40 protein-coding genes and 2 pseudogenes (1 of these 42 only partly in view) are annotated in these 57,671 nt (G+C 72.9%); 15 read left to right on the top strand and 27 right to left on the bottom strand.

The features are described 5' to 3' along the window. The 3 genes and pseudogenes from B1205_RS33570 to B1205_RS24070 all read right to left on the bottom strand — a co-directional run. On the bottom strand, window positions 1-1,530 hold part of the coding region annotated (locus B1205_RS33570) for a type I polyketide synthase (RefSeq protein ID WP_441338550.1) (this coding region is incomplete at its 3' end). The annotated region extends 1,645 nt beyond the left edge of the window; 1,530 of 3,175 annotated nt are visible. Between the two features lie 162 nt (window positions 1,531-1,692). Then, window positions 1,693-5,490 (bottom strand): annotated as a pseudogene (locus tag B1205_RS33565) (type I polyketide synthase); the annotation flags it as partial. A 245-nt stretch (window positions 5,491-5,735) separates the two neighbouring features. After that, a complete protein-coding gene (locus B1205_RS24070) occupies window positions 5,736-7,760 on the bottom strand; it encodes an AMP-binding protein (RefSeq protein ID WP_441338549.1) in 2,025 nt (674 codons plus the stop codon). A gap of 242 nt (window positions 7,761-8,002) precedes the next feature. Between B1205_RS24070 and B1205_RS24065 the strand changes: the two genes are divergently transcribed. From B1205_RS24065 to B1205_RS24045, 5 genes are all read left to right on the top strand, one after another. Beyond that, window positions 8,003-9,004, top strand: a complete 1,002-nt coding sequence (locus B1205_RS24065; RefSeq protein ID WP_089157682.1) for an acetamidase/formamidase family protein — start codon at window positions 8,003-8,005, stop codon at window positions 9,002-9,004. A gap of 129 nt (window positions 9,005-9,133) precedes the next feature. Further along, complete coding sequence (locus B1205_RS24060; protein ID WP_176308773.1) at window positions 9,134-10,702, top strand: class I adenylate-forming enzyme family protein; 1,569 nt, start codon at window positions 9,134-9,136, stop codon at window positions 10,700-10,702. A 35-nt stretch (window positions 10,703-10,737) separates the two neighbouring features. Continuing rightward, window positions 10,738-12,327: a class I adenylate-forming enzyme family protein gene (locus tag B1205_RS24055; RefSeq protein ID WP_089157680.1), complete on the top strand. Its 1,590-nt coding sequence runs from the start codon at window positions 10,738-10,740 to the stop codon at window positions 12,325-12,327. A 44-nt stretch (window positions 12,328-12,371) separates the two neighbouring features. Then, window positions 12,372-14,045 carry a class I adenylate-forming enzyme family protein gene (locus B1205_RS24050; protein ID WP_217809869.1) on the top strand — a complete coding sequence of 558 codons (1,674 nt, stop codon included), beginning with the start codon at window positions 12,372-12,374 and terminating at the stop codon, window positions 14,043-14,045. Beyond that, window positions 14,038-15,258, top strand: a complete 1,221-nt coding sequence (locus B1205_RS24045) for a cytochrome P450 (protein WP_089157678.1) — start codon at window positions 14,038-14,040, stop codon at window positions 15,256-15,258. The genes B1205_RS24050 and B1205_RS24045 overlap by 8 nt, the downstream gene beginning before the upstream one ends. Window positions 15,259-15,305: 47 nt before the next feature. On the opposite strand, the gene B1205_RS24040 is transcribed toward B1205_RS24045, so the two are convergent. The 4 genes from B1205_RS24040 to B1205_RS24025 all read right to left on the bottom strand — a co-directional run bounded on the left by B1205_RS24040 (window position 15,306) and on the right by B1205_RS24025 (window position 19,519). After that, on the bottom strand, window positions 15,306-16,589 hold the full coding sequence (locus B1205_RS24040; protein WP_089157677.1) for a phthiocerol/phthiodiolone dimycocerosyl transferase family protein: 1,284 nt from the start codon (window positions 16,587-16,589) through the stop codon (window positions 15,306-15,308). A 20-nt stretch (window positions 16,590-16,609) separates the two neighbouring features. After that, the gene (locus tag B1205_RS24035) at window positions 16,610-17,407 is read right to left on the bottom strand and encodes an arylamine N-acetyltransferase family protein (RefSeq protein ID WP_089157676.1); all 798 of its coding nucleotides are present in this window, start codon (window positions 17,405-17,407) and stop codon (window positions 16,610-16,612) included. A 42-nt stretch (window positions 17,408-17,449) separates the two neighbouring features. Beyond that, window positions 17,450-18,472 carry an NADPH:quinone reductase gene (locus B1205_RS24030; protein ID WP_089157675.1) on the bottom strand — a complete coding sequence of 341 codons (1,023 nt, stop codon included), beginning with the start codon at window positions 18,470-18,472 and terminating at the stop codon, window positions 17,450-17,452. Window positions 18,473-18,571: 99 nt separating this feature from the next. After that, the gene (locus tag B1205_RS24025; protein WP_089157674.1) at window positions 18,572-19,519 is read right to left on the bottom strand and encodes a phytanoyl-CoA dioxygenase family protein; all 948 of its coding nucleotides are present in this window, start codon (window positions 19,517-19,519) and stop codon (window positions 18,572-18,574) included. Between the two features lie 260 nt (window positions 19,520-19,779). On the opposite strand from B1205_RS24025, the gene B1205_RS24020 reads away from it, so the two are divergent. Beyond that, a complete protein-coding gene (locus tag B1205_RS24020; RefSeq protein WP_089157673.1) occupies window positions 19,780-20,595 on the top strand; it encodes an SDR family oxidoreductase in 816 nt (271 codons plus the stop codon). Window positions 20,596-20,612: 17 nt separating this feature from the next. Here the strand turns inward: B1205_RS24020 and B1205_RS30405 are convergent, their stop codons facing one another. Further along, window positions 20,613-20,813 (bottom strand): hypothetical protein, encoded by a 201-nt coding sequence (locus B1205_RS30405; RefSeq protein ID WP_089157672.1) that lies wholly within the window; start codon window positions 20,811-20,813, stop codon window positions 20,613-20,615. Then, window positions 20,813-21,313 carry a MarR family winged helix-turn-helix transcriptional regulator gene (locus B1205_RS24010; RefSeq protein WP_089157671.1) on the bottom strand — a complete coding sequence of 167 codons (501 nt, stop codon included), beginning with the start codon at window positions 21,311-21,313 and terminating at the stop codon, window positions 20,813-20,815. The genes B1205_RS30405 and B1205_RS24010 overlap by 1 nt, the downstream gene beginning before the upstream one ends. A gap of 244 nt (window positions 21,314-21,557) precedes the next feature. Here B1205_RS24010 and B1205_RS24005 point away from each other — a divergent pair, with 244 nt between their 5' ends. The 3 genes from B1205_RS24005 (at window position 21,558) to B1205_RS23995 (ending at window position 26,992) form a co-directional block, all read left to right on the top strand. After that, a complete protein-coding gene (locus tag B1205_RS24005; protein ID WP_089157670.1) occupies window positions 21,558-22,808 on the top strand; it encodes a cytochrome P450 in 1,251 nt (416 codons plus the stop codon). Window positions 22,809-22,912: 104 nt separating this feature from the next. Then, window positions 22,913-23,716 carry a phytanoyl-CoA dioxygenase family protein gene (locus B1205_RS24000; protein ID WP_176308772.1) on the top strand — a complete coding sequence of 268 codons (804 nt, stop codon included), beginning with the start codon at window positions 22,913-22,915 and terminating at the stop codon, window positions 23,714-23,716. A 15-nt stretch (window positions 23,717-23,731) separates the two neighbouring features. Next, entirely contained in the window at window positions 23,732-26,992 is a 3,261-nt protein-coding gene (locus B1205_RS23995) for a DUF6531 domain-containing protein (RefSeq protein WP_089157668.1), read from the top strand. A gap of 59 nt (window positions 26,993-27,051) precedes the next feature. On the opposite strand, the gene B1205_RS23990 is transcribed toward B1205_RS23995, so the two are convergent. Continuing rightward, complete coding sequence (locus B1205_RS23990; RefSeq protein ID WP_176308771.1) at window positions 27,052-28,194, bottom strand: questin oxidase family protein; 1,143 nt, start codon at window positions 28,192-28,194, stop codon at window positions 27,052-27,054. Window positions 28,195-28,334: 140 nt separating this feature from the next. Continuing rightward, entirely contained in the window at window positions 28,335-28,976 is a 642-nt protein-coding gene (locus tag B1205_RS23985) for an NADPH-dependent FMN reductase (RefSeq protein WP_176308770.1), read from the bottom strand. An 861-nt stretch (window positions 28,977-29,837) separates the two neighbouring features. On the opposite strand from B1205_RS23985, the gene B1205_RS23980 reads away from it, so the two are divergent. Then, a complete protein-coding gene (locus tag B1205_RS23980) occupies window positions 29,838-31,049 on the top strand; it encodes a LuxR C-terminal-related transcriptional regulator (protein WP_089157666.1) in 1,212 nt (403 codons plus the stop codon). Between the two features lie 352 nt (window positions 31,050-31,401). On the opposite strand, the gene infA is transcribed toward B1205_RS23980, so the two are convergent. Next, on the bottom strand, window positions 31,402-31,626 hold the full coding sequence (infA, locus tag B1205_RS23975; protein WP_089157665.1) for a translation initiation factor IF-1: 225 nt from the start codon (window positions 31,624-31,626) through the stop codon (window positions 31,402-31,404). Then, window positions 31,623-32,276 (bottom strand): GNAT family N-acetyltransferase, encoded by a 654-nt coding sequence (locus tag B1205_RS23970; RefSeq protein ID WP_254910158.1) that lies wholly within the window; start codon window positions 32,274-32,276, stop codon window positions 31,623-31,625. The genes infA and B1205_RS23970 overlap by 4 nt, the downstream gene beginning before the upstream one ends. A gap of 541 nt (window positions 32,277-32,817) precedes the next feature. On the opposite strand from B1205_RS23970, the gene B1205_RS23965 reads away from it, so the two are divergent. From B1205_RS23965 to B1205_RS23955, 3 genes are all read left to right on the top strand, one after another. Then, a complete protein-coding gene (locus tag B1205_RS23965; RefSeq protein WP_089157663.1) occupies window positions 32,818-33,630 on the top strand; it encodes an NAD(P)H-binding protein in 813 nt (270 codons plus the stop codon). A 196-nt stretch (window positions 33,631-33,826) separates the two neighbouring features. Continuing rightward, window positions 33,827-34,648: an LLM class flavin-dependent oxidoreductase gene (locus B1205_RS23960; protein WP_089157662.1), complete on the top strand. Its 822-nt coding sequence runs from the start codon at window positions 33,827-33,829 to the stop codon at window positions 34,646-34,648. A 76-nt stretch (window positions 34,649-34,724) separates the two neighbouring features. Further along, complete coding sequence (locus B1205_RS23955; protein WP_089157661.1) at window positions 34,725-35,486, top strand: alpha/beta hydrolase; 762 nt, start codon at window positions 34,725-34,727, stop codon at window positions 35,484-35,486. 34 nt (window positions 35,487-35,520) lie between these two features. Here B1205_RS23955 and fgd read toward each other — a convergent pair whose 3' ends face one another. From fgd to B1205_RS23935, 5 genes and pseudogenes are all read right to left on the bottom strand, one after another. After that, window positions 35,521-36,525, bottom strand: a complete 1,005-nt coding sequence (gene fgd / locus B1205_RS23950) for a glucose-6-phosphate dehydrogenase (coenzyme-F420) (RefSeq protein WP_089157660.1) — start codon at window positions 36,523-36,525, stop codon at window positions 35,521-35,523. A 62-nt stretch (window positions 36,526-36,587) separates the two neighbouring features. Beyond that, window positions 36,588-37,346: an SDR family oxidoreductase gene (locus tag B1205_RS23945; RefSeq protein ID WP_089157659.1), complete on the bottom strand. Its 759-nt coding sequence runs from the start codon at window positions 37,344-37,346 to the stop codon at window positions 36,588-36,590. Next, window positions 37,343-37,672, bottom strand: coding sequence for a zinc-binding dehydrogenase (locus tag B1205_RS32265; protein ID WP_254910157.1), 330 nt, complete (start codon window positions 37,670-37,672; stop codon window positions 37,343-37,345). Before B1205_RS32265 ends, B1205_RS23945 begins: the two co-directional genes overlap by 4 nt. 299 nt (window positions 37,673-37,971) lie before the next feature. Next, window positions 37,972-38,253 (bottom strand): annotated as a pseudogene (locus tag B1205_RS32260) (alcohol dehydrogenase catalytic domain-containing protein); the annotation flags it as partial. Window positions 38,254-38,309: 56 nt separating this feature from the next. Continuing rightward, window positions 38,310-39,206 carry an aldo/keto reductase gene (locus B1205_RS23935; protein ID WP_441338548.1) on the bottom strand — a complete coding sequence of 299 codons (897 nt, stop codon included), beginning with the start codon at window positions 39,204-39,206 and terminating at the stop codon, window positions 38,310-38,312. Window positions 39,207-39,412: 206 nt separating this feature from the next. Between B1205_RS23935 and B1205_RS23930 the strand changes: the two genes are divergently transcribed. Next, window positions 39,413-40,108 carry a FadR/GntR family transcriptional regulator gene (locus B1205_RS23930; protein WP_089157657.1) on the top strand — a complete coding sequence of 232 codons (696 nt, stop codon included), beginning with the start codon at window positions 39,413-39,415 and terminating at the stop codon, window positions 40,106-40,108. A 17-nt stretch (window positions 40,109-40,125) separates the two neighbouring features. Here the strand turns inward: B1205_RS23930 and B1205_RS23925 are convergent, their stop codons facing one another. The 8 genes from B1205_RS23925 to B1205_RS23890 form a co-directional block, all read right to left on the bottom strand. Further along, window positions 40,126-40,992, bottom strand: coding sequence for an amidohydrolase family protein (locus B1205_RS23925; protein ID WP_089157758.1), 867 nt, complete (start codon window positions 40,990-40,992; stop codon window positions 40,126-40,128). Then, window positions 40,989-42,341 carry an enolase C-terminal domain-like protein gene (locus B1205_RS23920; protein WP_089157656.1) on the bottom strand — a complete coding sequence of 451 codons (1,353 nt, stop codon included), beginning with the start codon at window positions 42,339-42,341 and terminating at the stop codon, window positions 40,989-40,991. The genes B1205_RS23925 and B1205_RS23920 overlap by 4 nt, the downstream gene beginning before the upstream one ends. Beyond that, complete coding sequence (locus B1205_RS23915) at window positions 42,338-43,378, bottom strand: ABC transporter permease (RefSeq protein WP_089157655.1); 1,041 nt, start codon at window positions 43,376-43,378, stop codon at window positions 42,338-42,340. Before B1205_RS23915 ends, B1205_RS23920 begins: the two co-directional genes overlap by 4 nt. Next, window positions 43,371-44,912 (bottom strand): sugar ABC transporter ATP-binding protein, encoded by a 1,542-nt coding sequence (locus tag B1205_RS23910; protein WP_089157654.1) that lies wholly within the window; start codon window positions 44,910-44,912, stop codon window positions 43,371-43,373. The genes B1205_RS23915 and B1205_RS23910 overlap by 8 nt, the downstream gene beginning before the upstream one ends. Continuing rightward, entirely contained in the window at window positions 44,909-45,976 is a 1,068-nt protein-coding gene (locus tag B1205_RS23905) for a sugar ABC transporter substrate-binding protein (protein ID WP_176308769.1), read from the bottom strand. Before B1205_RS23905 ends, B1205_RS23910 begins: the two co-directional genes overlap by 4 nt. A gap of 35 nt (window positions 45,977-46,011) precedes the next feature. After that, complete coding sequence (locus B1205_RS23900; protein WP_089157757.1) at window positions 46,012-47,994, bottom strand: alpha-L-fucosidase; 1,983 nt, start codon at window positions 47,992-47,994, stop codon at window positions 46,012-46,014. A 215-nt stretch (window positions 47,995-48,209) separates the two neighbouring features. Beyond that, window positions 48,210-48,509, bottom strand: coding sequence for an STAS domain-containing protein (locus B1205_RS23895; RefSeq protein WP_089157652.1), 300 nt, complete (start codon window positions 48,507-48,509; stop codon window positions 48,210-48,212). Then, on the bottom strand, window positions 48,506-52,660 hold the full coding sequence (locus tag B1205_RS23890; RefSeq protein ID WP_089157651.1) for a SpoIIE family protein phosphatase: 4,155 nt from the start codon (window positions 52,658-52,660) through the stop codon (window positions 48,506-48,508). Before B1205_RS23890 ends, B1205_RS23895 begins: the two co-directional genes overlap by 4 nt. Before the next feature lie 358 nt (window positions 52,661-53,018). On the opposite strand from B1205_RS23890, the gene rph reads away from it, so the two are divergent. Next, on the top strand, window positions 53,019-55,625 hold the full coding sequence (rph, locus tag B1205_RS23885) for a rifamycin-inactivating phosphotransferase (RefSeq protein WP_089157650.1): 2,607 nt from the start codon (window positions 53,019-53,021) through the stop codon (window positions 55,623-55,625). Between the two features lie 230 nt (window positions 55,626-55,855). Here the strand turns inward: rph and B1205_RS23880 are convergent, their stop codons facing one another. Further along, a complete protein-coding gene (locus B1205_RS23880) occupies window positions 55,856-57,490 on the bottom strand; it encodes a serine/threonine-protein kinase (RefSeq protein ID WP_254910156.1) in 1,635 nt (544 codons plus the stop codon). Window positions 57,491-57,671: the final 181 nt, after the last annotated feature.

Below are 57,671 nucleotides of genomic sequence, written 5' to 3'. Positions count from 1 at the left end.
CATCGCGACGATGGCGATCGGCTCGCCGNGGCCGGCGAGCCGGTCGCGCAGGTGGGCCGCGAGCGACCGGGGCCGCGGATGGTCGAAGATCATCGCGGGGGACAGGGTCAGCCCGGTCGCCGCGGCCAGCCGGTTGCGCAGTTCGAGGGCGGTGAGCGAGTCGAAGCCGGCGTCCTTGAACGTCCGGTCGAGCCGGATGGCGTCGCTGTCCGGGTGCCCGAGGACCAGCGCGGACTGCCGGCGGATCAGGTCGACCAGGGCGTCGAGCTGCTCGGCCTCGGGCAGCTCGCCGAGCCCGCGGGACCGGGCGGCCGGCGCCCCGGCGGCGGCCCGCACCGTCGCGCCGGCCGGTGCCGCGGTCGCGCCGGCCCGGTCGACCGCGAACAGGTCGCGCAGCACCGGCGACAACCTCGGGTCGCCGGCCGCCGGCAGCGTGGCCGGGTCCAGCGCGGCCGCGACGACGGTGGCGTCGCCGACGCCCAGGGACCGGTCGAGCAACGCCATCCCGTCCGGGTCGGACAGGCCGGTCATGCCGCCGTCCCGGTTCCGGCGGTGGTCGGCCCGGCCGAGGTGGCGGGTCAGGCCGCTGGCCCGGTCCCAGTAGCCCCAGGCGATCGAGACCGCCGCCCGCCCGGCCCGGCGCCGGTGCCGTGCCACGGCGTCCATGGCCGCGTTCGCGGCGGCGTAGTTGCCCTGGCCCGGGTTGCCGAGCACACCGGCCGCCGAGGAGTAGAGGACGAAGGCGGCGAGGTCGAGGTCCCGGGTGAGGGCGTCCAGGTGGCGGGCCGCGTCGACCTTCGCGCCGAACACGGCGTCGACGCGGCCGGGGTCGAGCCGGGTGATCACGGCGTCGTCGAGGACCCCGGCGGTGTGCACGACCGCGGTCAGCGGCTGCTCCTCGGGCACGGCGGCCAGCAGGGCGGCCACCTGGTCGCGGTCGGACACGTCGGCGGCCACCAGCCGGACGGTGGCGCCGAGCCCGGTCAGCTCGTCGCGCAACGCCGTGGCGCCGTCGGCCGCCGGGCCGCGCCGGCCGGCCAGGACCAGGTGGCGGACGCCGTGCGCGGTGACGAGGTGCCGTGCGGTCACCGCGGCCAGCGTTCCGGTGCCGCCGGTGATCAGCACGGTGCCGGCGGGGTCGAGCGGCCGGGACGGGGGTGTGTCCGCGACCAGCCGCCTCAGCCGGGGCGCCTGCCAGCGACCGTCGCGTAGCCGAAGCTGCGGCTCGTCGCCGTACGCGGCGGCGGCGTCCGAGGCGGTCGCCCGGTCGGCCCGGTCCGCCGCCAGCAGCACCAGCCGACCCGGATGTTCCGCCTGGGCGGAGCGGACCAGCCCCCAGACGGCGCTGGTGGCGACGTCGTCGTCGTCCGGCGTGACGATCACCAGCCGGGTGTCGTCCTCGGCCGGCCGGGCGAGGAACGCCTGGATCGCTCCGAGCACCTCGACGACCGCCGTACGCGGGTCGCCGGCCGCGACGTCCGCCTCGTGGACCAGCGGCGTCGCCGGTGCGTCGGCGACGGGACCGGGCATCGCCACGTCGACCCAGTCCAGGCGGAACAGGGCCGCGGTGAAGGCGCGCTCCCCGGCGATCAGCTCGGCCACCGCCAGCACCGGTTGCCCGGCCCGGTCCGCCAGATCGACGCGGAGGGCCGGTCCGTCCCCGGCCGGGGTGGACCGGACCTCGACGGTGCCGGCCCCGGCGGCCAGCAGCCGTACGCCCCGCCAGGTCCTCGCCCGCCGGCCGGGGGGCAGGACGCTCCGGACCGCCGCGTCGAGCAGCGCCGGATGGATGCCGTAGCGGTCGGCGTCCGGCCGCCCGGCGTCGAGGGTGACCTCGGCCGAGGCGTTGCCGGCGGCTGCGGGTACGGCTCCGGCCGCCGGCGCCAGGGTGCCGGTGGCGTGCGGCGTCCACTGCCCGGAGGTGCCCGAGTGGACCGTCAGCGACCGCCGGTGGCCGGCGTCCGGCGGCCCGACGACGATCCGGACGTCGAGACCGCCGTGGCCGGGCAACACCACCGGTCGGTCGACGGTCAGCTCCTCGACGACCGGCGCGCCGGCCAGGTCACCGACCCGCAGCGCCAGCTCGACGAGGGCCGCGTCCGGCACGTCGTCCCCGGCCGCCCAGGGCAGCGTCGCCGCGGTCCACCGCCCGGTCGCGACCAGGCCACCGGGGTCCGGCAGCCGCACCAGGGCGCCCAGCAGCGGGTGCCCGGCGTCCTCCAGGCCCAGGCCGGACGCGTCGGCGGGCGCCGCCGGGCGTCGCCAGAACCGCTGCCGCTCGAACGGGTAGGTCGGAAGGTCCACCCAGGCCGTCCGGTCGCCCGCCGGGAGCAGGCCGCGCCAGTGCACCGCGACGCCGGCGACGAAGACCTCGGCCATCGACCGCGCGAGGCGGTCGATCCCGCCGTCGTCGCGTCGCAGGGAACCGGCGACGACCGCCGGCCGGTTCGCCTCGTGTGCGGCCTCGGCGATCGGCTGGGCGAGCACGGGATGCGAGCTGACCTCGATGAACGCCCCGAAGCCCTGCTCCATCAGGCGGTCGACCGTGGGGCCGAACCGGACCGGCTGCCGCAGGTTGCGGTACCAGTAGTCGCCGTCCAGGGCGTCCTCGACCCGGTCGGCGGTCACGGTCGAGTGGAAGGACACCGTCGGCCCGGCCGGCGACAGGCCGTCCAGCGCCGCCGGCAGCCGCTCCCGGAGGGCCTCGACGTGGACGCTGTGCGACGCGTAGTCGACGGCCACCCGTCGTACGTCGACGCCGGACGCGGTCAGTTCGCGCAACGCCTCGGTCAGCGCCTCCGCGTCGCCGGAGACGACCACCGAGGACGGCCCGTTCACTGCGGCGACCTGGATCCGGCCGTGCCATCTCGCCAGCCGCGTCGCCGCCTCGGCGGCCCCGAGGCGTACCGACGCCATGCCGCCCCGGCCGGCCAGGGTCTCGGCGATCATCCGGCTGCGGACCACGACGACCCGCATCGCGTCGTGCAGGGAGAGCGCCCCGGCGACGTACGCCGCCGCGATCTCGCCCTGGGAGTGGCCCACCACCGCGTCCGGCCGGACGCCCGCCGCCGCCCAGACCGCGGCCAGCCCGGCCATCGTCGCGAAGCTCGCCACCTGGATGACGTCGACGCGGTCCAGCAGCTCCGGGTCGGCTTCGCCGCGCAGCACGTCGATCAGCGACCAGTCCGCCCACTCGGTCAGCAGCCGGGCGCACTCCCGCGCGACGGCGGCGAACTCGGGGGAGGCGGCGAGCAGGTCACGCCCCATCCCGGTCCACTGCGCGCCCTGCCCGGGGAACACCAGCACGACGCCGGACGACGCGTCGGACGTGGCGGTGCCGCGCAGCACGAACGGACTCGCCTCGCCGGCGGCCAGGGTGCGCAGGCCGGCCAGCGCCTGGTCCCGCGAGCCGGCCAGCACCACCGCGCGTTCGTCCATCACCGTACGCCGGGCGGCCAGCGCCACGGCGACGTCGACCCACGACGACTCGTCGGCGGCCTCGATGAGGCAGACCAGCCGGTCCGCCAGCCGGGTGAGCGCACCCGCACCGCGGGCGGACAGGACCAGCGGCACGACCGGGGGCGGGGCCGCCGCCGGCGCGACGGGTGCCGGCCGGGGTGCCTCCTCCAGGATCACGTGGGCGTTCGTACCGCTCAGGCCGAAGCTGGAGACTCCCGCGCGACGCGGTCGCCCCCGGTCCGGCCACGGCCTGCTCCCGGTCAGCAGGGCGACCGCGCCGGCCGACCAGTCGACCCGCGTGCTCGGCTCGTCCACGTGCAGCGTCGCGGGCAGCACCCCGTACCGCAGGGCCTGGACCATCTTGATCACCCCGGCGACGCCGGCCGCCGCCTGGGTGTGGCCGATGTTCGACTTGAGCGAGCCCAGCCAGAGTGGCTGGTCGGCGTCGCGGTTCCGCCCGTAGGCGGCCAGCAACGCCTCGGCCTCGATCGGGTCGCCGAGGACGGTCCCGGTCCCGTGTCCCTCCACCGCGTCGACCGCGTCCGGTTCCAGCCCGGCGGCCCGCAGCGCCTGCCGGATGACGCGCTGCTGCGCCTCACCGCTCGGCGCGGTGAGGCCGTTGGAGGCCCCGTCGGAGTTCACCGCCGAGCCGCGCAGCACGGCGAGGATCCGGCGTCCGTTGCGGCGGGCGTCGCTCAGGCGTTCCAGGACCAGCATCCCGGCGCCCTCCGCCCACGCGGTGCCGTCGGCGGCCGAGGCGTAGGACTTGCACTGGCCGTCGGGGGCCAGCGCACGCTGGCGGGAGAACTCGACGAACGACTGCGGGGTGGCCATCACCGTGACGCCGCCGGCCAACGCCAGCGAGCACTCGTCGCGGCGCAGCGCGTGCGCGGCCAGGTGCAGGGCGACCAGCGAGGACGAGCACGCCGTGTCGACGGTCATCGACGGCCCGCGCAGACCGAGCAGGTAGGAGACCCGCCCCGACGCGACGCTGCCCGCGGTGCCGGTGGTCTGGAACGCCTCCAACTCCTCGGGCACCGGACCGCCGGCGCCGTAGCCCTGCTCCATCAGGCCGGCGAAGACCCCCGCGTCGGTGCCCCGCAACGAGGACACGTCGATGCCCGCGTGCTCCAGCGCCTCCCACGCGGTCTCCAGCAGCACGCGCTGCTGCGGGTCCATGGCGGTCGCCTCGCGCGGGGAGATGCCGAAGAAGCCGGCGTCGAACTCCGCCGCGTCGTCGAGGAAACCGCCGCGGTCGACGTACGAGGTGCCGGCGCGGCCCGGGTCGGCGTCGAACAGCCGCGCCAGGTCCCAGCCACGGTCGTCCGGGAACGGCCCGGACGCCTCCCGGCCCTCGCTGACCAGCCGCCACAGGTCCGCCGGCCCGGCGATCCCGCCCGGCAGCCGGCAGGCCATCCCGATGACGGCGATCGGCTCGTCGCTCGCCGACGGCACCCGCCCGGTCACGTCGGTGGCGGTGTCACCGACCAGTTCGGCGTGCAGGTACGCGGCCAGCGCGCGTGGCGTCGGATGGTCGAACGCCGCCCCGGTCGGCACCGCCAGGCCGGTCCGGGCCGTCAGCCTGGCCCGTAGTTCGACGATCGTGGCCGAGGAGCACCCGAGATCCCGGAACGCCCGGTCGGCCGGGACGTCCGCGGCGCCGGACCGGCCGAGCGCCGCCGCGGTCTGCTCCCGGACCAGGGACTGGAGCAGCGCGTGGCGCGCGTGCCCGTCCAGGCGGGCCAGCTCGGCCCGGAACTCGGACGCCGTGCCGTCGGGGTCGTCCGCGACGAGCCGCGCCGGGAAGAGGCCCCGCAGCGGCGCGGGCACCGCGGCCCCCGCCGCCGGCCGGGACGGACGCAGGGCGAGCACCTGCGCCGGGGCCGGGATCGCGAGGAGCGTGTCGATCGCGGACAGTCCGTCGCGCAACCAGGACGGGTCGGCCGTCTCGCACCAGGCCAGCGACGCGCCGCGAAGACCCCGTCGGCGGCGGTCGTGGACCACCGCCTCCCGCTCCGCCGCGGCGACCGCCGGGCCGGGAGCCGTCGTCCCGGCCATCTCGTGCGAGTCGGTGATCACGATGAACGGGGACCGGTCGGAGTCGACGACGGCGCTGAGCCGGCGGGCCAGCTCCGGGTCACCGTCGGCCAGGATCACCGCGTCGACGACGCCGGCCGGTCCCTCCTGCGCGCTGGTGACCGGCAGGAGTCGCACGTCCGGGCGGACGGCCGCCAGATGGTGTGCCACGGCGGCGCCCCGTACGGTGTCCGCGCCGGTCAGCACCACCACGCCGNCCGCGCGACCAGGAGCCGGCCGTCGCGCAGCGCCCAGCGCGGCTCGTCGCGCAGGTTCCCGTACGGCACGGCGTCGACCGGTGCCTGCTCGTCGAGGTCGACCAGGATCGCCCGGGCCCCCAGCACCCGGGCCGTGGCGGCCGCCAGCATGGCCTGGGCGGGATCGGCCGGCTCCCGGTCGGCCGACGTCGCCGTCGCGCGACGGGTCACCACGACCAGCCGCCCCGACCCGGTCCGCTCGGCCCACGCCGCCACGTCGTCGACCAGCCGTCGAACCTCCCCGGGGCTCGGCGTGCCGGGCGCGACCAGCACCGTCATGTCGGCGACGTCGGCCGTGCCCAGATCGGCGTGGTGGGTGCAGGGAACCCCGGACGCGGCGAGGCCGGCCGCCGCCGGCCCGACGAACGCGCAGGACGCCGGCCGGGGGCCGGCGGTGTCACCGGACGGCGCGGGCGTCCACTCCAGGCGCAGGACGCCGTCGTGCCGTCCGGTCGCGGTGTGGCGCAGCACGGCCGGCCGGTCGGCCAGCAGGCGGCGCTGGATCTTGCCCGACGCGGTCCGCGGGACGCGGGTCACCTCGTACACCTCGTCGGGCACCTTGAACGGGGACAGCTCCCGGCGGCACCGCTCGATCACGGCGCGCACCTCGGCGCCGGGCCGGTCGAGGACGACGTAGGCCACCGGCACCTCACCCAGCACGTCGTGCGGCCGACCGGCCACCGCGGCGTCGGTGACTCCTCCGGCGGCGCGCAGGACCGCCTCGATCTCCTCCGGGTGGACGTTCTCCCCGCCCCGGATGATCAGGTCGCTGATCCGGCCGCGGATGGTGACGTAGCCGGCGGCGTCCCGGCGGGCGAGGTCGCCGGTGCGGTACCAGCCGTCCCGGAACGCCGCCGCGGTCGCGTCCGGCCGGTCGTGGTAGCCGGACGTCACGTTCGGCCCGCGTACCCACACCTCGCCCTCGACGTCGACCGGCACCTCCCGGCCGGTCTCCGGGTCGGTGATGCGGACGTCCACCCCGGGCACCGGGAGCCCGCAGGAACCGTCGACGCGGTCGCCGTCCGGCGGGTTCATGGTGATCGCCCCGCACGTCTCGGTGCTGCCGTACGCGTCGACCAGCGGGACCCCGAACTCCTCCCGGAACGACCGGCACAGCGCGGCGTCGGCCACGGCGCCGCCGACCAACCCGATCCGCAGGCTGGGCAGCGTGATCGGGCGCTGCCGGCGGGCCTCGAGCAGGTGGTGGTACGTGGTCGGGACGCCGGCGACGAAGGTGGCCGCGCTCTCCCGGGCGGCCGCCAGGAACTCGTCACCGGACGGCGCGTCCATGAGCCGGGCGGTCGCGCCGACCACGGTCACCGACAGCAGGCACGCGATGTGGGAGAGGCTGTGGAACAGGGGGAGCGGCCAGAGCACGCGGTCGTCCGCCGTCAGCCCCGGGATCGGCACGTAGCTGGCCGCGACCGAGTACAGGCAGTTGCGCTGGGTGGACAGCACGCCCTTCGGCTGCCCGGTGGTCCCCGAGGTGTAGAAGATCCAGGCCATTTCGTCCAGGCCGAGGTCGTCGCGTGCCGGTTCCGCCGGTTCGGTCCGGGCCAGTTCCGCGAAGGCGTGGACCGCCGGATGCCCGGGTGCGTCGCCGGTCACCAGCAGGTGTACGCCGGCGGCCGGGGACGGCGAGCGCAGGAACCCGGCCGCGTGCGCCGGGTCGGTGACCACGAACGCCGCCCCGCTGTCGGAGCGGAGCCAGTCCAGTTCGGACTCCGACGACGTCGGGTTCACCGGAACGCCGACCGCGCCCGCACGAAGGACGGCGAGGTAGCTCTCGATCATCTCGACGCCGTTGCGCAGGCAGATCATGACGCGGTCGCCACGCCGCACCCCGAGGGCCGCCAGGTGGCCGGCGAGCCGCCGCGTGCGGGCCTCCAACTCGCCGTACGTGACGCTCCGCCGGTCGTCCTGGAAGGCGACCTTCCGGCCGAAGCTGTCCCGGTGCTCCCGCAACACGGACGGGAGGGCTCTGATCAGTTCGGCGCGCACGGTGTCACTCGTCCTCTCGAAAAGCGGAGACCGACGGACGAAAGCCCGGCGGCCCGCATTCGGAGGCTAGGAGCGGCCGTTGGGGCCGGGCATCCCTCACACTGACAGACGACCACCCGGATTCGTTTCCCTCCGTCAGGTTGGTAGTTGTTTCGGCGGTGCCCGGAATTGCTTGCCCGCCTTGTCGGCGGCTGCTTAGCGTGGCATCCGTGACGACGCATACGGTCCAGTCCACATCGGCCACGGTCCGGCCGGGAATTCTCGATCCGGACGCGGCGCCGGCCGCCAAGATCGAGCCCGGCGACGACGTCCTCTACCCGGACACCTGGACCAACTGGCACAACCAGCTCCGGTACGGCATGACGCCGGCCGACCGGGCCCGACTGCGCCGGGAGTACCCGGGCTGCCCGTTCCAGATCGTCGGCCCGGTCGAGGTGACCGGCGCCGAGCCCGGCGACGTCGTCGAGTGCCGGCTGACCGAGCTGCGACTGGGTGACTGGGGCGGCAACGCCTTCCCGACCCGGGCCGGCGCTCTGCCGTACGACTTCGACGAGCCGTACTTCCACGACTTCCGCTTCGACGACAGCCGCACCCGGGCCGACTACGTCCACGGGATCACGCTGCCGCTCGACCCGTTCGCCGGCATCGTCGCGGTCGAGCCGGCCGGCGACGGGCAGACCAGTGCGCTGGTCGGCGGCGCGCACGGCGGCAACCTGGCGCTCCCGGAGCTCACCGTGGGCTCGTCCCTGTTCCTTCCGGTGGCCAAGCCCGGTGCGCGGATCTGGCTCGGTGACATCCACGCCCTGCAGGGCGACGGGCTGGTCGACCAGACCGGCCTGAAGTCCACGGCCGAGCGCCTCCGGATGCGGTACGACCTGCACAAGAACGTGAACCTCACCCGCCCGCTGGCCGAGACGGACACGCACTGGATCGGCATCGGACTGGCCGACAGCCTGGAGGCCGCGCTGCTCGACTGCCTGCGCGGCCTGATCGGCTGGTTCAGCGAGGCGTCCGGCGTCACCCGGGCCGAGGCGTACGCGCTGTGCAGCATGGCGGCGAGCTTCCGGATCACCCAGTACGCGGACCAGAGCGAGATCCACCACGTCGACGTCCCGCTGCCGCCCAAGGGCGTGCACGCCCTGCTGCGCAAGGACGTCTTCCCGGACGGCCTGCGCGCCCGTGTCGACCGTTGGCTGCGCCCCGCGGACTGATCCGGCCCGGCTGAGGAAAAAAGAGCTGTCAATGTGAGGGATGGGCGTCGGGTGGGCCGCCGGTTAACGTGCGGTCTGCGGTCGGCGATGGTCGTCGCAATTCCCGGAAAGGAAGGCGAAAACCGGGTCATGAGTACGACGCATGAGCATTATGTCGAGCAGTTGCTCACCCGTTTCGACGCCGATCCGCAGCGCGCCGCGATAGTCAGTGGTGGTGTCACCCACACCGCGGGCGAGATCGCCGACACCGTGCGCCGGGCGGCCGTCGCGATCCGCCGCCAGGGCATCTCCCGCGGGGACGTCGTGTGCATCCTGACCGAGCCGAACACGGCCGCCACGCTGATCCTGCGCTGGGCGGCCAACCTGGTGGGGGCGACCGCCGCGCACGTACGGGGGATGAACGCCGTCATCCCGGACGACGAGCTGCGGCTGGAGTTGCAGCGCGCCGTCGTCACCGATCTGGGCGCCCGGATGCTGGCGGTCGACGCGTCGCACGAGCAGCGGGCGCGTGATCTGCTGACCGGCGACGCCGACCGGCCGGTCCTCGCGATGCTCGGGCCCGGCGGCCCGGACACGGTGGACCTGACCGCCGAGTGCGACGGGGAGGCCGTGCCCCGCGTGGACCTCACCGACGACGACCTCGCGGTGATCACCCAGACCAGCGGATCGAGCGGCCTGCCGAAGGGCGTCTGCTGGACCTTCGGCGTCAAGAACGACATGGTCGCCACGGCGTCCGGCCGCAGTGGACGGACGACCATCCTCATCACCGCGCCGCTGACCCACTCGAGCGGGTTCAGCGCCGACGACGCGCTCATCACCGGCGGCACGGTCGTCCTGCACCTGGGGTTCGACGCGGCCGAGGTGCTGCGCACCGTCGCCGAGCGCCGGGTCGGCCGGCTGATCATCGGCACCCCGCAGGTGTACGCCCTCGCGACGCACCCCGACCGGCCGGCCACCGACCTGTCCAGCCTCACCGAGCTGATCTACACGGGAAGCCCGGCCGCGCCGCAGCGGCTGCGCGAGGCCCGGGAGATCTTCGGTCCGGTGCTGATCCAGGTGTACGGCACGACCGAGACCGGCGTGCTGTCCATGCTCCCTCCGGACGATCACGACGATCCCGCCCGCTGCGCCACCGTGGGTCGGCCGGTCAACCCGGCGGCGCTGAGCATCCGGCACCCGGAGACCGGCGCGGCCCTGCCGGACGGCGAGGTCGGCGAGATCTGCGCGGTCCCACGCTGGCCCACGGCCGGCTACTGGCACGAGCCGAAGCTGACCGCGGCGCTGGTGCGGGACGGCTGGGTCCGTACCGGCGACGTCGGCCACCTGGACGCGGACGGCTACCTGCACCTGACCGGCCGGATCGCGGACATGATGAAGGTGAAGGGTCTGCGGGTGCACCCCGAGGCGGTGGAGAAGGTGCTCAGTCAGGCGCCGGGCGTCTCCCAGGCGGTGGTGTGCGGGGTCGAGGACACCAACCGGGTGGAGCACATCTACGCCGCCGTCGTGCCGGTGCCGGGCGCCACCGTGGACCTCGGGGAGCTGCGCCGTCTGGTCGCCGAGGCACTGTCCGAGAACCACGTCCCCAGCCTGATCGAGGTCCGTCAGGAGCTGCCGGTGACCGGGCCGGGCAAACCCGACCGGGTACGGCTGCGGGCCGACGCCTGCCGGGCGCTGGCGCGGCCGGGGTCCCGGCGGTGACCTCTCCCCACGCCACAGGAAGGCGAAACCGGCCGATGAGTACGACGGACCTGCACTACGTTCAGCGGTTGCTGACCCACTTCGACGCCGATCCGGAGCGCGTCGCCCTGGTCAGCGGGGACGTCCCGTACACCGCGGGGGAGCTGGCCGACGCCACCCGCCGGGCCGCGAGCGCGATGCGCGAGCACGGCATGGGCCGCGGCGACGTGGTCGGCATCGTGACCGAACCGAACAACGCCGCCACGCTGATCCTGCAGTGGGCGGCGAATCTGGTGGGCGCGGCCGCCGCGCACCTGCGCTGGGTGAACCCGACCCGGGCGGGCGACGAGTTGCAGGTGGAGCTGCGGCGGTTCCTCGGTGTCGACGCCGGCGCGCGGATGCTGGCGGTCGACCCGGCCAGCGAGCAACGGGTGTCCGCGCTGCTGCCGGACGCGACCGACGGGCCGATCCTGGCCGTCCTGGGCCCCGGGGGCCCCGGCACCGTGGACCTCACCGCCGGTTCCGCCGACGGGGTGCGTCCCGCCGCGGACCTCACCGACGACGACCTCGCGGTGATCACGCAGATCAGGCTGGCGGAGGGCGTACGGAGCGGCGTCTGCTGGACCTTCGGGGTCCGCAACCGGATGCTCGCGGCGGCGCCGTGCCTGCCGACCGGGGCCATCGCCCGGGGCGGCCCGACGACCATCCTGCTGATCACCCCGATCATCCACTACGACGTCTTCACCGCGGAGGACACGCTCGTCAGCGGAGGGGTGGTCGTGTTGCACCCCGGTTTCGTCGCGGAAGCCGTGCTGCGCGCCGTCGCCGCGCACCGGATCAACCGGCTCATGCTCGGCGGCCCGCACGTGTACGCCCTCGCCGAGCATCCGGATCGGCCGGCCACCGACCTGTCCAGCCTGACCGAGATCGTCTACAGCGGCAGTCCGGTGCCGCCGCACCGGGAGCGCGAGGCGCGGGAGGCGTTCGGTCCCCTGCTCCACCAGATCTACGGCACCACCGAGGCGGGTCTGCTCACCATGCTCACCCCGGACGAGCGCGGCGATCCGGCCGCCGCCGGCACGGTCGGCCGGCCGGTCGACCCCACGGCGGTGAGCATCCGTGACCCGCGGACCGGCGCGGCGCGGGCCACCGGCGAGGTCGGCGAGATCTGCGCGGTCCCGCGCTGGCCGTCGGCCGGCTACTGGCACGAGCCGGAGCTGACCGCGGCGCTCGTGCGCGACGGCTGGGTGCGCACCGGCGACGTCGGTCACCTCGACGGCGGCGGCTACCTGCACGTGACCGGCCGGCTCGCGGACATGATGACGATCAAGGGGCTGATCATCCACACCGAGGTGGTGGAGAAGGTCCTCGTCCAGGTTCCGGGCGTGTCGGTGGCCGCGGTGTGCGGGATCGAGGACGCCGACCGGGTCGAGCGCGTCTACGCCGCCGTCGTGCCGGAGCCCGGCGCCGTCGTGGACCCCGACGAGGTACGCCGCCACGTCGCCGAGACGTTGTCCGACCATCACGTCCCCAGCCTGATCGAGATCCGCGCGAAGCTGCCGAAGACCGGCTGGGGCAAGCCCGACCGGGTCCAGTTGCGGGCCGACGCCCGGGCGGCACTGACCCGACTCGTCACCCGGGTCTAGGGGAGCGGATGGATCTTCAGCCGGCACAGACCAGGGAGGGTCTCGTGAACCGCACCTCCACCCGGTACGTCGACCACGTCTCCGCCGACCAGCGCCGGGCCTGGGCCGCCGCGGGCCACTACCCGGACCGGGACCTGTACTCCCTGTTCCGCACGCATGTGCGACGCGCCCCGCAGGCGCCGGCCGTGCTGGACGCCCGGGGGACCGTCACCTACGCCCAGCTCGACCGGACCGCCCGGCGGCTGGCCCGCGGGCTGGCGCAGCTCGACGTCGGGCCGGGCGACGTCGTGGCGGTCCAACTGCCCAACGCCCGGCTGGCGTGCGCCGTCGACCTCGCCGTCGCCGCGGTGGGCGCCATCGTCCTGCCGTTCCCCCTCGGGCGGGGCGACCGGGACGCGGTGAGCCTGCTGAGCCGCTCCGAGGCGGTGGCCGTGATCACCGTCGCCGACCATCACGGTTACCCCTGCGCGGAGCGCATCCGCCGGCACGCCGACGCCCTGCCGAGCCTGCGGACCGTCATCGTCGCCGGCGGCGCCCCCGGCGGGACGCCGGGCTGCGTGCCGATCGAGGCCCTGGGCGTCGCCGCCATCGCGGACGAGTTCGTGCCGCGGGAGGTGGATCCCGACGGTCCGGCCCGGATCCTGGTCACCTCGGGGTCCGAGGCGGCACCGAAGATGGTCCTGTACTCGCACAACGCGCTGGCCGGCGGGCGGGGCGCCATGATGGCCGGCCTGCACCGGGGATCACCGGACACCATGCGCAACCTGTTCCTGGTGCCGCTGGCCTCGGCCTTCGGCTCCAGCGGCACGCCGGTCACCCTGGCGACCCTGGGCGGCACCCTCGTGCTGAGGCCGTCCTTCGACGCCGCGGCGACGCTGCGCACCATCGCCGAGACCCGCCCCACCCACCTGCTGGGCGTGCCGACGATGCTGCGCATGCTGCTGGACTGCCCGGAGATCCACGACGCCGACCTCAGCTCCCTGCAGGCCGCCGTGCTCGGGGGGTCCGTGCTCGACCAGGACACCGCTCGGCGCGCCGAGAAGCTGTTGGGCTGCACGGTGGTCTCGCTGTACGGCTCGGCCGACGGCGTCTCGTGCAACAGCGGCCTGGGCCGCTACGACGGCACGGTCGGCCGCCCCGACCCCGCCGTCGCGGACATCCGCATCGCCGGCCCGGACGGGTCCGAGCTCCCGGCGGGCGCCACCGGCGAGGTCGTCGCGCGCGGCCCGATGTCGCCGATGAGCTACGTCAACTCGCCCGAGCTGGACCGCACGCAGCGCACCCCGGACGGCTGGACCCGCACCGGCGATCTCGGCACGATCGACGAACAGGGCCGGCTGCGCATCGTCGGGCGCCGCAAGGACGTGGTCATCCGCGGCGGCCTCAACATCAGTCCCGCCGAGGTGGAGTCGGTGTTGATCACGCACCCCGCGATCCGCGACGTCGCCTGCGTGGCGGTGCCCGACCCGCTGTACGGCGAACGGGTCTGCGCCTGCGTCGCCACCTCCGCCGCGCTCACCCTGGCCGACCTGACCGCCCACCTGGCCGGGGCCGGGATGGAGCCGCGGAAGTTCCCGGAGCGGCTGTTGCTGCTGACCGCCCTGCCGCTGAGCGCCGCCGGGAAGGTGGACCGGCAGGCGCTGCGCGCGCAGGCCGCGAACCAGTCGTCCGACCCGGTGCAACCCGCTCCCGACCAGAGGATGTCGCCGCATGACTGAGGGAATCTCGGAGCCGATCTCGTACCTGCGGCATTGGGACCGCACCGAACCGTTCGATCCGCCGGCGGTGCTCGCCGAACTGGTGCGCACCCGGCCGCTGACCCGGATGGTGTACCCCGACGGTCACGTCGGCTGGCTGGCCACCAGCCACGACCTCGCCCGGGAGGTGCTCAGCAGCCAGGCGTTCAGCCACCGGTTCCACGACACCCACGCCCCGGTGACGAAGAAGGGCGAGGTCTTCCCGTCCGTGCCGATCGTGCCGGGTGGGTTCATCCACATGGACCCGCCGGAGCACACCCGCTACCGCAACCTGCTCAGCAGCGAGTTCAGTGCCCGCCGTACCGCGGCGTACGGCCCGCGGGTGGCCGAGCTGGCCGGCGAGCAGCTCGCCGAGGTGCGGACCCACGGATCGCCGGTCGACCTGATGGCGACGTTCGTCCGGCCGCTCTCGATGCGGGTGCTGTGCGAGGTGATGGGCGTCCCGTCGGCCGGCAGTGCGGTGCTGTCCGCGCTGAGCGACAGCGCCACCGACGACCGGGTCGGCCTCGACGGCGAACGCGAGGCCGGCTCGAACGCCTACCTCTACCTCCTGGACCTGGTGGGCAAGGCCCGGGTCGAGCCGGGCGACGACGTCATCGGGCGCCTGGCCGCCGATCCGGAACTGACCGACCGCGAGATCACCAACATGATGCTGATCGTGTTCGCGGCGGGCTTCGCCAGCTGCGAGGGCGCCCTCGCGTCGTCGCTGCTGGCGCTCCTGCACCACGGCGACCAGCTCGACGCGCTGCGGTCGGCCGCACGGGCCGGGGGCGCGAGCGGCATCGAGGCGATGGTCGAGGAGCTGCTGCGGTACACCTCGGTCAACCAGTTCCAGATCTTCCGCACCGCCCTGTCCGACGTGGAGCTGGGCGGGGAGCTGATCCGCGAGGGGGAGACGGTGACGGTCGCCCTGCCGGCCGCCAACCGCGATCCGGCCAGGTTCGGCTGTCCCGACCGGCTCGACCTGAGCCGGGACGCGTCCGCTCATCTGGCCTTCGGCTACGGCGTGCACGCCTGCGTCGGACAGCGGCTGGCCCGGCTCGTGCTGGCCGAGGGGCTGACCGCGCTGGCGCTCGGCCTGCCCGGGCTCGCCCTGGACGTGCCGCTGCGGGAGGTGCCGATCCGCCTGAAGACCCCGGTGCTGGGCGCACTGCGCCTGCCCGTCCGCTTCTGACCCGGGCATGTCCGGGCGGCCGGAGGAGATCCGGCCGCCCGGACGTGCTACCGGCGGGCGCTCGGCGCGCGATCGGCGCAGCTCAGGAGCGAGCCGCGGACGTGGTCGTGGATCGCGTCCATCTGCGCCGTGGTGAAGCACTGCGTGCTGTACGGCATCTCGAGGCTGAACCGGCCGTAGATCGTCGCCGGTGACGCGAGCAACGGCCCCGCGCCGCGCTGCGGATCCCACCGGCTGGACAGCGGGAACTTCGTCATGTCGACGATCTCCAGCCCCTTCGGCGACGGCGGGCCGTCGATCCGGCCGACGTTGGTGAGCACCAGGCTGGCCGGCCAGAGCTGCGGGTGGGCGAGCAGCCGGTCCAGGGCCTGCATCTCCAGTGCCGCGTCGCCGCGCTCGATGCCGGCCCGCAGGCCGGTGGTGAACCGGTGGCCGAGCTTGACCAGGTCGACGCCGGTCGGCACGTCGAGCAGATCGCGGTACCAGGAGACCATCGGCACCATCGTCTCGTGGCTGAGGCCCGGTGCGACCTGGTCGCGCAGGTCGACCGTGCAGAAGCTGGACAGCCGGTGGTCCTCGACCTCGTCCGGCAGCCCGGCGCGGACGGCCGCCAGCAGGGCCGCGGCGACCAGCCCGTTCACCGACACCCCGGCGTCCTTGGCGAAGGCCAGCAGGCCGGCGGTCTCCGACTCGGTCAGCCGGAGGCGGCGGGAGGTCATCAGGCTCTCGGCCGGCACCGGCGGGGAACCGGCGCCCAGGAACGGCAGGGACGCCACCGGTGCGCCCTGCGCCCGGCGGAGCCGCTCCTGGACGTACGCGTCCAGTTCGGCGTCGCTGCGCGCCGGCAGCCAGTCGTCGAGCGGCGCCGGCCACTCCTGCCGCCCGCCCGGCGGCGTCGAGTGGGTTCCGGACTGGATGTCGATGTAGCGCTGCCAGATCCGGCGGCAGAACGCGGTCGCGCTGCGGCCGTCGCAGATCGCGTGGTCGACGCCGAACATCACCACGTCCTCGTCGGCGCCGGTCAGCAGGACGGCGCGGGCGAGCGGGCCGCCCAGGTACAGCGGCTTGTTGTACTCCGCGACCTGCGCGCCGGGCTCGTGGGGCCGCACGCGCAGGCGCGGCAGCTCGTCCGGGTCCAGCAGGCTGAGGTAGAAGTCGTCGCCGTCCTTCTCCAGGCGGCTGCGCAGCCCCGGCACCTCGGCCAGGACCGCGGTGAACGCCGCGTCCAGGAGTTCGGCGTCGACGCCGCCGCGCACCACGCAGATCTGCAGCGCCTGCGTCCTGATCTCACTGACGTACATCCGCTCCGACCGGGCAATCCGTCGGCGCATGCTTCCTCCTCGTTGTCGGATCAGCCGACGTCGCCGGCCAGGATCGCGATGCGGTACGCGTGCCAGTCGCCGTCGTCGGTGACGGTGCGGGCCGACTCGATGCCGCCCCGCACGGTCAGGTAGCGGCGACCCTTCAGCACCACCTGGCCGTCGGAGACGGCCCGGCTGTAGAGGCCGCCACCCTCGCCGCCGGCCGCGAGAGCGTCGTTGATCGCCGCCTCGGCGGGCACCCAGTCCGACCGGTCACGGACCTTCGGCGTGAACTCGTAGACCGTGCTCCAGCGGCCGAGCCGGGGGCGGCGTCGCAGCGACACACCGTCCCCCTCGGTGACCAGGCGGTAGCGGCAGCCGTACTGGACCTGCTCACCCGAGGCGCCGTCGAGGCGCAGCGGCTCGACGAACGAGGGCCCGGCGTACCCGACGTCCACCAGCCAGGAACCACCGTCGACCCGGGCCAGGATCAGCATGTGCTCGACCTCGACGCCGTACGCCTGGCGTCCCTCCGCCGTGGTGCCGCCGATCAGGTCGGCGTCGAACCCGAGATCGTGCAGCAGCCGGAGGAAGAGCCGGGTCATCTGGACGCAGCCACCGCCGTTGCCCGCCGCGACCACCGAGTCGAACGTCGCGTCCTCGTCGAAGTCCACGAGGTCGATCAGCCGGCCGCTCGGCGCGGGCACGGCCAGCGAGCCCGCGCTGTTGAACGGGATGTTCTCCATGTGTCGCTTGTGCAGGGCGACCATGGTGGCCAGGTCCGCGCCCGGCCGGCCGGCGGTCGGGTCGTACCCGAGTCGCCGCAGGTACGTGTCGCTGTCGTACATCGTTCGTCCCTCTCGGCGTGTCCTTCGCGCGCTGACCGCCGCCTAGTCGATGTCGACGACGACCCTGCCGACGACGCCGGCCTCGACGGCGTCCTGCGCCTCGCCGGTGCGTCGCAGCGGGAACCGGTGGATCGGCAGCCCGGCCTCCTCGCCCACGGCGAACGCGCCGTCGGCCACCGCCCGAGTGACGTCGGCCGACGCGAGGTCCTTGTCGGCCACCGGCAGCGTCATCACGAGCACGAACTGGAAGCGCAGGTTCCGCCCGATCGCCTTCTTGGCCGGGATGGCCAGCGTGCGGTCCCCCTCGGTGCCGTACACCGCGACCGTGGCGTTCTGGGCCAGGACCTGCATGGCGGTGGTGATGTTCCTGGTCGCCGCCACCTCGACGATGAGGTCCACGCCGCCCGGCGCGACGGCCCGGATGTCGGCCTCCACGGTGGTCGACCGGTACTCGACGATGTGCGCGGCACCGGCCGTGCGGGCCAGCTTCGCCTTCTCCGGGCTGCTGACGGTCGCGATCACGGTCGCCCCGGACCAGGCGGCGAGTTGGATCGCGGCATGACCCACGGCGCCGGCGCCCCCGGCGACCAGCACCGTCCGTCCGTCGAGGGCGCCCGGGCCGAGCCGGTCGGGGCCGTTCTGCACGGTCATCAGGCAACGGTGGGCGGCGACGGCGGAGAGGCCGAGGCAGGCGCCGGTGTCGAACGAGGCGTTCGCCGGCAGCGGCACCGCGAGGCGGGACGGGACGATGCTGAACTCGGCGGCCGTGCCGTGGGGCCGCTTGTAGGCCGCCTCCCACACCCACACCCGCTGGCCGACCCGCTCCGGTTCGACGCCCGCGCCGACGGCGTCGATCACCCCGCTGCCGTCGTTGTGCGGGATCACCTCGGGGAACATGAGGACGCCGTTGCGGTGTCCGAACCGCCGGCCCTTCCAGTCCGAGTGGTTCACCCCCGAGACGGCGACGCGGACCCGGACCTCACCGGGGCCCGGTTCGGGAACGGGCCGGTCCACCAGGTGGAGGACATCGGCGTCGCCGGTGGATGAATACACGATCGCCTTCATGTCGGGAGATCATTCAATGTATTGCCGTCCTTCGAAGTGTTTGGAACGCGGTGCCGGCAGGTCCGACGACCTGCCGGCGCGCATCTCGACACGCCTTTTCTAGCTGCCCGGCTCGTCGTTCTTCTCGAACGCGGAAACCAGCGGGCGCAGCGGCGTGAAATCGTGCCACGGGTCCTGCAGGACCTCACGCCACGTCGCCTCGTGGCCCCGGCGCCGAAGCCGGAAATAGACGGTGCGGCGCACCCTGTCGGAGGTGTTGTTGCCGACGTTGTGACCAACCATGTAGTGCTTCAGCAGCATGTCGCCCGCCTTGCCGCGGATCTGCACCCGCTCGGGCAACGTGATGTCCGGATAGGAGGTGAACGCGTCGGGTCCGCGCTCCCGGAAGTACTGCGCGTGCTGGCGGTGCGTCCCCGGCCAGACGAACAGGTTGCCGGAGTCCTCGTCGTCCTGGTCGGTCAGGAAGAAGCCGGCGAGCACCGTGAACGTGCGGGGCGGGTCGTCGGCCTTGCGCGTCATGCCGCCGTCGATGTGCGGCATGCCGCGGTCGTCGGTGTACGGCGGGTAGGTCAGCGCGACCTGCGTCTGCCACGGGTACTCCATGGCGCCGTCCCCGGTCAGCTCCTCGGCGAGCGCGAAGGCCGGGGTGTCGCGCAGCAGCGCCGCCAGGGCCGGTTCCTCGTCCCACTTGCCGAACAGGAAGTGCGGTCCGGCATGCCCTTCCGCGGGGGGATGCTCGCGGAGTCGCTCGTCGACCGCCGCGTTCGCGGCGGCCAGGATGTCCGGCGGAATGACGTCCGGGATCACGATGAAGCCACGTTCCGCGAACTCCAGCAACTGCTCGCGGGTCAGCTTCCGCTGCACGCTCAACGTCTGCGAGTCGATGCTGTTCGGCGCGGTCGGGGCGGAGGGCGCGGCCCGCCGGGCCGACTCCAGGATCGCCTGCTCGATCGCCGCCGTGGGCGAGGCGCCGCCGCGGGTCAGGGCGGCGAGGGCCTGCTCGATCCGGTCGTCAACGCGAATGGTGATCGTGTCGTTCTCAGCCACGAACTGCCACCCTTCCTGTCACATCTTGATTTTTAGGACGTGCAGCCGATGCTAGGTCGAATTCGGTCTCGTCCATATCCCCCGGTCTGACAGCGACGGCTATTGGACCGGGCCCGATTCCGGCCGCGCGGCGATGCGTCGAGACCGTGGAATGTCGCCTTTCCGCATGCCCCGCCTGTCAGGCTGAGGGATGCTGGCCTACTCGCCACCCCGTTAGGTTGGTGGCGATTTCGTCCACCCTCGGCCCCCTTGGAGAATTCATGTCTGTCCTTGTCATCGGCGCGAAGGGCAACGTCGGCGGCCATGTGATGGCCGGGCTCCGATCGGCCGGAATTCCGGTCCGCGGATCCAGCCGTACGGCGGGAAGCGTCGGGACACCGGACGACGACGCCGCGATGGTCCGGCTCGATCTCGACGATCCGGCGACGCTGCCGGCGGCGCTCGACGGCGTGGAGAAGGTCTTCCTGTACGCCAGGCCGGAGAGCATCGCCGCGTTCGTCAGCGCGGCGCGGACGGCCCGGGTGAAGCACGTCGTCCTGCTGTCGTCGGCCTCCGTGGTCGACCCGGCCACCCGGCACAGCGTGAGTTCGAAGAGGCACGCCACGGTAGAGGAGGCGTTGCGGGAGTCCGGGATGGCCTGGACCTTCCTGCGCCCGACCACGTTCGCCAACCAGTACCTCCGCTGTGTCGGGGCGATCCGGGCCGGTGACGTCGTGCGGGGCCCGTTCCTGGAGGTCCGCATCGCGTCGATCCACGAACGCGACATCGCCGACGTGGCGGTCCGGGCCCTGACCGACGCCGGGCACGAGGGCCAGGCGTACTGGCTGACCGGGCCGGAGGCCCTGACGCAGCGACGGCACATCGAGGTGATCGGCGAGGTGCTCGGGCGGCACATCGAGGTCGTCGAGGTGGCCCCGGAGGACGCCGATCCGAAGCCGACCGAGTTCTACGTCCGGAACATGACCGAGCTGCTGACGGCTCGGTGCGTCGTGACCTCCGCCGTCGAGGAGACCACCGGGGCGCCGGCCCGCTCGTTCCGGCAGTGGGCCGAGGAGCACGTCGAACACTTCATCTGACGGGCGACGCCGGATCGTCAGCCACGTCCGATGCGCCGGCGCAGCCGTGCGATCGGGCGTCCGCAGGGCCCGGCCTCCGACGTTTCGGCCCCGGGGGTCGGCACGCTCCGCCGTTGCCCTTCGGGGTCGTCCACGCAGTCCCGCAGGTAGGCCACGGCGCTGTCCAGTTCGGCGTGGGAGGCGTAGTGGAAGAAGGCGAACGGATTGAAAGTACCCATCATCTCTGCCTGCCGTGTCCAGATACGGGTGAGCCGTGGCCGAGGTCGCAGGGCGGTGTCTCGGCGGTGTACCAGTCGAAGAGTTCCGGCGACAGGGTCCCGGCCAACCGACGCGCCAACTCCTCCAGCGTGCCGATCAGATCCTTGACCTGGCCGGGGTCCTGGATCCCGGCCGCCGTGGCGAGCTGCTCGTCGACGCCCGGGGCCGCGCCGTGCCGGGGAACCGGCCGGACGACCCTGCGTCCGGGGAATTCCGGGTCGGCCGCGGTGGTGACCGCGCCGAGGTCGCTCAGGGTGGCCAGGAAGGCCGCGACCCGGCTCGACGAGAAGCCGGTACGGCCGGCGATCTCGCTGACCGACGTCTCCGGGTGCTCGAACACGTCGGTCATGACGGTGAGCGCACCGGGAGCCAACCGCCGCGATCCCGAGGGAGCCGGGATGGCGTCCTCGCCGATCCGCGCCAGCGTACGTCCCAGTTCGTACAGCTCGAAGCCGTCCATGCGGGAAGCCTGACGGCCGGGGGACGGGCGCACCATCCCGCAGGTTGACGGTGCGCCCGGCGGTCGTCGCCGGCGTACGACGACTAGCAGCGTGCGGGATGCCGGGTGCCGAGGTCCGGTCCTAGCCTCGCCTCGACGGGCTGCGAGCCAGCGGGACACCGAGCGCGGTGTCCGGACGATCCCGGCCGACGCGACGTGATGCCCATCGATCATCGCCGGTACCGAGTGGGAGATGTGAGCCGACATGGCCGTGACGCAGTCCGAAGTGACCCTGGCTGGCCTTCTCGCCTACCTCGACGTGTTGCGGGCGCGGGGCGACGTGCACTTCGACCCGAAGATGCGGGCGTGGCACGTCCTCGGCTACCACGAGGCCCAGCAGGTGCAGACCGACCCGGTGACCTTCTCCTCGGAGGTCGCCGCGCTGGCGCCCGGGCAGGAGGACTTCAAGGGCAACTTCCTGCGGGCGGACGATCCGGAGCACCGCCGGCTGCGCGGGGTCGCCGGCAAGGCCTTCACCCCGAAGATGGTCGCCGACCTGGAACCGCGCATCGTCGAGTTGACCACCGAGCTGCTCGACACGGCGGACGCCGGGGGCGACCGGTGGGACTTCATCGAGGGCCTGGGCCACCCGTTGCCGTTCCTGGTCATGGCGGAGATGCTCGGCGTTCCCGCCAGCGACCACGCGTTCATCCAGAAGCTGTCCGACGCCATCGTCGAGGTGCGCAGGATGGACCCGGCGAAGTCGGCCGGTGGGCGGGGCGCGGGGAACGGCGACGGGCCGGCGCTGCGGGAGGCGAGGCCGCAGCACGAGTTGGACCTGTACCTGCGGGAGATCATCCGCGCCCGCCGCAAGGACCCCGGCGACGACCTGGTCAGCCGGCTCCTGACGATCGAGGCAGACGGGGGGCGGCTGGACGAGGAGGAGGCGCTCGGTGCGCTCAACGTGCTGGTCGCGGGCCACCACACCACGACCGCCGCCCTGGGCAACACGGTGCTCGCGCTGGACGAGAACCCCCACGTCTGGGACCGGTTACGGGCCGACCGGTCGCTGGTCCCGGCCGCGATCGAGGAGTCGGTGCGCTTCCGGCCGCCGTTCCCGCGTTCGCCCCGGCAGACCACAAGGGACACCGAGCTCGGCGGCCAGCAGATCCCGGCCGGCGCGACAGTCCTGGTCTGGCTGACCACCGCGAACCGGGACGGGCGGGTCTTCGCCGACCCCGACCGGTTCGACATCGCCCGCAAACCGAATCCGCACCTCTCGTTCGGTAAAGGCATCCATCACTGCATCGGCGCGCCGCTGGCGAGACTGGAAGCGAAGATCGCCTTCAATCTTCTGCTGGATCGCTACCGCACCGTCCGCGTACGCGAGGACGCTCCCGCCGACCTCCGGAACCCCTGGGCGACGTCCGGGGAAAGGCCCGGCCAGTGGGGCATGGGCGACATGATGATCCCGCGCGTCGTCAACAAGCTGCCCATCGAGGTCGACAAGCATTGAACGTGCGGGAGCGACTGTCAGCCCGAGGGATATAGGCCCCCTCTCCGTCCGGCCTAGCATCAGCCGTGCATCCCGGAAATCGGGCGTGAAGAAGGGTGGTGGCAGTGCCGAACAACGGTGACGGGCAGGCGGTGTCGAGCGCGAAACGGCTGCTGACTCGTGCACAACTCGGAGAATTCGTCGAGCGCGGTTACATCGTGATCCCGGACGTGGTGCCGCCGGATCTGCTCGCCGCGGCCAACGGCCTGGTCGACGCGCTGGTCAGCGCCCGGCCGACACCGGCCGGGCACGTCGGGACGCGTTACCTGTTCCAGGAACTGGAGGACGCCCCGGTGCTCGCGGCGTTGTTGCAGGACACCGCGGCCGTCCAGCTCGCCGAGCAACTGATCGGGCCCGACGCGCTGGAATTCCCCGACACGGTGCAGACCGCGCTGACCTACCCGCCGTTCGTGGACGCCCGGGAAAAGCCGCACATCGACGGTGGCAAGGGGCGTAAACCCGACGACCCGCCATGGACTTTCACCATGCTGGCCGGCTTCTTCCTGACCGACCAGTCGTCCGACGACGCCGGTAACCTGTTCGTCTGGCCGGGCACCCACGAGGCTCATGCGCAATTGTTCCGCGAGCGCGGGCCCGACGCCTTCACCACCTATCCCACCGTCGATCTTCCGGAGCGCGAACAGGTGCGCGGCCGTCCGGGGGACATGTTCTTCAAGCACTATCTTCTCGGCCACAACGGCGGCAACAACACCAGCGACACCGTGCGCCGAACGGTCTACTTCCGGCTGCGGCGAAAGGGCCACGGCCCGACGTGGCGTGCGGTCCTGCAGGATCCCTGGCACGACTTCCCGCCGTTGCGGGAGTTGACGTCGTCGTCCCGTCCAGCGGGTCAGACTTCGCCCCGATGACAGGAGAGAATTGTTATGCCTGACGTCAACGATCTCGTGGACGTGGCGACCGGCGACGTCGTCCTGGCCGAGACCGATGTCATGCTGCCCGGCGTCCTGCCGCTCGTCTTCGAGCGCCGCCACCGGTCGTCCCCGCGCGCGGGCCGGTGGTTCGGAAGGTCCTGGATGTCGAGTCTCGACCAGCGCCTGCGGGTGACCGGCGAGCAGATCGAGGCGAGCTTCGCCGACGGGCAGGTCCTGCGCTGGCGGCCCCGGGGCGACGCCGGCGCCTCCGCCCTGCCGGTGAGCGGCCCGGCATGGCCGTTGCGGCAGAACCCGGACGGTTCCTACACCGTGAACGACCCGCAGCGCGGCCTCACCTGGCAGTTCGAGCACCGGGCCGGACACGCGGCGGGCGAGCTCCCGCTGACCTCGGTGACCGACCGCGCGGGCCACGAGATCACCTTCAGCTACGACGGCGCCGGTCGCCCGCTCGGCATCGCGCACTCCGGCGGTCACCGCCTGCGGGTGTCGGTCACCGGCGACCAGGTCACGGCGCTGACCGTCGCCGGACGCGACGGCCTGGCCGACGTCACCCTGCGCCGGTTCGAGTACGACGGCGCCGGCAACCTGTCCGGCGTCGTCGACTCGACCGGTCTGGCGCGGCGCTTCACCTACGACGACGCGGGCCGGGTGACCGGCCGAACCGACCGCAACGGCCACTCCCGCCGGTACATGTTCGACGACGAAGGCCGGTGCGTCCGCGTGGACGGCCCCGACGGTGTCCTGCTCGGCGCCCTCGCCTTCGAGCCCGGCGTCACCCGCTGGACCAACGCCGGCGGAGCGGTCACGACCTACGAGATCACCGGGTCCGCCCGGATCGCCGCGATCACCGACGCGACCGGGAAGACTGCGCGGACGGAGTACGACGAACGGGGCCGCGTCGCCGCTCACATCGACGCCCTCGGCCGGGTCGTCCGGTACGCCTACGACGACCGCGGCAACCTGGTCGCGGTGACGAACCCGGACGGTCGCGAGACCCGAGTCGACGTCGACGACGCCAACCTCCCGGCCCGGATCACCGGCCCGGACGGCGGCGTCTGGCTCCAGGTCTTCGACAAGTACGGCAACCTCACCGAGCTGACGGCGCCCGACGGCTCGGTGCTCAGGTGCGGGTACGACGCCCGCGGCCACCTCGCCGAGGTGACCGACGCGAACGGCACGGTCACCACGGTGGCGTGCGACTCCACCGGCCTGCCGGTGGCCGTCACCGAACCCACCGGCGCGGCGGTCCGCTACGAGCGGGACCAGCTCGGCCGGGTCGTGCGGATCACGAGTTCCGACGGCGGGACCACGTCCTGCACCTGGACGACGGAGGGCCTCCCGGTCTCGCGCACGCTGCCGGACGGGTCGACCGAGACCTGGGCCTGGGACGGCGAGCGGAATCTGCTGCGGCGGACCTCGGCCACGGGAGCGGTCACGTCGTACACGTACTCACCGGGCGGTCAGCTCGCGTCGATCGCCTGGCCGGACGGCGCGCTCAGCGAGTTCGGGTACGACGACGGCCGCTGCCTGGCGGTGGTGACCCACGGCGGGTTGAGGTGGCGGTACGAGCACGACTCCGTCGGCCGGCTGAGCGCGCAGACCGACTACAACGGTTCCACCACGCAGTACTGGTACGACGCCGCCGGGCAGCTCGTGCACCGGGTGAACGCCAGCGGCCACGAGGCGTCGTTCGCGTACGACCCGATCGGCAAGCTGGCGTGGCACCACGTCGCGGACGGCACGGTGACGAAGTTCGACTGGGACCCGGCCGGCCGCCTCCTGCGTGCGTGGAACGACGACGTGGACCTGGTCCTCGTCCGCGACGTGCTCGGACGGGTGGTCTCCGAGAGCTGCAACGGCCGCACCGTCACCCTCACCTACGACGCGGCCGGCAACGTCACCGGTCGGGTGACTCCGTCCGGTGCCGCCACCGCCTGGGCCTACGACGCGGCCCGGATGCCGTCGGCGCTCACCGTCGGCGGCCGGGAGCTGCGGTTCGGCCACGACCCCGCCGGCCGCGAGACCACCCGGAAGTTGCCCGGAGGCGTCGTCGTCACCCAACGGTGGGACCAGCTCGGCCGCCTCGTGGCCCAGGACCTCACGGGCCCGGTCGCCGCGCGGCCGCTCCGGCAGCGTGCGTACACCTTCGGCCCGGACGGGTTCGTCTCCACCGCGACGGACGCGCTCGACGGCGACCGGAACTTCCAGCGTGACGCCGCCGGGCGCCTGACCATCGTCACCGGCGAGGGCGGGGGACACCCGGCGCGGTACCGGTACGACCCCGTGGGCAACCTCGTGGACGTCGCCGGTCCGGCCGCCGGCGTTCCGGACCTGCCGTCGCAGGGTCCCCGGGAGATCAACGGAACCCTCACGGCACGGGCCGGGAACGTTCGTTACGGATACGACGCCGCGGGACGGGTCATCTCCCGGACCCGGACGGGTGCCACCGGCGATCCGGAGACCTGGCGCTACACCTGGGACGCCAACAGTCACCTCTACTCGGTCACCCTCCCCGACGGGACCAGATGGCGGTACCAGTACGACCCCCTCGGCCGCCGCATCGGGAAGCGTCATCTCGCCGCCGACGGCGCGCTGCTGCGGGAGACGCAGTTCTCCTGGGCCGGGCCCCTGCTCGTCGAGCAGCGTGACCTGGACGGCGACACGGAGAAGGTCACCACCTGGGAGTACGGGGGTGACTGCGGCGTGCCGCTCACCCAGGTGTCGGGTGCGGACTTCCACTGTGTGGTCGCCGGTCAGGGCGGCAGGCCGACCGAGCTGGTCGCGCCCGACGGTTCCGTCGCGGGCGACGCGACCACCCCGTGGCGAGGACCCGGCCGGTACCACGACCGGGAGACGGGCCTGCACTACCACCAGCACCGGTACTACGACCCGGAGACCGGCGTCCACCTGTCGCCGGCTCCCGGTGCCCTGTCGTCCGGGTCGAACCCGCACGCGTCCGCCCCCGTGCCCGTCGTCGTCAGCCGCCCACCCGGCCTGCTCAACGGTGACGAGGCGGCGGCGGTGGTCCGGGCCGGCGTCTCGGCGATGCGAGCCGGAACCGGCAGCGGGGAGACGGTCCTCGGCGGGACCTGCCCGGCGGGGTGGACCAGGGTGGCGGTGGAGCACTGGATCGGCTCCCTGCTCCACTCGTCCCGCCACCTGCCGGTCGCCGCCGGCGTGGACGGGTTCGACGCGCGGCTGTTCACCGGCGAGCCGATTCTNCCGCCGATCCCGCTGACGCCGGGAGAGTGAACTCCGCCCGGTGCGTCCGTGGCACGGGCGCACCGGGCGGAGTTCGTTCGTGGACGCCGCTAGCTGGAGGATCCGCGCCCGTCGAACTTCGAACGCCCCGCGGTCTCCACGTGGGTGACGAGTTCGACGCAGCGGCTCGACGCCGCCAGCGCATCCGGATCGCCGGTGCGCGTGAACGTGTCCATGGCGATGTCGACGAATTTGATGACGTGTTCGTCCCCGTGCTCGACCGCCCGGGCCATGGCGTCCTCGGGCGTGGTGACCCCCTTGACGTGGGCGACGAGATCCGCCGGATCGGCGGCCGGGGGCAGGCACGCGGCGCGCAGGGCGGCGGCCGCCTGCCACGCCAGGTCCATGCTCGGCACCCACAGCTCGCGCGGCAGGACGGGCAGCACGCGTAGCACCGCGGCGGGCGCCGTCGAGGCGTGGACCCGCATGACCGGCTGGCCGTGACCGCGTGGCAGGTAGTCGACCACCGTGGCGTCGATCACCTGGGTCAGCAGCGTGGGCACCTGCTCGGGGTCGTCCACCGACCGCAGCCCGTCGAGCGCCGGCTGCCACCCCTCGGTGGTCGGGAGCTGGGCGATCCGGTACGGCACGCCCCGGGACTGTTCGGCGACCGGCGGTACGGCGGCCAGGGCGTCGGCCGCGGTCAGCGAGCCGGACCGGTGCGAGGGATCGCCGTGCACCGGCCGCCAGCACGCCGCCCAGTACCCGAGCGCGTCGAACAGTTCGACCAGGAGCGGATTGTCGTCGACGTGGCCGGCCGGTTCGGTCGGCGATCCGCTCTCCGCCTCGGCGAGGGTCAACGAGTGGACCACATGGCCGACCCGGATCACGCCGTGCGTCGCGCCGCCGGCGATGCCGGGCAGCAGCCGGGGCCACCATCGCGTGACCACCTCGCGCCAGGGGCGCTCCGCGAGCTGGCGGTGGAAGAAGGCCGTCCAGTCCGCCACCCGCGTGATGTCGCCGAGCGCCTCCCGCCAGTCGTCCTCGGTTACGGTGGCCAGCCCGCGCGGCGGTTCCACCAGGCGTCGCGTGTAGTTGTCGACCCAGCGTCGCACGGAGTCGGCGTACCCGCGTCGGACCATGGCCTCGACGGCCATCGGGCCATGGTTGCTGAGGCCATGGCCGCCCCATTCCGGTCCCGTCTCGTGGAATCGCTGGTACGCCTCCAACAGGATCGAGTCACTGTCACTCATGGGAAGACTCCAAGCTGGTTGCGGAGCGCTGTCTGCCACCCTTTGTGGACATTAGGTGCCGCGTCGCGCCGCCCACTATCCCCGGCGTTGGTAGTCGGCGCGGGGCCTGGCCCCGGCCACGGTGATCAGCGACGGCGTGCCTACCGACGAGGAGGTCGGGGCGGCATGGCCGCGAAGAAGGCGCGCAGCGGGGCCACGGCGTGTTCACCGGCGCCGCCGTCGATCGCGGCGGCCAGCGCCGCCAGTTGGACCTTGGCGATCCGCGTGGTGAACGGGTCGGAGATGGTCGGGACGAACTGGCCCTGCTCGTCCTCGACGTCGACGAGCTTGGTCTGCGCCTCGGTGAGCACCACCCACGGTCCGCTGACCACGTGCGCGTGGCAGTCGTGCAACACCCGTCCGAGGTCGGTCAGCACGTTGCGGCCAAGGCCGCCCCCGGTGGTGGCCACCATGGTCACCACGCACTTGCCGTGCAGTGCGGCGTCCCGGACCGGGCGGGAGACCCAGTCGACCGCGTTCTTCAGTACGCCGGGGATCGAGCTGTTGTACTCCGGCGTGACGATGAGCAGGCCGTCCGCCTGGCGGACCGCGTCGCGCCACGTCTGGACCGCGGCCGGGCCGCCGTCCCGGGAGTCCAGATCCTCGTTGTACAGCGGCAGATCACCGAGCCGGTCGAAGACGTCGATCGTCATCGGGTCCGGGGCCAGGGGCCGGACGGCCGCCAGGAGCCGAGAGTTGAAGGACCCTTTACGAAGCGACCCGCAAATGCCGAGAATTCGCACCTGTTCAGCCTCTCTTTTTCGTGACAACCTGCCGGCGCAATCGTAGTGCGCCGAGCCTGTGCTATCCCCGGCCGGGTGCGAGGAGAAGGCGACGCGGTGCTGCGGATATTTGATGGGCGGACAGTCGGCGTGGTGGAGAAATTGCCGGGCGGTGCCCCGACAAGGTGGGTCGAGCCGGATTCCCGTCGTCGTCCGTCGTCGATGGAAAGTCTCGCGCGTCGCGGCCGATCAGCCGAAGAATCGGCGCGGACGTCGAAACCGCCCACAGTCTCCATCCCGTGATCGTTACGGCGGCCGGATCGAGGGGCACCCCGACGCGGCCGCGTGGTGTCCCGGTCCCCGGTCGCCGCTCGACGGCCGATCGGGGACGGTTCCCGGCCTCGTGCGCCATGGTGGCAACCGATGGGTGACGTAGGCAACTACCCGGCCTGACAGTTTGTCCGGCCGTCGGGCGTCCGACCGCGCCGATGACGGAACTCACCGAGCGTCACAGTTGGTGGATTGTCGCCCGGCTGGCCGCGCCCCGCAATTACGCACCGGTGATCAGAGGCCGGCGGCGACGAGAAAACCGTCATCCGGCCCTGTCAGGCTTGGTAGCGACCACCGTCAAACTTGATAAATATCAGTCAATACCGTCCGGGTCTTCCCTTTGACAGGCTGCAACCATGGGGTATCGTCTTCCATGGTCACGGGGGTGATGCCGTAATGCGGCGGCATTAATCCCTCCTGGAATGTCAGGCACTATCCTGGAAATGCACTCGAAGACTTCGGGGAGCTCAGTTGGGCATTTTCGGTGTTCCCGCGCCATGCCTGTCCAGGCACAATTGCATCAATCTCGAAATCCTGCACACAGCCGGCTCGGTGTGGCTCGAGGGCGATGTCGTCTCCGCCGTCTCGTTGGCCGAAGCCGCGGCGACGGCCCGATGCAGACGGGGCAAGCAGTGCTGCTCGGCGCTCGCCAGCCTGCAACTCGCGTTGCTGCTGACCAGCCTCCGGCGGCTGGACGAGGCCCGCCACGCCGTGCGCCAGGCCGCCGAGGTCGGTGGCACCCCTGCCATCGGGGCGTTGACCGCGCTGGTTCTCGCCAGGATCGCGCTCTGCGAGGGCCGCATCGACGAGGCCGCCAGCCTGTGCGACACGGGGATGGTCGTGGCCGACGACCCGCGTTACGCGTCCTGGGCCTCGGTCGGGAACATGGTCCGGGCGACGATCACGATGCGCCGAGGTGAGCTGGCCGCGATGAGTCATCACGCCAACCAGCTCATGGAGGACCTGCTTCTGGGCCGCGACGTGCTCTTCGGTCGGGACACCTTTCCGTGGGACTCCCCGGCGTGGCTCGTCGTTCAGATCACCGAGGCGGAGAAGGGCTGGGAGGTCGCCGTACCCCTCGCCCGTGGGCTGCTCGAATCCGAATCGTCGACCCGGGGGGTGCTGCTGTCCGAGCCGGCGGCGGCGTCCTTCCTCGTGCGGATCCTGCTGCGGGCCGACGACCGGGAGACCGCCCAGCGGGCCCGGCGTGCCGCGGCGGTGCTCGCGGCGGAGAATCCGGGAATCGACGCCATCACGGCCACGGCGCTGCATCTCGAGGCGCTGCTGGAAAAGGACCTGGGCCTGCTCCAGCAGGCCTCCGCTGCCGCCTGCGACACCTGGGCGCGCGCCTCCGCCAACGAGGACATCGGCGATCTCCTGTCCGAGAGCTCCGGCGACTTCCGGGACGTGTGCGCGCGCTACGAGACGGCCATGCACTGCTACGCGGAGGCCGGCTCCCCCCGCGACTCCTCCCGGGTCCGCAGCAAGCTGCGGCAGCACGACACCTCCATGGCCTCCGCCAGATTCTGGCCCAGCAGCCGGATCCCCGTCCTGACCGACACCGAGTACGCGGTCGCCGAGCTGGTGGCCGGGGGACTCACGAACGCCGAGGTCGCCGGCAAGATGTTCCTGTCCCGGCACACCGTCGCGTTCCATCTCCGCAAGATCTTCCAGAAGGTGGGCGCCAAGTCGCGCATCGAGCTGGCGGTCATGTGGAAGCAGCTGGTCGGGCGGGAGGGCCTGGACGTGGCCGGGCACTACTAGGGACAGCTCCGCCGGCACGCCGCCGCCCGTACCGACGGGGACCTGGCGAAGGCACCGCCCGGGTGGTGCGCGGCGAGCCGATCATGCGCTGGGCCGATGATTCCGGCGGTGTGACCGCCAGGGCCGCGTGACCCGCCCGTGCGTCGGTCGGCCCGCGCCTGCGCCGACCGGGTCCCGGCCGGCGCCGGTTCGTCTGCGGGACAACCACCGATGAGCGAACCCGGGACGTAATCCGCGTCATCGCGTCCGGATCCGCGACCGCGAACGGTATGACGAGGCGCCCNTCGCCCGAGGGCGACCACGCAAAGCCGCTGATCAGCGATAGGCTACGAAGCCGTCATGGAAACATCGTTCAGTTGCGGTACCGGAAAACGATCCGCCCCCGCTTCAGGTCGTACGGCGTGAGCTCGACCAGTACGCGGTCCTCCAGGTAGATCTTGATGAAGTTCTGACGGATCTTGCCGCTGACGTGCGTGAGCACCCGGTGCCCGTTCTGCAGTTCCACGGTGAACATGGCGCTGCGCAGGCACTCGACGACCCGGCCCTCGACTTCGACGCCTTTCCTGACCCTCGTCATCTCACCAACTCCAGGTTGCTGCCCATCGGTCGGGCTCCGATTCCCTTGAACAGTGCCGAGGCCGCCCGGTTGGACTCCTGGACCTCGGCCCAGGCCGCGGCGTGCCCCGCGTCGTGCAACGTCTCCAGCGCATGGGCCAGCAGCGCTCGCGCGATGCCCCGGCGCCGCTCGCCGGCCCGTACCGCGACCAGCCCGATCCGTGGCCGGATCACCGTCACCACCCGGATCAGACCCAGGTAGCCGTGCGGCCCGGCGGCCACGGCGTACTTCGATCCGTCGCCGATGGTGTCGCCGCCGGGCGTGGCGATCACCTCAGCCGGCATCGAGTGCCACCCGACGTCCGCCTCGACCTCGTCCCGGATCGCGCGGTCCAGCTCCCGTAGCAGGACTCCGTCCGCCTGGCCGGCGGGCACGATCGTCACGTCCGACGGTGGCCGGACGGTGCCGAGGCCGGTGAAGAGGGGGTCGGTCGGCACGGAGTATTCCCACTCGCGGCGCCGGACCCGGAAACCGGCCCGCAGCCAGGAGGCTGTCAGGTCGACGTCCGCGTCGTCCACCACGGTGTAAAGCGGTGCCGGCAGGTCCGCCACCATCGCCTCGGCGATGCGGTCGAAGGTCGCGTCGTGCCAGGCGTCGATGCTGACGAACAAGCGCCCGTCGGGCCGGTTCCGTGTGTGTCCACGGCCGACCACCATGTCGTCATCCAGTGCGTGCCAGTGGTTTTCCGCCACCCGCGTGATCGTCGCCGAGCGATGGATCAGGCCGGATGGGGAAGGTGTCACATCCATCGGAGTCTCCTTCCGGGAGTGCCTCGTTCTCAGGCGCTCCCGGCGACACCGAAGGTCAGTCGCCGGCCCGTGACGAGATGGGGGAGCACCCATGGGTAACTGCGTTCACGGGTCTCACCTCCTTGCGACGACGTCACGGCCGAGTACGACATTAGCGGCGTGGCGTCGCCTCGCGCAAACCTCCCGTGGCAATTTTCTCGCATCCGGTAAATGAGTGGCGACACGACGTCCTGACCGGCGTCGTGTTCTAATAGGACGCGCCCGCATCCGTGGGGGGAGTATGTCGATCATGACTGTCTCCTCCGTCCACGGAGGTCCGGCCGTGTGCCCGGTGACCGTGGCGCAGGCCCGACCGTAGGGTCGCTTCGTCCAGTCCATGCTTTTCAACCCTTTGGGATGGTCAATGTCGGTTCTTGTCATCGGCGCGTACGGCAGTGTCGGCAGCCACGTGGTGGCCGGGGTCCGGGCTGCCGGAATCCCCGTCCGTGGAACCAGTCGCACGGTGGAGGGCACCGAGCCGCCGGACGGCGTCGAGATGGTCCGCCTCGACCTCGACGACCCGGCGACCCTGCCGCCGGCGCTCGACGGCATGAAGAAGGTCTTCCTCTACGCCAAGCCGGAGGGCGTCGCCGAGTTCGTCACCGCGGCGCAGGCGGCCGGGGTGGAGCACGTCGTGCTGCTGTCGTCGGCCTCCGTCGTCGAGGAGGCCACCCGCAACACCCGCAACGCGCACATGCACGCCGTGGTCGAGGACGCGCTGCAGAAGTCCGGGATGGCGTGGACCTTCCTGCGGCCCACCACGTTCGCCACCCGCCAGCTCGCCCTGGCGCCGCGGATCCGGTCGGGGGAGACGCTGCGGCTCCCGTTCCTGCAGGCCCGCTCCGCGGTCATCCACGAGCGTGACATCGCCGACGTGGGCGTCCGGGCGCTGACCGGCTCCGGGCACGAGGGGCAGGCGTACTGGCTGACCGGGCCGCAGGCCCTGACGATGCAGGAGCAGATCCAGACGATCGGGGAGGCCATCGGACGGCCGATCGAGACCGTCGAGGTGGCCCCGGAGGACACCGATCCGCCGACCCCCGAGTTCTTCGTCCGGCTGACGCGGGCCCTTCAGGCGTACCCGACGGTCGTGACCAAGGCCGTCGAAGAGGCCACCGGGGTGCCGGCCCGCACGTTCCGCCAGTGGGCCGAGGACCACGTCAAGGACTTCAGCTGACGTCAGGCCCCGCGCCGCACCACTGAGCGCCGCCGCCCGATCGGGCGGCGGCGCTCGCTGCGTCGGGGCGACCGTCGGGGCGTCTATCAAGCTGAGGGATGCCGCCGCGGCGTCGGCCCTCCTAGCGTCCTGAGTGCGGGTTGAAGGGGCTCTGCGCCCGATGGGGTCCGCGCGACGAAAGGACGGGGTCTCACCCATGACCGACAAGGCGTTCAAGTTCTCCGTGATCTCGGAGCCGCAGGACGAGAAGAGCTGGCTGGGCTTGGCCAGGCAGGCCGAGAGCCTCGGCTTCCAGCGCCTGCTCATGGCGGACGTCATGACGTCGCCGTCGCCGTTCCCCGCCCTCGGCCTCGCGGCCGGGGCGACCACGACGCTGCGGGTGGGGACGTGGGTGCTCGCCGCCCCGCTGCGCGCGCCGCGCATGGCGGCATGGGACTCGCACACGCTGTCGGTGCTCAGCGGTGGGCGATTCGACCTCGGCATCGGGTCCGGCCGCCCGTTCGTCCTCGCCGAGGCGGAGAAGCTGCTCGGCGTCCCGACCCCGTCGGCCAAGGAACGCCTGGCGTCGGTGGAGAAGACGATCGACGAGTTGCGCGACCTCGACGGGGAGGGACACCACACCCCGATCCTCGTCGCCGCCGGCGGTCCCAAGGCCCGCGCCCTGGCCGGCGCCAGGGCCGACATGGTCACGGTCGCCGCGAGCCCGTTCGCCACCCGGGAGGACATCATCTCGATGGTCACGGACATCCGGGAGCGGGCCGGGGACCGGGGTGACGACATCGAGTTCATCGCCCCGATCTTCGTCATCGGCGACGAGACGCCGGAGTGGGTCAGCCGCCTCCTGAAGACCGACGCGCAGCAGCTCGCCGCCAGCGACTCGCTGGGCATCCTGCGCGGCACCCCGCGGCAGATGGCCGACGAACTGCTGCACCGACGCGAGACCCTCGGCGTCTCCGGCTTCACCGTGAACGCCTTGTTCATCGAGCAGTTCGCCCCCGTCGTCGAACTTCTCTCCTAGGGCCGGTTTCGCCGGGGGCGCCGACGGCGGCGCCCCCGGCGCGGCCGGGTCACAGCCCTCCTGGAAGGCGACAGCGATGCCGTCACCGCGGTTCACCGCCGAGTCGACGTCGAACGGCGTCATCGAGCGCGACTTCGTCGTGGGCGAGGTCCCCGGCGTCCTCTGGTCGCCGGCCTCCGGCACCGGCCGGGCGCCGCTGGTGCTGATGGGCCACGCCGGTGGCAACCACAAGCGGCACCCGGCGATGGTGGGCGGAGCCCGGCGCCTGGTGACCGACGGTGGATTCCACGTCGCCGTCCTCGACGCACCCGGCCACGGGGACCGGCCCCGCACGGCGTACGACGAGCAGGAGGTCGCCGCGCTGCGCCGGGCGAGGGAGGCGGGCGAGCCGGAGGGTCCCGTCGCCCGACGGTACAGCGCGCACCTGGCGGAGTTGGCCGTGCCCGAGTGGCGGGCGACCCTGGACGCCCTCCAGCAGCTCCCGGAGATCGGCGTCGACGGCCCGGTGGGCTACTTCGGCATCAGCCTGGGCACCGCGATCGGTGTGCCGCTGGTGGCGGCCGAGCCGCGCATCACGGCCGCGATCTTCGGTCTGTTCTGGCCGGAGACCCTGGTGGCGACGGCCCGGCGGATCACCGTCCCGATCGAGTTCGACATGCAGTGGGACGACGAGGACATGACGCGAGAGGCCGCGTTCGAGCTGTTCGGCGCGTTCGCCTCGACGGAGAAGACGCTGCACGCCAACGCGGGCCGGCACCACGAGGTGCCGCGGTTCGAGGCCGACAGCGCGGTCCGTTTCTTTCTGCGGCACCTGGACACGACGCGCCCGCCGGGGTGAACATCCCCCAGCGGGTGCGGTGGCGATCCGGCAGTCAGCCGAGGCTGCGCAGGCCGGGCAGGACCTGCTCGGCGAAGGCGCTGAGGAACCGCTCCTGGTCGTGCCCGGGGCCGTGGAAGACCAGGTGGTCGAAGCCGGCGTCGACGTACTGCTTGATCTGGGTGATCGCGTCGTCGGGGGTGGAGGCGACGATCCAGCGCTTGGCGACCTCCTCGATCGGGAGCTGGTCGGCGGCCTTCTCCATCTCGACCGGGTCCTCGTAGCCGGCCTTCTGCTCGGGGCTGAGCGACAACGGTGCCCAGAACCGGCAGTTCTCCAGCGCCCGGACCGGGTCGACGTCGTAGGAGAGCTTGATCTCGATCATCTTGTCGATCGCGTGGTGGTCGCGCCCGTCCTGCTCCGCTCCGGCCGCCACGGCCGGCAGGAGCTTGTCCGTGTACAGCTCCATGCCCTTGCCGCTGGTGCAGATGAAGCCGTCACCCTTGCGGCCGGCGTACTTGGCCATCAGGGGACCGCCGGCGGCGATGTAGATCGGGACGGGCACCTCGGGCCGGTCGTAGATCGAGACGCTCGTGGTCTGGTAGTACTGCCCCTCGTACGTGACGCGGTCCTCCGTCCACAGCCGGCGGATCAGGTCCACGGCCTCGCGCAGGCGGGCGAACCGCTCCTTGAAGTCGGGCCAGGTGATCCGCGCGACCGCGACCTCGTTGAGCGCCTCCCCGGTGCCGATGCCGAACGCGATCCGGCCCGGGTACAGCACCCCGAGGGTGGCGAACGCGTGCGCCATCACGGCCGGGTTGTAGCGGAACGTCGGGGTCAGCACGCTGGTGCCGAGCTGCACCCGCTCGGTGCGCTCACCGACGGCGCTGAGCCAGCTCAGGGCGAACGGCGCGTGGCCGCCGTCGTGCCGCCACGGCTGCAGGTGGTCGCTGATCCAGACGCTGTCGAGGCCGTGGCCCTCCGCGCTGACCGCGTACTCGACGAGCTCGCGCGGGCCGAACTGCTCGGCCGACGCCTTGTAACCGATCTTCAGTGGCATGCTTTCCATGCTAGGGCGCGTGGGGCGGGCGCAGGCATCCCTAGGCCTGACGGTCGGCGGGCTCAGCGCGCCAGCCAGCCGCCGTCGACCGGGATCACCGCTCCATGCACGTACGCCGAGGCGTCGGAGGCGAGGAAGACGGTGACCCCGCCGAGGTCGTCCGGCCGCCCCCAGCGTCCGGCCGGGATCCGGTCCAGGATCGCCCGGTTCCGCTCCGGTTGCTCGCGCAGCGCCCGGGTGTTGTCGGTGTCGATGTAGCCGGGTGCGATCGCGTTGACGTTGACCCCGTGCGGCGCCCACTCGTTCGCCAGCGCCCGGGTCAGCCCGGCGATGCCGGACTTCGCCGCCGCGTACCCGGGCACGGTCACCCCGCCCTGGAAGCTGAGCATCGACGCGGTGAAGATGATCTTTCCCGAGCCGCGCCGCACCATCTCCCCGCCGATCTCCCGGGCCAGGACGAACGGGGCTGTCAGGTCGACCTCCAGGACGTGGTCCCAGTCGTCGTCGGAGTGCGTGACCGCCGGGGCGCGACGGATCGTGCCGGCGTTGTTGACCAGGATGTCGACCGGTCCACGCGCGAGCAGCCACCCGGCGAGGTCGCGGACGGCGGCGCGATCGGACAGGTCCGCGCGGCGCGGCACGAACGAGCGGCCGTGCGCCGCCACCCGCTCGGCCACCACGCTGCCGGTCTCCTCCAGCGCGGCGCTCACCCCGACCACGTCGGCACCGGCCGCGGCCAGGGCCTCCGCCATCGCCAACCCGATGCCGCGCCGGCAGCCGGTGACCACGGCCAGCCGGCCGCGGAGATCGAACGGGTTCACGCGCCACCCCCACAGTCGATGAGCACCTTCACGTCGCCCCCGTCACCAAGCGCCTCGAACGCCCGCGTCACCTCGGCCAGCGGCACGATCCGGGAGATGAGCCGATCGGCGGGCACCTGCCCGCCGTGCACCAGGCGCACCGCCTCGGCGTAGTCGTCGCGCTCGTACACCCGTACCCCGATCAGCTCCAGCTCCCGCCAGAAGACCCGGTGCAGGTCCACCTGCCGGGGGGTGGGGTGGATCGCCACCACGACCAGCCGTCCGCGGACCGCGAGCAGGTCGGTCGCCAGGCGTACGCCGGTCGCCGAGCCGGAGACCTCGAACACCACGTCGGCGCCGGCGCCGGCGGTCGCCTCCCGGATCGTCTGCTCGACGTCGCCCGCNCGATCTCCAGCACCGTCACCGCGGCGCCGGTGGCCCGGGCGACCGTGCCGATCAGCAGCCCCACCGGGCCGGCGCCGACGACCACCGCGTGCTCGCCGGCGGTGAGTCGGGACCGCCGGACGTCGTGCACCGCCACCGCGGTCGGCTCCACCAGCGCGGCCCGCGACAGGGGCAGCTCCGCCGGCAGCGGCACCACGATGCGCGCCGGGACGGTCCACGAGTGCTGCATCGAGCCGGGGGAGTCGATGCCGACGAAGGTGAGCCGGTGACAGATGTGGGTGTGGCCGGTGCGGCAGGCCGGGCACTGCCCGCACCAGTCCAGCGGCATCACCGTCACCGGGTCGCCGACCCGGTGACCGTCGACGTCCGGGCCGAGTTCGGCCACGCGGCCGGACATCTCGTGCCCGAGCACCGCCGGCACGGTCACCCGCTGGTCCATCGCGCCGTGGGCGATGTGCAGGTCGGTGCCGCAGATGCCGGTGAAGGCGACCGCGATGCGGACCTGGCCGGGGCCGGGCGGCACAGTCGGCGTGTCCTCGACGACGAACGTCCGGTCGCCCACGTAGTGCGCGCTGCGGTTCACGAAGTCTCCCCGATGCTGTCTGATCGTCGCACGTCGTGTCCTTTCGGTGGAAGGTCGTTCTCCGGACGGCCGCTGGGCCAGGCGTGACCCCGCACCGGCGCCAGCAGCACGTCGATCTCGCGCAGCAGGTCGGGGTCGGTCTCCGACAGCGCCCAGCGCACGTTGCGGGCCATGTTGCCGGCGCTCGCGGAGCCGACGAAGGTGGTGGCGAACGCCGGCGGCGCGACGGCGAAGCTGAGCGCCACCTNGGCGGCCCGCCGCACCGACGCGGGCGCGGGGTGCCAGTCGGGCGCGCCGCCGCGCGAGAGCAACCCCATGGCCAGGGGCGACGCGTTCATCACCGCCGTGCCGAGGGCGGCGAAGTCGGGTGCGTGGTCGGCCAACGCCCGGTCCAGCAGCGTGTAGCGGCAGTAGGACAGCACGGTGTCCACCGGCGTCGCCGTGGCGACCCGGGCGAGCGCGCCCAGCGGATATCCGGTGACGCCGAGGAAACGGACCTTGCCCGCCTCGCGCAGGCGGTCGAGCGCGGGCAGCGTCTCGGCGACGATCTGGTCGAGGTCGCCGAACTCGATGTCGTGACACTGGACGAGGTCCAGGTGGTCGGTGCCGAGCCGGGCCAGGCTCTCGTCGACGCTCGCCGTGACCCGGGCGGCGGAGAAGTCGAACGCCGCGTCGCCGTACCGGCCGACCTTCGTGGCCAGGACGTAGCCGGACCGGTCGACGCCGCGCAGCGCCCGACCGAGCACCGTCTCGGCGACCGTGGCGCCGTAGTACGGGGAGACGTCGATGATGTTCACGCCGAGGTCGAGGGCGGTGCGGACGGCCCGGATGCCGTCGCGTTCGTCGACCGGGCCGAACACGCCGCCGAGCGGGGAGGCGCCGTAGCCGAGCATCGACACGTCCAGGCCGGTGCGGCCGAGCGGGCGGTACCGCATGCCGGTCACGCGCCCGTCTCCCGGCTGGCGTCCGGGCCCCGGCGTACCGGCCGTGACCACGGCAAACGTCCGATGTCTCTATAGTGGTCAGGATCGTCGGTGCGCACCGCCGGCGACGCGGTCGGGGCGACCGCGCACGCAGGGCCGGGCCGGAGGGGGCGTACATGGCACTGACCGACGACGCGATCGCGCGGATCCGCGGCATGATCTCCAGCGGTGAGCTGCCCCCGGGCGCCCGGCTGCCACCGGAGCCGCAGCTCGCGGCGCAGATGGGTCTGTCGCGCAGCGGGGTCCGGGAAGCGGTCAAGGTGTTGGAGTCGGCGCGGGTGCTGGACGTGCGTCGCGGTGACGGCACGTACGTCACCAGCCTCGCCCCCCGGCTGCTGCTGGAGGGCCTGGGCGTCGCGGTGGAGCTGCTGCGCGACGACACGCTGTTGGAGGTCATGGAGGTGCGCCGGCTGCTGGAGCCGGTGGCCACCGGACTGGCGGCGCTGCGGATGACCGACACCCAGCTCGACGAACTGGCCCGCATCCTGGAGGACATGCGCGCGGCGGCCGACGACGCCGAGAAGCTGATCGGCTTCGACACCGCCTTCCACCACACCGTCGTGGCGAGCACCGGCAACGAGACGCTCACCTCGCTGCTGGCCGGGCTGTCCGGCCGCACCCTGCGGGCCCGGGTGTGGCGCGGGCTGATCGAGGCCAACGCCGCGCACACCACGATCGACGAGCACCACGCGATCTACCTCGCCCTGCGGTCGCGGGACCAACTGCTCGCCCAGGCCAGCGCGCTGATGCATGTGAACACCTCCGAGGCGTGGTTGCGTACGGTGCTCGCCGCCAAGGCGGCGGACGTCTGATCTCCGGCGCGCCGGTGTCACGCCGGCGGTTTCCCGTGCCGGGTCAGGCGGTAGGTCCGCACGGCGGTGCCGGCGTAGATCTCCCGTAGCTGCGGTGCCGGCAGCGGGGGCAGCGCGTCCGCCAGCGCCCGGCGCACCCCGGGATAGTCCGACCGGAGCAGGCAGACCGGCCAGTCCGAGCCAAACATCAGACGAACCGCGCCGAACTCCTGCACGGCGACCTCGACGAACGGGGCCAGGTCCGCCGGGGACCAGTCCGGCCGGGCCTCGGTGACCAGGCCGGACAGCTTGCCGACGACGTTCGGGTTCGCGGCCAGGGCGGCGATCGCGTCGCGCCAGCCCCGCAGCCCCGCCTCGCCCCGGTCGATCCGGGGCTTGCCCAGATGGTCGAGCACGAGGCGCAGCTGCGGCACCGCCCGCGCGGCCCGGGCCGCCGCCGGCAACTGGTCGGCCCGGACCACCAGGTCGAACACGAGGCCGGCGTCGGCGACCTCGGCCAGGCCCCGCCGCACCTCGGGCCGGTCGAGGTAGTCGGGGTCCGCCTCGGCCTGCACCTGGGCGCGCACCCCGACCAGCAACTCGCCGCCGCGTACTCCCCGGTAACGCGCGACGGTGGCGGTCACGTCGTCGGCGGCGACGTCGAGCCAGGCCACCACGCCGAGGATCGACGGCGTGTCGGCGGCGTACCCGAGGAACTCGGCCGCCTCGTCGCGGTGGCAGCGTCCGCCCTCCACCAGCACGGAGCCGTCCACGCCGGACGCGGTCAGCTCGGCGGTCAGGTCCGCCGGGGTGAACGGACGGCGGATGGCGGCCAGTTCGGGCGCGTCGAGCCAGGTGTACCCGCGCTCCGGGCGCCAGAGGTGGTGGTGCGCGTCGACGATCATGCCGGCGCCGCGCCGACCGGGGTCGCCGGGGCGGTCCACCGCGTGCCGTCCGGGAACCGGTAGTCGGCCCGCGAGGCGGCGACGATCTCCGCGCCCATGCCGGGCGCGGTCGGCGCCCGGTACCGGCCGTCGCGGACCACCACCGGATCGACGAAGTGCTCGTGCAGGTGGTCGACGTACTCGATGGCCCGGTCCTCGGTGCTGCCGCTGAGCGCGAGGAAGTCGAACATGGCCAGGTGCTGCACCAGCTCGCACAGCCCCACCCCGCCGGCGTGCGGGCAGACCGGCACCCCGAACTTCGCGGCGAGCAGCAGGACGGCCAGGTTCTCGTTGACCCCGGCGACCCGGCAGGCGTCGATCTGCACCACGTCCACGGCGCCGGCCTGCAACAACTGCTTGAACATCACCGCGTTGTGCGCGTGCTCACCGGTGGCCACCTTGACCGGCGCCAGCGCCCGGCGTACGGCGGCGTGCCCGAGCACGTCATCCGGTGAGGTCGGCTCCTCGATCCAGTACGGGTCGAAGGGGGCCAGCTCGCGCATCCACCGGATCGCGTCGGGCACCCCCCAGACCTGGTTGGCGTCGACCGCGAGGCGTACGTCCGGCCCGACGGCCCGCCGGGCGATGCCCAACCGGCGTACGTCCTCCGCCAGGTCCGCCCCGACCTTGAGCTTGATCAGCCGGAACCCCGCGTCGACCGCCTCGGCGCAGAGCCGGGCCAGCTTGTCGTCGTCGTAGCCCAGCCAGCCCGGGGTGGTGGTGTAGGCCGGGTAGCCCTCGGCCAGCAGGCGGTCCTCCCGATCCGCGCGACCGTCGCGGCCGGCCCGCAGCAGGGTCAGCGCGTCGTCCTCGGTGAGCGCGTCGCGCAGGTAGCGGAAGTCGACCTGCGCCACCACCTGCTCCGGGGTGAGGTCGGCGAGCAGCCGCCACAGCGGCTTACCGGCCCGCCGGGCGGCGAGGTCCCACACCGCGTTGACCAGGCCGCCGGCGGCCATGTGCACGACCCCCTTCTCCGGGCCCAGCCAGCGGATCTGGCTGTCGCCGACGAGCCGGCGGGCGAGCGCGCCCGGGTCGGCGACGAGTTGCTCGACCGGCTCACCGACCAGCATCGGGGCCAGCGACCGCAGCGCCGCGACCTGGATCTCGGTGCCGCGTCCGACGGTGAAGACCAGGCCGTGCCCCTCCGCGCCGGTCGAGGTGCGCAGGACCACGTAGGCGGCGGAGTAGTCGGGGAACGGGTTCATCGCGTCCGACCCGTCGCGGTGGCGGGACGTCGGGAACCGGACGTCGATGGCTTCTACGGACGAGACGCGCTCAGTCACCGGGACTCCTGGGGGTCGAAATTTCATGTCTGCGCCCTGCCCCCGGTGATGCGGGAGACCACCAGGGCCACCAGGATGACCGCGCCGTTGAGGAAGTTCGTCCACTGCGCGGGCACCCCGGCCAGGGTCAGCACGTTGATGATCATGAAGAGCAGCAGGACGCCGGTGAAGGCGCCGAAGACGCTGCCCTTGCCGCCGTTGAGACTGACGCCGCCGATCACCGCGGCCGCGAAGACCTGGAAGATCGCGCCGTCGCCCTGGGCCGAGGGCACCGCCGCGAGCCGACCGCTGATCAGCAGGCCGGCGAGCGCGGCGAGCACACCGGCCACGACGAGGGCGATCCACAGCACCCGGTCGGTACGGATGCCCGCGGCGCGGGCCGCGTCGGTGTTGCCGCCGATCGCGTACAGCGCCCGCCCCGCGCGGGTGAAGCCCAGGACGACGATCCCGGCGGCGAACAGCAGCAGCGACACCCAGATCGAGGCCGGCACGCCGAGCCAGGAGGTCGACCCCAGGTAGGTCATCGACTCCGGCAGCGCGAAGAAGGTCTGCCCGCCGGAGATACCGGTGAGCAACCCGCGCAGCACGATGAGCATGCCCAGGGTGACGATGAACCCGTTGAGGCCGAAGCGCACGATGAGCAGGCCGTTGAAGGCGCCGACGAGCGCACCGACGAGCAGGACCACCGGCACCGCCCAGGCGCCGGGCAGGAGGTCGAGCCCGAGCCCGCGGGTCAGCGCGGGGTCGACGGTCAGCCACGCCGCGACGCCCGGCGCGAGGCCGAAGGTCGACTCCAGCGACAGGTCCATCTTGCCGGCGATCAACACGATGGTCTCGGCGAGGACCACGATGGCGATCTCCGACATGCTCTGCAGCACGTTGATGATGTTGTCGGAGCTGAGGAACACGGGACTGACGATCCACCCGACGATCGCGACCGCGACGATCGCCGGCACCAGGGCCAGGTCCCGCAGTCGGGCCAGCGCCAGGCTCCGCGGCGAGGGCGGGGGCGGCGCCGGTGGCGCGGCGGAGGGTGGGGAGGCGGCGGACAGCGTCTCAGACATGGTGGAGGTCCACCCCTTCCATGGCGGCTACCAGATCGTTGTCGCTCCAGCCGTGCGCCAGCTCGCCGACCACCCGGCCCTGGAACATGACCAGCACGCGGTCGCAGATCCGCAGGTCGTCGAGCTCGTCGGAGACGACCAGGACGGTGGCGCCACGGCGGCGTACCTCCGCCACGGCGCCGAGGAGGGTCTGCTTGGAGCGCACGTCGACCCCCGCGGTCGGGGTGATGAGGACCAGCACCGTCGGGTCGCTGGCCAGCGCCCGGCCCAGGACCACCTTCTGCTGGTTGCCTCCGGACAGCTCGGCGACGGGTACGTGCGGCCCGGCCGCCTTGACCGCCAGGTCGGCGATGGTCCGCCGGGCCAGCGTGTCCCGCCGGGCCGGCGAGATCAGACCGTGCCGCGTGACGCGTCCCGGCACGGTCATGGTGACGTTCTCCGCGATGGACAGCGCGGGCACCAGCCCTTCCCGGTGCCGGTCCTGCGGCACCAGCCCGACCCCGGCGTCGAGGGCGTCGGGGACGCTGCCCGGCCGCAGCGTGCGCCCCCGCACGGTGACCGTCCCGCCGACCGGTCGGGTCAGCCCGACGATCGCCTCGGCGGCCTCGACCTTGCCGCTGCCGCCACCACCGGCGATTCCCACGACCTCCCCGGAGCGCGCCGCGAGCGTCAACTCGGCGCCGGACGCGGTGACCAGGTCACGCACCGACAGCAGCACCGGCGCGTCGGCCGGCACCGGCCGGTGGTCGGCCCGGGGCAGGGTCACGTCCTCGCCGGTCATGGCCGCCACCAGCGCCGGTCGGCTCAGCTCGGCGACCGGCGAGGTGAGGATGTGCCGGGCGTCGCGGAAGACCGTCACCTGGTCGCAGATGTCGTAGATCTCCTGGAGGTGGTGGCTGATGAACAGGAAGGTCACGCCCTGGGCGCGCAGGTCCCGGATCCGGGTGAACAGCCGGTTGATGCCCGCGCCGTCGAGCTGCGCGGTCGGCTCGTCGAGGATGATGAACCGGGCCCCGAAGGAGAGCGCCCGGGCGATCTCCACGAACTGCCGCTGCTCCACCGAGAGCGTCGAGGCGGGCTGGCGCACGTCGACCTCGACCGACCACTCCGCCAGCGTCCGCTCCGCCTCGCGGCGCAGCCGCGACCAGCGGATCAGGCCGTCCCGGCCGCGCGCGTGCCGGTGCAGGAACAGGTTCTCCGCCACGGTCAGGGTCGGGATGATCGTGGACTTCTGGTAGACGCAGGCCACCCGCCGCCGCCAGGCGTCGCGGTCGCCCAGCGGCGGCGCGGGCCGCCCGTCGAACGCCACCGCGCCGTCGTCCGGGGCCAGCAGGCCGGTGAGGACGCCGACCAGGGTGGACTTGCCGGCGCCGTTGCGCCCCACCAGCGCGTGCGTCTCGCCGGGGCGGACCACGATGCCGGCGTCGGACAGGGCGAGCGTCGAGCCGAAGCGCTTGGTGACGTGCACCGCCTCGACGACGGGCCGGCGCTCGCCGGCCGGCCCGTCCGGTGGGACCTGCGGGGCGACGTTCATGCGTTGTTGCCCCACAGCGAGCGGTCGTCGAACTTGAGCGTGGGTTGGCCCGCGACCGGTGCGCCGTCCAGGGTCACCAGCGGCGCCGGGAGCTGGTCCTCCAGCAGCCCGTCCCGGACCTGGATGATGGTGCTGCCGTGGTCGGTGGGGCCGGGCTGGAACGTCCTGCCCTCGATCGCGGCCTTGGCGTACTCCACCCCGTACCGGGCGTACAGGTCGGCCGGCTGGCTGACGGTGGCGTCGATCAGCCCCTTGCCGATGTGCGCCAGCTCCTCCGGGATGCCGTCGTTGGAGACCACGAAGACGTGCTTCGGGTCGGTCGGCGGCACCTGGAGGCCGCGCTGCTTGAGGATCTGCAACGTCCCCGACAGCGCGAACGACGACTGCATGTAGACGCCCCGGACGTCCGGGTCGGACGCGAACCGGGTCTGCAACTTCGTCGCCGCCACGTCGGCCTTCCAGTCGGTGGCCTCGCCGAACACGGTGATGCCCGGGTACTGCGTGCGCATGCACTCCCCGAACGCCTCGGTGCGGTCCCGACCGTTGATCGAGTCGAGGCCGCCCTGGAGCATCACCACCTTGCCCTTGCCGCCGAGCTTCGTGCCGAGGAACTGGCACGCCTTGGTGCCGTACGAGCGGTTGTCGGCGCGGACGACCATGAAGACCTTGCCCGTGTCCGGCCGGGTGTCGATGGTGACCACGGGAATCTTCCTGCTGTCGAGCTGGCTCAGGGTCGGTGCGATGGCGGCGGTGTCCTGCGGGGCCATCACCACCCCCTTGACGCCCTGGCTCATGAACGTCTGGGCGTTCGAGATGAGGTTCGCGATGTCGTTCTGCGAGTTGGTGGTCTTCAGCTCGACGTTCAGCTCGCCCGCGACCTGGGGCACGTACCTGATGTACGAGTTCCAGAAGTCGGTGTCGGAGCGCGGGTAGTCGACGCCGACGAGGGGGCGTGCGTCCGACCCGGTTCCGCCGGACGTGCGGTCCCCGCACCCGGCGGTGGATACGACGGACGCGCCGAGCATCAGCGTCAGGCCCGCGCTCAGCAGAGCCCTACGGGTCATGGTGCTTCCTTCCAACATCCGGGGGGTGAGCGAGGTCAGACGGTGCCGAGCGTCCACAGCAGGTTGGTGCTGCCGTCCCAGGTCCACTGCTTCACCGTGGAGCCGGAGGCGACCTGGCCGCCACCGTCGAGCACCAGGCCGGTCGCCCGGTTGGCGATCCGGTACCGCCCGTTGCCCTGGTCGGTGAGCTGCCACTGTTGGCTGTTGCCACCGTTCCACGGCGCCTGCTGGGCGACGGCGCCGTTGGTGGTCTGGCCGAAGCCGTCGACGACCATGCCGTTGGTCCGGTTGACGATCCGGTGGTAGCCGGTGCCCAGGTCGACGAGTTGCCACTGGAGGTTGGTGCTGCCGTCCCAGCTCCACTGCTTCAACGGCGACCCGGAGGCGACGTTGCCGCCGCTGTCCAGCGCCAGGCCGTTGGTCACGTTCGTGATCCGCTGCCAGGTGGTCGACCCGCCGCCCAGGGTCGGGATCGGGCCGCTGAAGGTCAGCTTCACCACGTACGCGGGCGCGCTGAACGGGGCGCCGGCCGACGGCATGGTGATCCGCAGACCGGTGGTGTCCTGGGTACGGGTCGGCAGGTTGACGTAGCTGCCGGCGGTGGAGTCGAGCAGTTGCACGCCGGTCAGGGTGCCGAGGTTGATCCGGTTGGACGCGAGCGTGGTGATGGTGGCCGTGCTGCCCGGCCAGCCGAGGAAGGTGGCGTAGAGCACCCGGTTGTCCTTGCTGCGGGTGAACCGGATGTCCCGGGCGGTGCCGGCCCGCGGCTCGGTGAAGGAGCCGCCACCCATCTGGGTCGGGCCCTCGCCGTGAGTGGTCCAGGCCCGGGTGGCGTAGACGGACTCGCCGAAGCGGCGCAGGTAGTCGCCGATGGCGAGCAGGACGGTGCGCTGTCCACCGGGGATGGTGCCGTCGGCCATCGGCGCGATGTTGAGCACCATGTTGCCGTTCTTGCTGACCCGGTCGAGCAGCGAGTGCAGCATCTGGTTGAGCGAGTAGTAGCCGATCCCCACCGTGTAGCACCAGCTGGAACTGCTGATGCTGTCGTCGGTCAGCCAGTAGGGGGTGCGCAGGGCGGCGGGACCGCCGCGTTCGTAGTCGAAGACCGTGCCGCCGAGGTCCAGCCCGTCCTTGTACGTGGCGACGACCTCCTTGTTCCACGCCACGGCCCGGTTGTAGTAGTAGGCCAGGAAGCGCAGCCGCTGCGCCTCGCTGATCCGGGTGAGGTTGAAGTCCTGCCAGATCAGGTCCGGCTGGGCCTGGTCGATGACCTCGCGGAGCTTGTCGTACCAGAGCTGCTCCTGCGCGGCGGTGCCGAGCTGTCCGTAGAGCTTGCGCAGGCTGGCGTCGGACTGCTGCGGCACCCACTGGTAGAAGCCGGTGAAGTTGTAGGCGTGGTGCATGGCGACCATGACCTTGAGGCCGCGGGCCCGGATCGCGTCGGTGTGCAGGCGCAGCAGGTCCAGCCGGGGGCCGCGGGCGACAGAGTTCCACTCGTTGACCTGGCTGTTCCACATGGAGAAGCCGTCGTGGTGCTCGGCCACCGGCCCGGCGAAGCGCGCCCCGGCGTCGGCGAACAACTGCGCCCACTCGTTGGGGTCGAAGTTGCCGCCGGCCGAGCGCAGCCGCGGGGCGAACTGCACGAACCGGCCCGACCGGTCGTTCGCGCCGTTGATGAAGTTGTGGTACGGCCAGACCGACGGGTCGCCGTACGTGCTGCGGTGGTGGTTGTTCTCGTTCGAGCCGTTGTTGTACATGTTGCGCGGGTACCACTCGTTGGCGTACGCCGGGACGCTGAACACGCCCCAGTGGAAGTAGATGCCGAACTTGGCGTCCTGGAACCACTCCGCGGCGGCCGGGTGCTGCCCGACCGACGCCCACGTCTCGGTGTAGCTGGACGGGCCGGGGATGGCGGCGAGGGCGGGCCGAGGGCGGAGGACGCCACCGACGGCGACGGCGGCTCCGGTCGCGCCGGCGGCGGCCAGCAGGGAGCGGCGGGTGAGGTGGGGACGGGACATGGCGATCCCTCCGAACATGGTGGTGGTGGTGAGGAGGCTCACATCGGTGAGACATCAGACGTTAAGCGTTTCCAACAGGTAACGTCAACGGTCGGGCCGCCTCGTTTTCCCATGCCAGCACCGAATTCATCATATGAATGGGCTGCGAAGTGCGGCGCTGAGTTAACGTTAACATCGATATTGCTGGAACTGAACGCGGGCGGGACCCGCAGGCGCTACCGGCTGCGGACGGTGGTGAGGTCGGCCAGCCCGGAGATGGTGAGCAGAGGCTCCAGGAGCGGACTGGCCACCAGCGCGATGCGCTCGGCGTGCGGGAACAACGCGGCCAGGCCGGCGCTGTCCAGGTATTCGACCTCGGTCAGGTCCACCACCAGGGGCTCGCCGTCCGGTCGTACGGCATCCTCGAGCGCGGCGGCGAACGACGCCGCGTTGCTCAGGTCGACCTCGCCGACGACGGTCAGCACACGTACGCCGTCCGGGCCGGTGCCGGTGGTGAGGGTCAGAGCCGTGCTCATCGGATGATCCTTGCCTGCATGTCGACCGTGGTGCCGGTCGCGCCCGGGGTGACGGTGATGGTGTCCATGAGGGCGCGCATCAGCACGAGCCCTCGGCCGCGGTGCGAGCCGGAGGGCCGGTCCTGCTCCCGCCAGTGCCCGCTGTCGGTGACGCTCAGCCGCAGGTCGTCCGCGGTGGCGGCGGCCCGCAGCCGGATCCGGCCGCCGGGGCTGTCCCGGTGGCCGTGCTCGATCGCGTTGGCGCACGCCTCCCCGGCGGCCACCAGCACGTTGTACGCGTGGGCCGGGGTCAGCCCGCACCGGTCCAACCAGCCGCGCAACGCGGTGCGCACCTCGACCAGGCGCGACGACTCGGCGGGGAAGTCCAGCTCCAACGGCCCGGGATGGCGGTAGAGGAGAAGGGCCACGTCGTCGTCGTACCCGCCTTCCGGGGTGAGCCGCTCCATCACCTCGGTGGCGAGGGCCTCGACCGGGATGCCGCGGCCCTGCTGGACGGCGGCGGTGGCGTGGCTGATGCCGGCGGTCAGCGGCTGCCGGCGGCGTTCCACCAGGCCGTCGGTGTAGAGCATCAGGGTGGCCCGCGCCGGCACGGTCGCCTCCGCCTCCGGGCGTTCCAGACCGGGGCGTACGGCCAGTGGCCGGGAACGCCCCCGCTCCAGGAGTTCGGGTGTGCCGTCGGGGTGCACCAGGATGGCCGGCGGGTGCCCGGCGCTGGAGTAGCGCAGCCGGCCGGTGGCCGGGTCGAGGACGCCGCAGAAGACGGTGGCGCAGGGGGCGCCCTGGAGCAGCGCGGCGAACCGGTCCAGCGCCACCAGCGTCTGCGCGGGGCTGGCGTCCTGGAGCAGCAGGGCCCGGCAGGCGCTGCGGAGCTGCCCCATCACGGTGGCGGCCTGGAGGCCGTGGCCGACGCAGTCGCCGACCACGATGCCGATCCGCCCGTCCGGTAGCTCGACGGTGTCGTACCAGTCGCCGCCGACCTTGAGCGGGAGGCTGGCGGGGGAGTAGCGCACGGCGAAACCGGCGGGTAGCTGTGCCGGGCCGAGGATGGCCCGTTGCAGCGCCAGGGCGGTCTCGCGCTGCTGGTCGATCTGGTGCACCCGATGCAGTCTCTGGCCGATGTGGCCGGCGAGCAGTGCCAGCAGCGTCTGGTCCTGCTCGGTGAAGGGCCGCTTCTCGCCCAGGTCGATCCAGATCGCCATGGTGCCGTCCGGGTGCTCCACCGCGATCCCGGCGCCCTGTGCCGGCGTCGCCACCGGGGTCAGCAGCGGCGTGTCCCGCAGCGCCCGCAGCGCCTGCCGCCGCTCGTCGGTCAGCGACTCCCAGCGCAGCGCGGGATCCGTCGCCGTGACGTGGGGCTCGGCGGCGTCGCCGAAGACGGCGGTCAGCACGCCGGTGGCCCGCCACAGCTTGCGCAGCTCGTCCAGCACCCCGTGCAGGGCGTCGGCAAGGTCGTCGGCCTGGGACAGGCGCACGCTCAACCCGGCCAGCGCGGTCTCGCGCTGCACGGCGTAGTGCTCGGCGGTGACGTCCCGGAAGGTGCCCACGATGACCCGCCGACCGGTGTCCGGGTCGTCCACCTGGTTGAACGCGGCCGCGATCCAGATCCGGTGCCCGTCGCGGTGGGTCACCGGCACGGTGTAGGTGCCCTGCGTCTCGCCGATCAGCAGCGAGAACGCCGCGGACACCTGACGGTGCGCCTCCGGCTCGGCCTCCGGGTCCGGCCACCACGGGTGCATCGCCGGGTAGGGCAGGCCCTCGGGACCGTAGCCGAGGATGTCGGTGAACGCGGCGTTGATCTCGACGACGGCGCCCCCCTCGTCGCAGACGAAGAACGCCTCCTGCAACGAGTCGACGAGCGCGGTGCGCCAGCGGGCGTGGTGGTTGCGCAGCCGGGCCAGCTCCACGTTCGCCCGCACGCGGGCCAGCAGTTCGGCGGCCGGGAACGGCTTCACCAGGTAGTCGTCCGCGCCGGCCTCCAGCCCTTCGATCGAGGCCTCCTGCCCGGCGCGGGCGGACAGCAGCAGCACCGGCGTGCCGGCCGTGCGGGAGTCGGACCGCAGCGCGGCCACCAGTTGCAGGCCGTCCAGCCGCGGCATCATCACGTCGCTGACCACGAGGTCGGGTGTCTGCGTCCGGGCGGTCTCCAGCGCCGCCTGCCCGTCGGGCACCGCCCGCACCCGGTGCCCGGCGGAGCGCAGCAGCCGGGTGAGGTACTCGCGCATGTCGGCGTTGTCGTCGGCGACCAGGACCCGCGCCGGGCGCTGCCCCGGCAGGGGCGGCACCGGCCCCTGCACCGGGGCCGGGTCGTCCCGGCCCACCTCGGCGCCCGGCCCGTCGGGCAGCCAGCGCAGCGCCTCCTGCACGAACGGCTCGGCGGAGACCGACAGCCGGGCGGTGCCGGCCGGTGCGATGGCGTCGGCGGGCAGGTGGGCGGTGCCGAACGGCAGCCGGACCGTGAACGTGGTGCCCTCGCCGACCGCGCTCGCCGCGGTGATGGTGCCCCCGTGCAGCCCGATCAGCTCCTTCACCAGGGCCAGGCCGATCCCGCTGCCCTCGTCCGAGCGCGAGCGGGCGTTCTCAATCCGGTGGAACCGCTCGAACAGCCGGGGCATCTCGTCCTCGGCCACCCCGATGCCGGTGTCGGCGATCCGCAGGACCGCCTGCCCGTCCTCGGCGCGCAGCACCACCCGCATGGTGCCGTCGAAGGTGAACTTCAAGGCGTTGCTGAGCAGGTTCAGCACCACCTTCTCCCACATCCCCGGGTCGATGTGCACCGGTTCGGGCAGGGGCGGGCAGTCGACCTCGAAGGTGAGGCCGGCGCGTTCGATCGCCGAGCGGAACACGCTGGCCAGGTCGGCGGTCACCGCGGCCAGGTCCACCGGCTCGTAGCGGGCCTGCATCCGGCCGGCCTCGATCCGGGAGAAGTCGAGCAGGCTGTTGACCAGCTTGCCCAGGCGCAGCCCGTTGCGGCGGACGACCTCCAGCTCCTCGCGGATCCGCTCGTCCGCGTCGCGCAACCGGACGCGCAGCTCGTCCACCGGCCCCATGATCAACGTCAGCGGCGTGCGGAACTCGTGGCTGACGTTGGAGAAGAACGCCGTCTTGGCCCGGTCCAGCTCGGCGAGTTCCTCGGCGCGGCGCTGCTGGGCCTGGTAGCTGCGGGCGCTGGCGATCCCGGTCGCCACATGCCCGGCGGCAAGCTCCACGAACCCGCGGTAGCCGTCGTCCAGGGCCCGGTAGCGGTTGAGCCCGGCCACCAGGAAACCGTACGGCGCGGCGCCCTGCTGGCGCAGCGGCACCAGCAGCGCCTCGGTCGGCGGATCCGGCCACGGCCCCGACGGCAGGCCGGCGTGCGCGTCGCGGTCGAGCGGCACCCGCACCAACTCACCCTCGGCGAGCGGCCTGGCCGGCCAGACCGCGTCGGGGTCATGCAGCGACAGCACCGCCGGAGCCGCCGGATGGCCGGCGTCGACACCGGTCGCCTCGGCCAGCCGCGCGCCGCCGTCGTCGTCGAACAGGTACGTCAGCGTGAACGGCAGGTCCCGCTCGTTGCGCCCCAACTGTCGGCTGGCGAAGGCGAGCGTCTCCTGCTCGGTGCGGATCACGCTCGGGTCCGAGCCGAGGTCCCGCAGCGTGGCCATCCGCCGCTCACCGATGACCCGCTCGGTCTCCTCGCTGACCACGCAGAGCATCCCGACCAGGGCGCCGTCGTCGTCGCGCAACGGGCTGTAGGAGAACGTGTGGTAGGTCTCCTCCCGGTAGTCGGAGCGCTCCAGGAACAGCAGCAGCCCCTCGTCCCAGGTCGCCTCGCCGGTGCGCAGCACGGTGTCGACGCGGGGGCCGATGTCGGCCCAGATCTCCGCCCACACCTGGTTCGCCGGCCGGCCCAACGCCCACGGGTACTTGCGGCCCAGGGTGTCGCGCCGGTAGGCGGCGTTGCAGAAGAACGTCAGCTCGGGGCCCCAGGCCATCCACATCGGGAACCGGGAGGACAGCAGGATGCGCACCGCGGTCCGGAGGCTCTGCGGCCAGGTCTGCGGCTGCCCCAGCGGGTGGGTCGACCAGTCGACCCGGGCCAGGTCCGGGCCGACCTCGGCGTCGACGGCGAACACGTCGGCTCGCGTCCGCGGGTCGGTGCCAGCGCCGGTCATCGCCCGAGTCTCCTTCACCAGAACCGTCATCGAGGTCACGCAGCCACTCCGGGCGACCGGCCGGGCAGCGGCGGCAACCCATGCGCCCAGGCGGCTCCCAGACTAGCTCTCGGCCTTCTTGCCCCGGCGACCTCCCCGCCATGCCGCCGGGCGTGGTCGGGATTGCCACAATTGCGGCGTACGGGGGCGCGAGGCCGGCGCCGTCGGCGGGTCGTTGCCGCGCACCGACAGCAGAAAGGCAGGGAATGGTTTCCCCTGCCACCTTCAACATATATCGCACCCGGGGTCTTGCCGCAAGACCCCGGGTGTGCCGCAGAATCGTCCGCCGGACGCGGTTGAGCTGGGGAAACGGGGAAGCATGACGGTGGCGCAGCGGTACGTGGTGGGCCTGGACGAGATCGACCGGGAGCAGGGTGCGGCCGTCGGTGGCAAGGCCGCGCACCTGGGGGAGTTGACGCGGATCGAGGGTGTGCGCGTACCGGTCGGCTTCTGCGTGACCACGGACGCCTACCGGGAGGCCGTGGCGGGCTCGCCGGGCCTCGGCGACGCGCTCGACCGGCTCTCCCGGCTGCGGCCCGTCGACCGGGAGGCGATCCGGACGCAGAGCGCGCGGATCCGTCAGGCCGTCGCGGACATCGCCGTGTCCGAACCGGCCGCGGCGGCGGTCACCCGCGCGCTGGCCCGGCTGGGCGACCAGGCCGCCTACGCCGTCCGGTCCAGCGCGACCGCCGAGGACCAGCCGACGGCCTCGTTCGCCGGGCAGCAGGACACCTACCTCAACGTGGTGGGTCCGGCCGAGGTCCTCCGGCACGTCAGCCGGTGCTGGGCGTCGCTGTTCACCGAACGGGCCGTGACCTACCGTCGGCGGCACGGCATCGACGACCGCGCGGTCCGCATGGCCGTGGTCGTGCAGCGGATGGTCCTCCCGGACGCGGCCGGGGTCCTGTTCACCGCCGATCCCGTCACCGGCAACCGGAAGGTCGCCACCGTCGACGCCGGCTTCGGCCTCGGCGAGGCCCTGGTCTCCGGCCTGGTGACGCCGGACGTGTTCACCGTCCGCGACGACGCGGTCGTCACCCGGACGATCGCGGTCAAGCAACGGGCCGGGTACGCCGTGCCGGGCGGCGGGACCCGGGAGCGGGCGGTCGACCCGGCGCGGCAGGCACAGCCGGCGCTGACCGACGCGCAGGTGCTCCGGCTGGTCCGGCTCGGCCGGCGGATCGAGGCGCGGTTCGGCTGCCCGCAGGACATCGAGTGGGCCCTGGTCGACGACGACTTCCAGATCCTTCAGAGCCGGCCGATCACCACGCTGTTCCCCGTCCCGGCCGTCGACGATGGGGAGAACCACGTCTACCTCTCGGTCGGGCACCAGCAGATGATGACCGACGCGATGAAGCCGCTGGGGCTGTCCATGTGGCGGCTGACCGCCATGACGCCGATGCACGAGGCCGGCGGGCGGCTGTTCGTCGACGCCACCGCCCACCTGGCCACGCCGGCCGGTCGCGCCCGGTTCCTGGAGTTGATGACCAGGTCCGATCCGCTGACCCGGGACGCGCTGGAGACGATTCTGGACCGCGGGGACTTCGTGCCGACGCGGCCGGACACCGGTCCGGCCGGCGCGCCGGCCGGGCTGCCCGTGGCGTCGATCGAGACGGATCCGGCGATCGTGGCGGGGCTGATCGCGCGCAGCCGGGCCAGCATCGCCGCGCTGCGCCGCGACATCCGGACCCGCTCCGGGCCGGCGCTGTTCGACTTCCTGGCCACGGAAGCCTTCGAGGAGCACAAGCGGGTCCTCACCGACCCGCTGAACGTCCAGGCGATCATGGCGGGGATGCAGGCCACCTGGTGGCTCAACGACAGGCTGGCCCAGTGGCTGGGCGAACGCAACGCCGCCGACACGCTCACGCTCTCCGCCCCCGGCAACGTCACCTCCGAGATGGGGCTGGCACTCCTCGACGTCGCCGACGTGATCCGCCCGTACCCCGAGGTCGTGGCGTTCCTGCGCGACGCGGACGGCGACGACTTCCTGGACCGGCTGCCCGCGCTGCCGGGCGGCGCCGAGGCGCGCGACGCCGTCGCGGCCTACCTCGACCGGTACGGCATGCGTTGCGTCGGCGAGATCGACATCACCCGACCACGGTGGAGCGAGCGGCCCGGCACCCTGTTACCCCTGCTCCTCGACCACGTCCGCACCTTCGAGCCGGGCGCCGCCCAGCGGCGCTTCGCGCAGGGGCGGCGGGAGGCCGAGCGCAAGGCCCGGGAGGTGTGCGACCGGCTGGGCGCCCTGCCGGACGGCCCGGCCAAGGCCGACGAGACCCGGCGGATGATCGACCGGGTCCGGACCTTCATCGGCTACCGCGAGTACCCGAAGTACGACATCGTCAGCCGCTACCTCGTCTACAAGCAGGCGTTGATGGCCGAGGCCGACCGGCTGGTGCATGCGCGGGTGCTCACCGACCGGGAGGACGTGTTCTTCCTGACCTTCGAGGAGTTCCGCGAGGTCGTGCGCACGCATCGGGTGGACGAGCGGCTGGTCCGCCGGCGTCGCGAGGAGTTCCGGGCACACCAGGCGCTCACGCCGCCGCGGGTGCTCACCTCCGACGGCGAGGCCGTCGCCGGGGCGTACCGGCGTGACGACGTGCCGGCCGGCGCCCTGGTCGGCCTGCCGGTCTCCGCCGGGACCGTCGAGGGGCGGGCCCGGATCGTGCTCGACCTGGCCCGGGCCGACCTCGAACCGGGCGACATCCTCGTCACGCCCCACACCGATCCCAGTTGGACGCCGCTGTTCGTCGCCGTCGCGGGCCTGGTGACGGAGGTGGGCGGCCAGATGACGCACGGCGCGGTGATCGCCCGGGAGTACGGCCTGCCGGCGGTGGTGAACGTGCCGGGGGCCACCCGGCTGATCCGGGACGGGCAGCGGATCCGGGTGCACGGCTCCGGCGGCTACGTCGAACTCCTGCCCTGACCGGGCGGGAGGTGACGCGGTCGAGGAACCGTGTCACCTCCCGCTGCCGGGCAGCCCGGTCCCGGCAAGGAGGCTGCCGCCGTCCCGTGCGTGGGGAGGCGGCGACCGTGTGGCGCCGGGCAGTCGACCGTCGACCATGCGGCCCCGCGGCGCGCTGGGGACGGACTTCCGCTGTCCGCCCATGTTTGCGTTCACATCACCCTATGTCAATGGGGTTGGTGGATTCGTGCTCAGGCCGCGCCGCGGTCGACGAGGCTGAACGTGGTGGCGATGGGCGCGTCGCCCAGGTGCTCGACGTAGATCTTCTTCTGGCTGGGGCTCCACTGCACCACGCCGTACTTCTCGCTGATCACGGAGTAGGAGGTGCGGCCCTTGTCGTCCCTGCCCTCGCGGGAGATGCCGAACACGGTGGCCACGCCCGGTTGGCAGTCGGCGCCGACCAGGAAGGCATACCCCTCCGCGTCGAGCTTGACGCCGAGGCAGGGGCGGTGCGCGATCTCCGGGTTCAGCGATTTGATCATGTAGTCGACACCGACCGGTTCGAGCACGAACAGGGCGTCCTTGCCGGTCCCGTCACCGACCTTGACCTCACCGTCGAACGGCAGCGACAGGTCACGGTCGATCTCCACCACGTGCAGCAGGATCCGCCGCTGACCCGCCAGCATCGCCCGGGTCCGGTCGGCCGCCGTCGACGGCGACGCGCCCGGCGTACCCGACGGGGACGTGGCCGCCGACGGCGATGCCGGCCCGCCGGTGGCCGCTGCGCCGGTGGTCGGCGTGCCGGTGGTGCCGGCGCCGGTGGGAGACGCATCGGACCGGTCGTGCAGCAGTTGCTGACCGACCAGGACGCCGGGCACGAGCACCGCGACCACCGCGGCGGCGGCCCCCAGCCCGATGAGTCGCCGACGCCGCTTGCCGGCCGGGCCGGTGCTCGTCGCCCCGGAGTGGCCGTCGCCTCCGCCCCCCGAGCCATCGTCGACGGTCCCGCCCGGGTCGGCGGTCCCGCCCGGGTCGGCGGTCCCGGCCGGGTCGGTGCTCCCGGCCGGGGCGGCCGAGGTCAACAGACCGTCGAGCAGTTCCCGGGCCGTGGGCCGGTCGGCGGGCTCCTTCGCCAGCGCCCGGGACACCAGGTCGCGCAGCGGTCCGCCGAGACCCGCCAGGTCCGGCGGCTGGGTGAGGATCCGCATCGCGGTGGCGGTGGCGGACTCACCCTCGAACGGGGTGCGGCCGGTCGCGGCGAAGGCGACCACGGCCCCCCAGGCGAAGATGTCCGCGGCCGGGCCCACCTGGCGGCCGGACGCGGTGTCGAACCGCTCCGGGGCCATGTACGCCACGGTGCCGACCATCTGGTTGGTCCGGGTGTGCTGGCTGGTCGCCTCGAACGCGCGGGCGATGCCGAAGTCGATGACCTTGATCCCGCCGGGGGCGATCAGGACGTTCGCCGGCTTCAGATCCCGGTGGATCACCCCGGCGCCGTGGATGGCGGTGAGCGAGGTGGCCACCCCGACGGCGATGCCGTGCACGCCCGCCGCCGTCATCGGCCCCTGCTCCCGGATCACCCGGACCAGGCTGGGGCCCTCGACGTACTCCACCACGAGGTACGGCGGGTCGTGGTCGGGGTCGGCGTCGAGAACCTCGGCGGTGCAGAACGGCGGCACCTGGCGGGCCCGGTTCACCTCGCTGCGGAACCGGCCCCGGAACTCGTCGTCGTGGGCCAGCTCCGACCGGACGACCTTGACCGCGACCCGCCGGCCCTGCGGCGACCGGGCCAGGAAGACACTGCCCATGCCGCCCTCGCCGAGCCGGCCGAGCAGCTCGTATCCGCCGAGCCGGACCGGGTCACCGGGACGCAGCCCGTCGTTCACTCCGGACCCCCGCAGGCCGCAACCGCCCCGCGAACCGACACGCCTGTCACGCGCTTCCCTTCGCCACGTCCCGACGACCGCCCCGCAGCCTACCGTTCGCCCGTCGGGCCCCCGCCCGGCGTGCGGGTCAGGCATCGAAGCTGAGAAGGGTGCGGTGCGGCCCGACGTCCGTGGCCCGGGC

It is taken from the genome of Micromonospora sp. NBS 11-29 (assembly GCF_002140155.1).
Taxonomy (GTDB): domain Bacteria; phylum Actinomycetota; class Actinomycetes; order Mycobacteriales; family Micromonosporaceae; genus Micromonospora.
Note: the sequence above shows the minus strand (reverse complement) of the source record. Positions and strands in the feature narration are given on the sequence as shown.

What these genes read in the sequence shown, in the direction of transcription:
- B1205_RS24060 (WP_176308773.1), top strand. Translation starts at nt 9,134, where the DNA reads ATGAGTACGACGCATGAGCATTATGTCGAGCAGTTGCTCACCCGTTTC.
- B1205_RS24055 (WP_089157680.1), top strand. Translation starts at nt 10,738, where the DNA reads ATGAGTACGACGGACCTGCACTACGTTCAGCGGTTGCTGACCCACTTC.
- B1205_RS24045 (WP_089157678.1), top strand. Translation starts at nt 14,038, where the DNA reads ATGACTGAGGGAATCTCGGAGCCGATCTCGTACCTGCGGCATTGGGAC.
- B1205_RS24040 (WP_089157677.1), bottom strand. Translation starts at nt 16,589, where the DNA reads ATGCGCCGACGGATTGCCCGGTCGGAGCGGATGTACGTCAGTGAGATC.
- B1205_RS24035 (WP_089157676.1), bottom strand. Translation starts at nt 17,407, where the DNA reads ATGTACGACAGCGACACGTACCTGCGGCGACTCGGGTACGACCCGACC.
- B1205_RS24030 (WP_089157675.1), bottom strand. Translation starts at nt 18,472, where the DNA reads ATGAAGGCGATCGTGTATTCATCCACCGGCGACGCCGATGTCCTCCAC.
- B1205_RS24020 (WP_089157673.1), top strand. Translation starts at nt 19,780, where the DNA reads ATGTCTGTCCTTGTCATCGGCGCGAAGGGCAACGTCGGCGGCCATGTG.
- B1205_RS30405 (WP_089157672.1), bottom strand. Translation starts at nt 20,813, where the DNA reads ATGGGTACTTTCAATCCGTTCGCCTTCTTCCACTACGCCTCCCACGCC.
- B1205_RS24010 (WP_089157671.1), bottom strand. Translation starts at nt 21,313, where the DNA reads ATGGACGGCTTCGAGCTGTACGAACTGGGACGTACGCTGGCGCGGATC.
- B1205_RS24005 (WP_089157670.1), top strand. Translation starts at nt 21,558, where the DNA reads ATGGCCGTGACGCAGTCCGAAGTGACCCTGGCTGGCCTTCTCGCCTAC.
- B1205_RS23990 (WP_176308771.1), bottom strand. Translation starts at nt 28,194, where the DNA reads ATGAGTGACAGTGACTCGATCCTGTTGGAGGCGTACCAGCGATTCCAC.
- infA (WP_089157665.1), bottom strand. Translation starts at nt 31,626, where the DNA reads ATGACGAGGGTCAGGAAAGGCGTCGAAGTCGAGGGCCGGGTCGTCGAG.
- B1205_RS23965 (WP_089157663.1), top strand. Translation starts at nt 32,818, where the DNA reads ATGTCGGTTCTTGTCATCGGCGCGTACGGCAGTGTCGGCAGCCACGTG.
- B1205_RS23960 (WP_089157662.1), top strand. Translation starts at nt 33,827, where the DNA reads ATGACCGACAAGGCGTTCAAGTTCTCCGTGATCTCGGAGCCGCAGGAC.
- B1205_RS23955 (WP_089157661.1), top strand. Translation starts at nt 34,725, where the DNA reads ATGCCGTCACCGCGGTTCACCGCCGAGTCGACGTCGAACGGCGTCATC.
- fgd (WP_089157660.1), bottom strand. Translation starts at nt 36,525, where the DNA reads ATGCCACTGAAGATCGGTTACAAGGCGTCGGCCGAGCAGTTCGGCCCG.
- B1205_RS23930 (WP_089157657.1), top strand. Translation starts at nt 39,413, where the DNA reads ATGGCACTGACCGACGACGCGATCGCGCGGATCCGCGGCATGATCTCC.
- B1205_RS23925 (WP_089157758.1), bottom strand. Translation starts at nt 40,992, where the DNA reads ATGATCGTCGACGCGCACCACCACCTCTGGCGCCCGGAGCGCGGGTAC.
- B1205_RS23920 (WP_089157656.1), bottom strand. Translation starts at nt 42,341, where the DNA reads ATGAAATTTCGACCCCCAGGAGTCCCGGTGACTGAGCGCGTCTCGTCC.
- B1205_RS23915 (WP_089157655.1), bottom strand. Translation starts at nt 43,378, where the DNA reads ATGTCTGAGACGCTGTCCGCCGCCTCCCCACCCTCCGCCGCGCCACCG.
- B1205_RS23910 (WP_089157654.1), bottom strand. Translation starts at nt 44,912, where the DNA reads ATGAACGTCGCCCCGCAGGTCCCACCGGACGGGCCGGCCGGCGAGCGC.
- B1205_RS23905 (WP_176308769.1), bottom strand. Translation starts at nt 45,976, where the DNA reads ATGACCCGTAGGGCTCTGCTGAGCGCGGGCCTGACGCTGATGCTCGGC.
- B1205_RS23900 (WP_089157757.1), bottom strand. Translation starts at nt 47,994, where the DNA reads ATGTCCCGTCCCCACCTCACCCGCCGCTCCCTGCTGGCCGCCGCCGGC.
- B1205_RS23895 (WP_089157652.1), bottom strand. Translation starts at nt 48,509, where the DNA reads ATGAGCACGGCTCTGACCCTCACCACCGGCACCGGCCCGGACGGCGTA.
- B1205_RS23890 (WP_089157651.1), bottom strand. Translation starts at nt 52,660, where the DNA reads ATGACCGGCGCTGGCACCGACCCGCGGACGCGAGCCGACGTGTTCGCC.
- rph (WP_089157650.1), top strand. Translation starts at nt 53,019, where the DNA reads ATGACGGTGGCGCAGCGGTACGTGGTGGGCCTGGACGAGATCGACCGG.